This is a genomic window from Fibrella rubiginis (assembly GCF_017353185.1).
In the GTDB taxonomy this organism is placed as follows: domain Bacteria; phylum Bacteroidota; class Bacteroidia; order Cytophagales; family Spirosomataceae; genus Fibrella; species Fibrella rubiginis.
In genome coordinates, this window is the sequence record NZ_JAFMYV010000007.1 from 287,460 (window position 1) to 335,247 (window position 47,788).

40 protein-coding genes and 1 pseudogene (1 of these 41 running past the window's edge) are annotated in these 47,788 nt (G+C 53.8%); 26 read left to right on the forward strand and 15 right to left on the reverse strand.

What is annotated here, in order from left to right; all coding sequences use genetic code 11:
- The 5 genes from J2I47_RS15545 to J2I47_RS15565 form a co-directional block, all read left to right on the forward strand.
- Window positions 1-438: the 3' portion of an SPOR domain-containing protein gene (locus J2I47_RS15545; RefSeq protein ID WP_207365501.1), read on the forward strand. The gene continues 138 nt to the left of window position 1, outside the view; only the last 438 of its 576 coding nucleotides appear in the window; its start codon lies off the left edge, out of view; it ends in the stop codon at window positions 436-438.
- Between the two features lie 81 nt (window positions 439-519).
- Window positions 520-1,632 carry a GDP-mannose 4,6-dehydratase gene (gene gmd / locus J2I47_RS15550; RefSeq protein WP_207365502.1) on the forward strand — a complete coding sequence of 371 codons (1,113 nt, stop codon included), beginning with the start codon at window positions 520-522 and terminating at the stop codon, window positions 1,630-1,632.
- Between the two features lie 153 nt (window positions 1,633-1,785).
- Window positions 1,786-3,942, forward strand: a complete 2,157-nt coding sequence (locus J2I47_RS15555) for a S9 family peptidase (RefSeq protein ID WP_207365503.1) — start codon at window positions 1,786-1,788, stop codon at window positions 3,940-3,942.
- Window positions 3,943-4,044: 102 nt separating this feature from the next.
- The gene (locus J2I47_RS15560; RefSeq protein ID WP_207365504.1) at window positions 4,045-4,608 is read left to right on the forward strand and encodes a hypothetical protein; all 564 of its coding nucleotides are present in this window, start codon (window positions 4,045-4,047) and stop codon (window positions 4,606-4,608) included.
- A gap of 86 nt (window positions 4,609-4,694) precedes the next feature.
- Window positions 4,695-5,090, forward strand: a complete 396-nt coding sequence (locus tag J2I47_RS15565) for a hypothetical protein (protein WP_207365505.1) — start codon at window positions 4,695-4,697, stop codon at window positions 5,088-5,090.
- Between the two features lie 4 nt (window positions 5,091-5,094).
- On the opposite strand, the gene J2I47_RS15570 is transcribed toward J2I47_RS15565, so the two are convergent.
- From J2I47_RS15570 to priA, 4 genes are read right to left on the reverse strand one after another with little or no spacing between them, the layout of a single operon-like run.
- The gene (locus J2I47_RS15570; protein ID WP_207365506.1) at window positions 5,095-6,558 is read right to left on the reverse strand and encodes an ATP-binding cassette domain-containing protein; all 1,464 of its coding nucleotides are present in this window, start codon (window positions 6,556-6,558) and stop codon (window positions 5,095-5,097) included.
- Between the two features lie 35 nt (window positions 6,559-6,593).
- Window positions 6,594-6,923, reverse strand: a complete 330-nt coding sequence (locus J2I47_RS15575; RefSeq protein WP_207365507.1) for a HigA family addiction module antitoxin — start codon at window positions 6,921-6,923, stop codon at window positions 6,594-6,596.
- Between the two features lie 12 nt (window positions 6,924-6,935).
- On the reverse strand, window positions 6,936-7,214 hold the full coding sequence (locus J2I47_RS15580) for a type II toxin-antitoxin system RelE/ParE family toxin (RefSeq protein WP_207365508.1): 279 nt from the start codon (window positions 7,212-7,214) through the stop codon (window positions 6,936-6,938).
- Window positions 7,215-7,248: 34 nt separating this feature from the next.
- Window positions 7,249-9,768 carry a replication restart helicase PriA gene (priA, locus tag J2I47_RS15585; RefSeq protein ID WP_207365509.1) on the reverse strand — a complete coding sequence of 840 codons (2,520 nt, stop codon included), beginning with the start codon at window positions 9,766-9,768 and terminating at the stop codon, window positions 7,249-7,251.
- Window positions 9,769-9,971: 203 nt separating this feature from the next.
- Between priA and J2I47_RS15590 the strand changes: the two genes are divergently transcribed.
- From J2I47_RS15590 to J2I47_RS15615, 6 genes and pseudogenes are all read left to right on the forward strand, one after another.
- Window positions 9,972-13,898 (forward strand): SdrD B-like domain-containing protein, encoded by a 3,927-nt coding sequence (locus J2I47_RS15590; protein WP_207365510.1) that lies wholly within the window; start codon window positions 9,972-9,974, stop codon window positions 13,896-13,898.
- A gap of 99 nt (window positions 13,899-13,997) precedes the next feature.
- Complete coding sequence (locus tag J2I47_RS15595; protein ID WP_207365511.1) at window positions 13,998-15,011, forward strand: YpdA family putative bacillithiol disulfide reductase; 1,014 nt, start codon at window positions 13,998-14,000, stop codon at window positions 15,009-15,011.
- Window positions 15,012-15,121: 110 nt separating this feature from the next.
- Window positions 15,122-16,108 carry a bifunctional heptose 7-phosphate kinase/heptose 1-phosphate adenyltransferase gene (locus J2I47_RS15600; protein WP_207365512.1) on the forward strand — a complete coding sequence of 329 codons (987 nt, stop codon included), beginning with the start codon at window positions 15,122-15,124 and terminating at the stop codon, window positions 16,106-16,108.
- A gap of 27 nt (window positions 16,109-16,135) precedes the next feature.
- The gene (locus J2I47_RS15605) at window positions 16,136-16,357 is read left to right on the forward strand and encodes a hypothetical protein (RefSeq protein WP_207365513.1); all 222 of its coding nucleotides are present in this window, start codon (window positions 16,136-16,138) and stop codon (window positions 16,355-16,357) included.
- Window positions 16,358-16,375: 18 nt separating this feature from the next.
- A pseudogene (locus J2I47_RS15610) lies at window positions 16,376-16,876 on the forward strand (Uma2 family endonuclease); the annotation flags it as partial.
- 133 nt (window positions 16,877-17,009) lie between these two features.
- Window positions 17,010-18,974, forward strand: a complete 1,965-nt coding sequence (locus J2I47_RS15615) for a glycoside hydrolase family 3 protein (RefSeq protein ID WP_207365555.1) — start codon at window positions 17,010-17,012, stop codon at window positions 18,972-18,974.
- Between the two features lie 4 nt (window positions 18,975-18,978).
- Here the strand turns inward: J2I47_RS15615 and J2I47_RS15620 are convergent, their stop codons facing one another.
- From J2I47_RS15620 to J2I47_RS15645, 6 genes are all read right to left on the reverse strand, one after another.
- Window positions 18,979-20,262 carry a mandelate racemase/muconate lactonizing enzyme family protein gene (locus J2I47_RS15620; protein WP_207365514.1) on the reverse strand — a complete coding sequence of 428 codons (1,284 nt, stop codon included), beginning with the start codon at window positions 20,260-20,262 and terminating at the stop codon, window positions 18,979-18,981.
- Between the two features lie 24 nt (window positions 20,263-20,286).
- Window positions 20,287-21,234 (reverse strand): RraA family protein, encoded by a 948-nt coding sequence (locus J2I47_RS15625; RefSeq protein ID WP_207365515.1) that lies wholly within the window; start codon window positions 21,232-21,234, stop codon window positions 20,287-20,289.
- 195 nt (window positions 21,235-21,429) lie between these two features.
- Window positions 21,430-21,720: a hypothetical protein gene (locus J2I47_RS15630; protein ID WP_207365516.1), complete on the reverse strand. Its 291-nt coding sequence runs from the start codon at window positions 21,718-21,720 to the stop codon at window positions 21,430-21,432.
- 161 nt (window positions 21,721-21,881) lie between these two features.
- Window positions 21,882-22,415, reverse strand: a complete 534-nt coding sequence (locus tag J2I47_RS15635) for a GNAT family N-acetyltransferase (RefSeq protein ID WP_207365517.1) — start codon at window positions 22,413-22,415, stop codon at window positions 21,882-21,884.
- 13 nt (window positions 22,416-22,428) lie between these two features.
- A complete protein-coding gene (hemE, locus tag J2I47_RS15640; protein WP_207365518.1) occupies window positions 22,429-23,484 on the reverse strand; it encodes a uroporphyrinogen decarboxylase in 1,056 nt (351 codons plus the stop codon).
- Window positions 23,485-23,611: 127 nt separating this feature from the next.
- The gene (locus tag J2I47_RS15645) at window positions 23,612-24,277 is read right to left on the reverse strand and encodes a Rossmann-fold NAD(P)-binding domain-containing protein (RefSeq protein WP_207365519.1); all 666 of its coding nucleotides are present in this window, start codon (window positions 24,275-24,277) and stop codon (window positions 23,612-23,614) included.
- Window positions 24,278-24,409: 132 nt separating this feature from the next.
- Here J2I47_RS15645 and J2I47_RS15650 point away from each other — a divergent pair, with 132 nt between their 5' ends.
- The 15 genes from J2I47_RS15650 (at window position 24,410) to J2I47_RS15720 (ending at window position 41,990) form a co-directional block, all read left to right on the forward strand.
- Window positions 24,410-25,303, forward strand: a complete 894-nt coding sequence (locus J2I47_RS15650; protein WP_207365520.1) for a haloalkane dehalogenase — start codon at window positions 24,410-24,412, stop codon at window positions 25,301-25,303.
- A 104-nt stretch (window positions 25,304-25,407) separates the two neighbouring features.
- A complete protein-coding gene (fabF, locus tag J2I47_RS15655; protein ID WP_207365521.1) occupies window positions 25,408-26,655 on the forward strand; it encodes a beta-ketoacyl-ACP synthase II in 1,248 nt (415 codons plus the stop codon).
- An 85-nt stretch (window positions 26,656-26,740) separates the two neighbouring features.
- Window positions 26,741-27,799 carry a glycosyltransferase family 4 protein gene (locus J2I47_RS15660; protein WP_207365522.1) on the forward strand — a complete coding sequence of 353 codons (1,059 nt, stop codon included), beginning with the start codon at window positions 26,741-26,743 and terminating at the stop codon, window positions 27,797-27,799.
- A 195-nt stretch (window positions 27,800-27,994) separates the two neighbouring features.
- The gene (locus J2I47_RS15665) at window positions 27,995-29,527 is read left to right on the forward strand and encodes a Do family serine endopeptidase (RefSeq protein ID WP_207365523.1); all 1,533 of its coding nucleotides are present in this window, start codon (window positions 27,995-27,997) and stop codon (window positions 29,525-29,527) included.
- Window positions 29,528-29,656: 129 nt separating this feature from the next.
- Window positions 29,657-30,292, forward strand: coding sequence for a phosphatase PAP2 family protein (locus J2I47_RS15670; protein ID WP_207365524.1), 636 nt, complete (start codon window positions 29,657-29,659; stop codon window positions 30,290-30,292).
- A 114-nt stretch (window positions 30,293-30,406) separates the two neighbouring features.
- Window positions 30,407-30,838 (forward strand): hypothetical protein, encoded by a 432-nt coding sequence (locus tag J2I47_RS15675; protein WP_207365525.1) that lies wholly within the window; start codon window positions 30,407-30,409, stop codon window positions 30,836-30,838.
- A 242-nt stretch (window positions 30,839-31,080) separates the two neighbouring features.
- Entirely contained in the window at window positions 31,081-32,289 is a 1,209-nt protein-coding gene (locus J2I47_RS15680; protein WP_207365526.1) for an acetyl-CoA C-acetyltransferase, read from the forward strand.
- 77 nt (window positions 32,290-32,366) lie between these two features.
- A complete protein-coding gene (locus J2I47_RS15685; RefSeq protein WP_207365527.1) occupies window positions 32,367-34,514 on the forward strand; it encodes a 3-hydroxyacyl-CoA dehydrogenase NAD-binding domain-containing protein in 2,148 nt (715 codons plus the stop codon).
- A 213-nt stretch (window positions 34,515-34,727) separates the two neighbouring features.
- On the forward strand, window positions 34,728-35,129 hold the full coding sequence (locus J2I47_RS15690) for a hypothetical protein (RefSeq protein WP_207365528.1): 402 nt from the start codon (window positions 34,728-34,730) through the stop codon (window positions 35,127-35,129).
- A gap of 161 nt (window positions 35,130-35,290) precedes the next feature.
- On the forward strand, window positions 35,291-36,535 hold the full coding sequence (locus J2I47_RS15695; protein WP_207365529.1) for a 4Fe-4S dicluster domain-containing protein: 1,245 nt from the start codon (window positions 35,291-35,293) through the stop codon (window positions 36,533-36,535).
- Window positions 36,536-36,804: 269 nt separating this feature from the next.
- A complete protein-coding gene (locus J2I47_RS15700; RefSeq protein WP_207365530.1) occupies window positions 36,805-37,341 on the forward strand; it encodes an NADH-quinone oxidoreductase subunit J family protein in 537 nt (178 codons plus the stop codon).
- On the forward strand, window positions 37,338-37,649 hold the full coding sequence (gene nuoK / locus J2I47_RS15705) for an NADH-quinone oxidoreductase subunit NuoK (protein ID WP_207365531.1): 312 nt from the start codon (window positions 37,338-37,340) through the stop codon (window positions 37,647-37,649). Before J2I47_RS15700 ends, nuoK begins: the two co-directional genes overlap by 4 nt.
- Window positions 37,646-38,263 carry a 2OG-Fe(II) oxygenase gene (locus tag J2I47_RS15710; protein WP_207365532.1) on the forward strand — a complete coding sequence of 206 codons (618 nt, stop codon included), beginning with the start codon at window positions 37,646-37,648 and terminating at the stop codon, window positions 38,261-38,263. The genes nuoK and J2I47_RS15710 overlap by 4 nt, the downstream gene beginning before the upstream one ends.
- A gap of 84 nt (window positions 38,264-38,347) precedes the next feature.
- The gene (locus J2I47_RS15715; RefSeq protein WP_207365533.1) at window positions 38,348-40,225 is read left to right on the forward strand and encodes an NADH-quinone oxidoreductase subunit 5 family protein; all 1,878 of its coding nucleotides are present in this window, start codon (window positions 38,348-38,350) and stop codon (window positions 40,223-40,225) included.
- 91 nt (window positions 40,226-40,316) lie between these two features.
- Window positions 40,317-41,990 (forward strand): complex I subunit 4 family protein, encoded by a 1,674-nt coding sequence (locus tag J2I47_RS15720; RefSeq protein ID WP_207365534.1) that lies wholly within the window; start codon window positions 40,317-40,319, stop codon window positions 41,988-41,990.
- 176 nt (window positions 41,991-42,166) lie between these two features.
- Here the strand turns inward: J2I47_RS15720 and J2I47_RS15725 are convergent, their stop codons facing one another.
- The 5 genes from J2I47_RS15725 to J2I47_RS15745 form a co-directional block, all read right to left on the reverse strand.
- Window positions 42,167-42,643 (reverse strand): GNAT family N-acetyltransferase, encoded by a 477-nt coding sequence (locus J2I47_RS15725; RefSeq protein ID WP_207365535.1) that lies wholly within the window; start codon window positions 42,641-42,643, stop codon window positions 42,167-42,169.
- A gap of 355 nt (window positions 42,644-42,998) precedes the next feature.
- Window positions 42,999-44,747: an aspartate--tRNA ligase gene (gene aspS, locus J2I47_RS15730; RefSeq protein WP_207365536.1), complete on the reverse strand. Its 1,749-nt coding sequence runs from the start codon at window positions 44,745-44,747 to the stop codon at window positions 42,999-43,001.
- A gap of 151 nt (window positions 44,748-44,898) precedes the next feature.
- Window positions 44,899-46,344, reverse strand: coding sequence for a DUF5723 family protein (locus J2I47_RS15735; RefSeq protein ID WP_207365537.1), 1,446 nt, complete (start codon window positions 46,342-46,344; stop codon window positions 44,899-44,901).
- A gap of 163 nt (window positions 46,345-46,507) precedes the next feature.
- On the reverse strand, window positions 46,508-47,110 hold the full coding sequence (locus tag J2I47_RS15740) for a NifU family protein (protein ID WP_207365538.1): 603 nt from the start codon (window positions 47,108-47,110) through the stop codon (window positions 46,508-46,510).
- Between the two features lie 93 nt (window positions 47,111-47,203).
- A complete protein-coding gene (locus J2I47_RS15745; protein WP_207365539.1) occupies window positions 47,204-47,692 on the reverse strand; it encodes a peptide deformylase in 489 nt (162 codons plus the stop codon).
- Window positions 47,693-47,788: the final 96 nt, after the last annotated feature.

A 47,788-nucleotide genomic window follows, 5' to 3' on the forward strand; every position in this document is an offset into this window, starting at 1 on the left:
CGACCCGTGTACGGTACGGTTACGCCAACGGCTCATACTGCCCCCACGGCGCCTCCCCCCCGTCCGGTAGAAAGCCCCCAAAAAGCAGCTACAGCTGCTCCTCCTGAACTGCTACATGTGAACCGACGCGTAGATGCCATTCTGGATACCATGGCTGTGCAAAGCCGCCGAGTACGCTATGCACCTGGTTATCGGGTGCAGATCTATGTGGGTAATGAACGTAATGCCGCCGATGCCGCCAAGCTACAGCTTTACCAGCTGTTTCCTGAACTCAGCGCCTACATGACCTACCAGCAACCTACCTACCGGCTCAAAGTAGGCGATTTTATGCGGCGTATGGATATTGACCGGTACCTGCCCAAATTGAAGGCCGCGTTTCCCTCTGCGCAGTCGCAGCCCGATAGAGTAGACCTTCGTCGGGGCCTCTTAATAAGATAAGTACAACGAAATGGGCGTTGTGCCGTAGATTTGCTCCCTGAAACACGAAATCTTACAAATTCAGCAGTTGCTTCAAAGTTTATGAAAAAGGCGTTGGTAACCGGCATAACCGGGCAGGACGGGGCTTATTTAGCCGAATTGCTGCTCGAAAAAGGGTACGAAGTCCACGGCGTGAAGCGTCGTAGCTCGCTCTTCAACACGCAGCGTGTCGATCATTTATACGAGGATCCACACGAAAAGCACGTTCGTTTCAAGCTCCATTATGGTGATCTGTCCGATTCGACCAATATCATCCGTCTGATCCAGGAAGTGCAGCCCGACGAGATTTATAACCTCGGTGCTATGTCGCACGTACGCGTAAGCTTCGACGAACCCGAATACACGGCTATGGTCGACGGCATCGGTACGTTGCGTATCCTGGAAGCTGTGCGCCTGTTGGGCCTGACCGAAAAAACCCGCGTATACCAGGCCTCGACGTCTGAACTATATGGCGGTGTGCAGGGTCACGCGCAGTCGGAGACTACGCCGTTCTATCCCCGTTCGCCCTATGCCGTGGCTAAACTGTACGGCTATTGGATCACGGTCAACTACCGCGAGGCTTACAACATGTATGCCTGCAACGGTATTCTGTTCAACCACGAATCACCCCTGCGCGGCGAGACCTTCGTAACGCGCAAGATCACCCGCGCCGTGTCGCGGATTGGGTTGGGCCTGCAAGACAAAGTGTATCTGGGTAACATGGATTCCCTCCGCGACTGGGGCCACGCCAAAGACTACGTTGAGGCGATGTACCTGATTCTGCAACAGGATACCCCCGAAGACTACGTTATTGCCACGGGCGTTACCACCACGGTACGTGACTTCGTGAAAATGTCGTTTGCCGAAATCGGTGTTGAACTGGAATTCAAAGGCGAGGGCGTAGACGAGAAAGGCTACGTGGTATCATCAACGAACCCAGATTTTGCCGTTGAAGTGGGCAAAGAAGTGCTGGCCATCGACCCGCGTTATTTCCGCCCCACAGAGGTAGATCTGCTGCTAGGCGACCCTACCAAGGCGATGACCAAGCTGAACTGGAAGCCTAAGTACGATCTGGCTGGCCTCGTAAAAGATATGATGCAGGCCGACATCACGCTGTTCCAGCGCGACCAACTGCTGGCTAAAAGCGGTCATCAGGTACTGAATTATTACGAATAGCAGGAGCGGCCCCAGCGGTCGCCCGAATGCCAACAGAAGGGGCGTTGCTGAATCACATCGGCAACGCTCTTTTTGTTGTGGGTAGCCTGCCCCCATTTTTGTAAGTTCGCGTTTTAGCCAGCGCGGAACTCACTTCACCCTGTTGCACGTCTCATGAACAAACACATTCTCTTAACGCTGACAGCCTTTTCGCTGCATAGCCTGATGAACGCACAAACCCTGCCCAAGCCCCCCGTGGCCGCCGTCAAGCCCAAAACGCTGACCACAAATGGCGACTCCCGCACCGACAATTATTATTGGCTCAACAACCGCGAAGACAAGGAAGTCATCAACTACCTGACCGACGAGAACGCGTATACCGATGCTGTTCTGGCCCCGCAGAAGCCGCTGGAAGACAAGCTCTTCGCCGAAATGAAAGGCCGTATCAAGCAGCAGGACCAGTCGGTGCCGTATAAAGAAGGAGCCTATTACTACCAGACCAACTTTGTGCAGGGCGGCGAATACCCGATTTACGTCCGCAAGAAAGGGTCGCTGACAGCCCCCGAAGAGGTGATGTTTGATTGTAATGCGCTGGCCAAAGGACACAACTATTACAACCTGGGTGGTTTTGAAGTGTCGGACAATGACGAGCTGGCCATTTTTTGCGAAGACACGGTGAGTCGGCGGTTGTATACGTTGCGGGTAAAGAACCTGAAGACAGGGCAGATTTACCCCGAAGCTATCCCGAATGTGGAGGCGGGTGATTTTGCCTGGGCCACGGATAACAAGACGTTTTTCTACGTCAAGAAAGACCCAAAAACGCTGCTCGGCTACCAGGTATACCGACATATGCTGGGTAATGACCCTAAGAAAGACGTACTGGTGTATGAAGAAAAAGACAACCAGTTCTACATGGCGCTGTACCGGATGAAGTCGAAGAAATATATCGCCATCAACTGCGACCACAACGGCGTCACGTCGGAATACCGGTTGCTGGAGGCGAAAAACCCCAATGGCGAATTTGTGGTATTTTACCCCCGCGAGCGCGGTCATGAATACGATATTCAGCACTACAAGGACAAGTTCTACGTTCGCACTAACTACAAGGCGCAGAACTTCCGGCTCATGGAAACGCCCGACAAACTGCGGCAACCCAACATGAAGGCCGAAACCGGTTATACCAACGACCGGTCGAAGTGGACGGAGGTGATTCCGAACCGCGCCGACGTGTTTTTCCAGAACATGGACGTGTTTGCCAACCACCTGGTGCTGGGCGAACGTAAGGACGGCCTGGCTAAACTGCGTGTGATTAATCAGAAAACGAAGGCCGATGAATACCTCGATTTCGGTGAACCGGCCTACGTAGCTGGTATCGGACAGAATCCTGATTTCAACACCGATATTCTGCGTTACGGCTACTCGTCGCTGACCACGCCCGCGTCGGTGTTCGATTATAACATGGACACGAAGGCCAAGACGTTGCTGAAGCAGCAGGAGGTGCTGGGTGGCTTCGACAAAAACAATTACACATCTGAGCGTGTATTTGTGACCGCCCGCGACGGGGCTAGGGTGCCGGTTTCGATTGTGTATCGGAAGGGTACGCCAAAAGATGGTACGTCGCCGGTGCTGCAGTATGCCTACGGTTCTTACGGCAGTAACACCGAGCCGGGCTTTAGCAGCAACCGCATCAGCCTGCTCGACAGGGGTTTTATCTACGCCATTGCGCACATTCGCGGGGGGCAGGAGATGGGCCGACAGTGGTATGAAGATGGTAAGCTGTTGAAGAAAAAGAACACCTTCAATGACTTTGTAGATGTGTCTAAGTGGCTGATTGCCAATAAGTATGCGGCCCCAGATAAATTGTTTGCCTTGGGTGGCTCGGCAGGTGGCCTGTTGATGGGGGCCGTCATTAATCAGGCTCCCGAACTATACCGGGGCGTGGTGGCGGCAGTACCATTTGTGGACGTGGTCACGACCATGCTCGACGAAAGTATTCCCCTCACTACCGGTGAGTTTGAAGAGTGGGGTAACCCCAAAAAGAAGGCTTACTACGACTATATGCTGTCGTATTCGCCCTATGATCAGGTATCGAAGCAAACGTACCCGAACTTGCTCGTCACCACGGGTTTACACGATTCGCAGGTGCAGTATTGGGAGCCGGCCAAGTGGGTAGCCAAGCTCCGCACGATGAAAACCGGCGACAACCTGCTGCTGCTCCACACTAACATGGAGGCTGGTCACGGCGGCGCGTCGGGCCGTTTTCAGGCGCTGAAAGAAGTGGCGATGGAGTATGCATTCATGCTCAATCTAGCCGGGAAGGGAAGTTTGTAAGGTTCGCGACGGGCGGCTACGATGAGCCGCCCTTATTGTTATATAGAACTTTGACCTATTCGCAGATTGTTAATAGCTTGGTGAACGGAACCAACAAATAGGATGGAAGCGCAGAAAGTCAATATTGAGCAACCTTTAACTGCTGAGCAGATTATTTCTGCTCATAAAGCTCTTTCAGTTAAAAAACGTAAAAAGGTGAGACAGGTATTTAGGATTATTCATGCTTTTAAGGTTGTACAGTATCGTAAAAGGGAATCATCCACGGTAAAGAAAGAGAAGCGATTATTCGTTTCTGCTAAGGCTGGCCTTGAATTGAAAGGCGATGTCCAAATAGGTGATCCTTTTCGGGAACACTCAACCTATAAGTATTTATCTCCACCAAACCAACTCTGGCATTTAAACGCGTTGTTAGGAGACGACTTAGTCAATCAAGCATTGGAAGACAACAACGGTCGGTTGAGTGATAGTACTATTATAGATTTGTTGGCTAAACATTCCCTACCGTTTTACACAGATACTAATGAGCGTATTTTGTTTTTAGGTGAAAACAAACTAGCAGAGCGTGAACTCGGCCCTCTCAAACCAATCTCGGCTGTAGAAGCAGTTCAACGATACGGGCTTGCGAAACTGGAAGAAGCCAGTGAAAAGAGTTATACCCAAATCTGATGCCTGTCCCGACGCCTGAATTAGTCAACCGATTAGGTGTTCCAATACAACCGTTTGAGCGTAGTTTTTCAAAAAGAACTATAGCTATGGGAGAAGCCGATTTATTCGATGACGCTGTTTTTGACGCAACTAACGGTGGTCTTCCACCCGATTGCATTGAAACGCCCATCGAAAGCGTAACTAGGCAGGGTTCAGTAGGTCGCTATTTGTGGGTAATTGATTCGCTTGGTTTGAAAATCATTTTGGAAGCTACGCCGAATCCAAAGCGTACGACACGCCCAATCGTATGCCACACTAATATTACCGGGGGAAAACCAGCGTTGCATGGTGGCGAACTTTGGTTTGGTGCAGATGATAAAGTTTACATAAACAACGCATCGGGGAGATATGGAAATGCTGAACCAGAGCAGTGGGAGGCAGTTTTAGCTTATTTTACTTTTATCGGCTACGAAGTAGTTTCGCTTCCTTTTCTGTTCGGCTAATCTGCTACAACGCCCGCCCATTTTCCAGCCGTAAAAAATGCGTTACCGACGTTGGTATTTCGTCTGTATAGTGCGTCACAAACAGGAGCGTGGTGTTGTCTGGCAGGTTATCAAGCAGGTGCCGGGCACGGATAATCTGGGCGGGGTCGAGGCACTGGAAGGGTTCGTCGAAGATCAGCACCGGTGGGCGTTTGAGCAAGGCCCGGCACAATAATACGAGCCGTTGTTGCCCCGCTGACAAACTACCAAACTGCCGGTCAATGAATGTGTCCAGGTCAAAGTAAGCGAGCAACGACAGGGCATCGGCGGCGTGGGTCGGAGTAACCATGCGGGGTACCACAAGCGTGTCGGTGAGGCCGGTATAGACCACGTCGCGGACCGTGAGGTGGCGTGGAAAATACAGGTGCAGTTCGGGCGAGACAAAGCCGATCTGGCGTTTTATGGACCATATGCTCTGCCCTGTGCCCGTGCGCCCCCGCCCGTGGGGTTTGCCAAACAGCCGAATGTCATTGGCATAAGCCTGGGGGTGGTCGCCGTAAAGCAAACTCAGCAAAACAGATTTTCCTGACCCATTCGGCCCTAGTAAGGCCCAGCGTTCGCCCACCCGAACAGTCCAGTTCAGTTGATCCAAAATTACGCTATCGCCATACCGGACGGTCACGTCGCGCAGGTCAAACACCCTATCGGAAGGCAGCGGCGGCATCGGGGGCGTCTGCCAGTTGGGCAGGGGCGGGGTGGCTGTTTCCGCTATACCCAAAACCGGTAGCTCAGAACCCGTTTCAGGTCGAATTCTTTGCGAAACTACCTGTCCATACGCTACGTCGATCACATGGGTAATGGCCATTGGCAGCACGTCGGGCGGGGCCACCAGCACCAGTTGCGTACCGGCATTCATTAATTCATCAAGCCAGTTGACCAAGTCTTGCCGCATGGCCGCGTCCAGCCCCACAAATGGATCATCAAGTAGCAGCAGTGCTGGCTTGTTCAATAGCGCTTTGGCAATCAATACTTTTCGCGACTGTCCGTTCGATAGTTTGATGAACGGCAACGACAGCAACGGCAGTAAGCCTAATCGACTCAGAATACGTTCGCTATCAGCAAGTTGATCGTTCTGAAGTCCTAAAAAAGCCTGTACGTCGAGACTTTCTTCGAGGCCGGCGTGGTAGCGTTGCTGGTAGAAAAAACGACCGTAGTCGAAGGCGTGTGAGGCCGCCCGGAATGTCACTAGTGCCGTGCGGGCTTTGTGCTGTTCGCGGGTAATTCGTGGGTCCGAACAGCTGTTTTGGCTGAAAGAAAACTGACCCGCCTGTGGCAGCAGTTGCCCGGCCAATGCCTCCAGTAGCAGCGACTTCCCCGCGCCCGTTGGTCCAATAATAGCCCAGTGCTGCCCCGGCTCCAATACCAAATTGATATCCCGCAACACCACCGCTAACCCCTTTCGAAACAGCGCATTTTCCAGTTGAATCATAGGTATGTATGCAGTAGCGATAATAGGTTATACCTCTACGCCGACTGATACGGGCCTACTATGGGTTTCCAAAATACGCGAACTTGGCTAATATCGACTTTCGGTCTAGCTAGAGCTAGGTCATAGTTTTCCTGCACAGTCAACCAGAATTCAGCCGATGTATTCGGAAACGCTACTGCAAGCCGGATGGCCATTTCCGGGGTAACACTCTGTTTGCAGTTGATGATAGCCGAGAGCGTCTTTCGGGTAGTTCCCAAACCAGTCGCTACCTCGCCAATGGGTAATTTTTGTCCAGTTTCTTCGCGTAGTCCCTCTATGGTTTCGCGGATCAGTTCACCGGGGTGAGCCGGGTCGAAAAGTGCCATGTGAGTGTTTATTTAATGATAATCTATATAATCAACATCGGTGGCGTTCTCACCGTCAAACCGAAACGTAATGCGCCAGTTACCAGACACTTTGACCGCATAATACCCATCCAAATCTCCTTTCAATGGGTGGAAATTATAACCGGGTTGATTCATTTGTTCAGGACTTGTTGCCGCTTCTAATCGCGTTAAAATCAGTCGAATCTTGGCAAGATGAACCTGCTGTAGTTTAGAACGGTCACCTTTAGTGGCATAACGTTCTAAACCTTTATTACGATAGCTGACAATCATAACGCAAATGTAACACGAAACGTGTCAGGTGTCATTACAAACAATCCACGTCGATGACGATGCTCACCTGACGGAGACCTTTGTCGGTGAGAATGTTGGTGATGCATTCTTGGATAAATGCCTTCACGGCTTTGAAATTGATCTTTTCGCGCTCCAGTTTGATCAGAATATCGTACAGAAACTGGTTACGAACACGCTCCACCAGCGGCTCTTCGGGGCCAAGCGTGCGCTCATCGCCCAGCTTTTCGGCCAGGTCGGCGCGGAGTTTGTCGGCGGCGCGTTTGCTCACGCGCTGGTCGGTGTGGCGCACGGTGAGTTTGATGAGGCGAGAGAAGGGCGGGTAGTTGAAATTCTGGCGTTCCACGATCTCGTCGGTGTAGAGGGCGTGGTAATCGTTGTCGATGATCTTATTCAGTACTGGCTGGGTGGGATTTGCGGTTTGGATGAGCACGCGCCCCTGCCGGTCGGCCCGCCGACCGGCCCGGCCACTCACCTGCGTCATCATCTGAAAAGCCCGCTCGGTGGCCCTGAATTCGGGGAAATGAATGATCCGGTCGGCGTCGAAAATACCGACTAAACTCACATTGTCGAAATCTAATCCCTTGGTAATCATCTGCGTACCTACCAGAATATCGACGTTGCCGGTTTCAAATTCCTGGATAATCTGCTGGTAAGCGTTCTTGGCCCGCGTCGTGTCGAGGTCCATGCGCTGAATCCGGGCGTCGGGAAACAGAATCTGGAGTTGGTCTTCCAGTTTCTCGGTGCCGTAACCCACCGTTTTTACTTTGGTTGAACCGCAGATGGGGCACAGTTTGGGTACCATCTCTTTGTGACCACAGTAGTGGCAGCGCAATTCGGCGGCGCGCTGGTGGTAGGTCAGGCTCACGGCACAGTTGGGGCACTGTCCAATCCATTCGCAGTCTTCACACTGGATATACGGCGAATAGCCTCGCCGATTCTGGAATAAAATGCTTTGTTCGCCCCGCTCCAGATTGTCGGACAGCGCCTGATACAGCACCGACGAAAACTCATTTTTCATGGTTTTCTGGTGCCGCTCCTTCTTCACGTCGATGAGCGAAATAAATGGCAGGTTGGCATCGCCATACCGCTGGAACAACTCCACCAGCCCATAGCGACCCTGTTTAGCCTGGTAATATGATTCAATGCTTGGTGTAGCAGACCCCAGCAACACCTTAGCCTGTTGCCAGTAGGCCATCATCATGGCCACGTCGCGGGCATGGTAGCGCGGGGCGGGGTCGTGCTGTTTATAGGACGTCTCATGCTCTTCGTCGACGATGATCAGGCCGAGGTTATCGAACGGCAGAAACACTGCCGACCGCACACCCACCACAAACTGATACTGCCCCGACACAATGCCTTTCCATACTTCAACCCGCTCATTATCAGAGAATTTTGAGTGGTAAATGCCCATCTTGTCGCCGAACACTTTTTGCAGGCGTACTACAATCTGGGTGGTCAGGGCAATTTCGGGCAGGAGGTACAGCACCTGCGATCCACCTGCCAATACCTTCTGAATCAGGTCGATATACACTTCGGTTTTGCCGCTGCCCGTGATACCGTGAAAGAGTACAATGTCCTTTTCGGCGAAAAACGCCATCGTCTTGTCGGAGGCAGCCTGCTGGGCGGGAGTCAGCTTGATTTCACCCTGGGGCGAATAGGTCTGCGAGAAGCGCGGCTGGATAAGCTCGAACGTTTCGAACACACCATTTTTGATGAGCGTGGCCAACGACGAAGACGAAATTTCATCGTCCTGATTCAGCAGCGCTTTGTCGAGACCGGTCTGGTTCAGAGCAGGATTACGTTGTAACGGAACGTGACTTAAGTAGCGCATGACCGCCTCCTGCTGTTTAGGTAATTTTTCTAGTTTTCGAAGCAGAGATAACAGCAAGTCGGGGTTTTCATACTGCTGACTAAGTCGAATTTTACGCACCATTTTAGGTACATATTTTTCTTTGACCTCATCAAACACGATGACAGCCCGTTTACCCACCAATGACTTGATCAGCGTGGGTACGTTGACCTCACCAACGAGCCGCCCAACCTCTTCATACGACAGCGCCGGGTGCTTGCGCAGTTCGTCGAGCAGAACCGTTTCCTGCTCTGTCAGCAGTTCGGGATAATCGAAATCAGGGTTAAACTGTACCTTCGACTGGCTCGTGATTTTCAGCCCAGACGGTAGTGCCACGTTAAGTACTTCACCCACACAACACATATAGTACTCTGACATCCAGGTAAATAACTGTAATTGGTAACCTGTCACGAGCGGGTATTCGTCCAGCAGTTCGAGCACGTAGCGAGCCTGATAGCTCTGGGGTGGCTGGTTGTGCAACCGCGCCACTACAGCGGTCATTACCCGGCTCTTTCCGAAAGGAACAATTACTCTGGCCCCAATTTTGATAAGCCCGTTCATCTCCCGCTGAACCCGATAAGTAAACAATCGCGGCACAGGAATTGGCAGGATTAGATCGACAAAAAAGGTGCGCTCTTCAATTGACGAGTAGGTAAACAGAGGCTCAGACGACGAGTTATTCATAAGTAGTAAATATGCTCAGTAAAAGTCTGAGTATAAAAACGAGGTACTGGCAAGAAATTTGAGGTATTTAAACTTAAGTATCTCATCCCATAAACGCTTATCGACTTTGATCACGCAAACCAGACCTACTTCAGGAGGTCTCTGGTGGATAGTCGATTTGTGCTTACAGTAACGGTAATCGATTTCGTTGAACAGCCTTGAACATGAAAAATTTGCACATAGCATTTAGGTCGGGTCTATTACTTGGTACGGTATACCTGCTTACCCAATCCGTCTTATTCGCTCAAATTAAAGGCACGGTATACCGGGACTTCGACCAGAGCGGCACTCAGACCGCCTCACTGCCCGAAGAGCCGGGTGAGCCAAATATTGTTGTTCGGGCTTACGTAAATTTTAGCTCAACACCCATCTCAACCGTCACCGACGTTAACGGAGCTTACCAGTTTAGCGCGGCCGATATACCCGCTAATGCAAAGGTACGGATTGAGTTTTCAGGGCTGCCCGACGGCTACTTTTTTGGCGCAGCAGGAGCCGATGACCGCTCGAACGTACGCTTTGTACTAGCTGGGCCCGCCGCCACAGGTATAGACGTTGGGATCAATTACCCCACCGACTATTGCCAGAACGGTGAAATAACAACGATCATTCCCTGTTTTGTGAACGGTGATCCGTTAAGTACGGTAAACGCCGATGGGTCGCCCGTTGACCCCGCCAACCGGTCTGGTAACGCCGATGTGCTGGTGGCGTTTCCCTATTCGGCTACGGGTCTGGCGGGTGCCGGAAATTTCCCCCCGGCTCACCTGGCTACGGCTGCCCAGGTTGGTTCTATATGGGGCGTTAGTTTGTTGCGGTCTGAGAAAAAAGTGCTCACAGCGGCCTCCATCAAACGTCATACTGGCTTGGGTGTGTTAGGAACAGGCGGTATATATATCACCGACATCACCACACTCACCGCCACGTCTGCCGCCGTACTGGCTAATTATCCGCTTGTTGTAACTCAGCCGTTTTTCGACTTTCAGACTGATCTTAACGTGACAACCGGTGCTGACCCCCACTCTGGGTTATCGGGTAATAAACTACAACCCAGTGCCGACCCTGGCTCCATGACCGCTGTGGGTCGGGTGGGAATTGGGGGCATCGATATGTCGGACGATGAAAAAACGATGTACGCGGTAAACCTCTACGACCGCAAACTCTACGGCGTATTCATTGACTCACCGGCCCGCAAACCTGGTCCTGCCGATGTGAAATCGTGGACCATGGACCAGTCGGGATGTCCCAGCGGCGATTACCGGCCCTGGGGCGTATATAGCTACCGTAAAATTGTTTATGTAGCAGGCGTTTGTTCGGGAGAGTACCGAACCTCAAAAATTTCATCAACGACCTCGGTGATGGATGGTCTGGCTGCTACCCTGCCCGATACCGCCGGGCTTAAGCTGATTGTGCAGCGCGTTGACCCCCGCATAACGGGTGCCACCTTTCAGACAGTGTTAAGTTATCCACTGACATTCCGGCGTGGTCCCGCTGATTTAACAGACAACTGCATCAACTTCACATACTGGCTCCCCTGGACCAACGAGTTTCCCATGGCCTGTAATGACGGTGGCAACTTTGTGATGTGGCCACAGGCCATGGCCACCGATCTGGCCTTCGACGTAGACGGCTCCATGATCATTGGCATGCTCGACCGGTTTGGGCACATGGCGGGCCTCCAGAACCAGACGCCTCAGGGACAAGGGTCATTCAATGGGTTCACGGGGGGGGATATGTTACGGGCGGCCCCGCTTAACGCGGCCGGTACGGCCTACCAAATGGAAAATGACGGCTCGGTAGGCAATCCGATACGCACGGCAGGCGCTAACCTGGTGCCGGGTACGGGCATTACCGTTCAGGGAACCAACAACGGGCAAGGTCCGGGCGGGGGCGAATTTTATTACAATGACCAGTGGGCTTTGTTTGCCTCAAGCAGCACACTGGCCCACGATGAGGTAACCAACGGCTCGTTGATGCTGGTACCAGGCCGCAATGAAATTATGACGTCTGCTTTTGACCCCATCACGGGTATCTACCAGTCGGGCGGCATGAAGGTGTTCAACAATCGCAACGGTGGTATTCTACGCAACTATGCGCTTTACGCTAACCTGGGTAGCGGCACCGACGGCACATTTGGTAAAGTGTCGGGGTTGGGTGATGGCAAAGCGCTCTGCGATCTGCCCGGTCTCGAAATAGGCAACCGCGTTTGGTTTGATGATAACCGCAACGGCATCCAGGATCCCTATGAACCGGGTGTTGACGGTGTAACCCTCGACCTGTTTGACATGGGTACCGGAGGAACCAAAATCGCTTCAACAACCTCAGCCAATGGCGGTCAGTACATCTTTAACCAGAATAATGTGCCGGGCGGGTTGCTCCACAACCGCAACTACGAGATTCGTATGGCTATGGCGCAGCTGCCCAGCCTTGATCTGGCCGCGCAAAAGCCTGTTGGTGGACCGGGTGCCCGCCGGGCGGCTGTGTCGCGCACTTACTTTATCTCGCCGCAATTTCAGGCATCTGGTGCTGATAGTCCTATCCGCGACAATAACGCCATCCAAATCGGGACTAATGCTGTTATTCAGCTAACCACGGGGTCATTTGGTGAAAACAACTACAACAGCGACTTCGCCATTTATTCATGCCCCACCCTTACGGCGCAGGTTGAAGCCCTCTCGGTCTGCGCCAACGCCGCCAAAATACCCGACATCCCGTTTAATGGTGAAAATTTCGCGCTCGTAGACAATCTGCAATTTGTGCTCTTTACCAGTCCGCAAAGTGGTACAGCCATGTACACAGGCGGCACAGTTTTGGCCACGCTCACGCCTGCCAATCCCGCCAGCCAGGTTGTTTCGCTAACGGCGGCGACTATTTCCACCCAGAACACCACGGGTGCGCCCCTGTCCTTCTACGTCTACGGCATTATCTCGCCCGCCCCCGCCGATCCCACCTGTCGGGTGTCGTCGTTGACGAAACTAACGATCCTGCCCAAGCCCTCAGTTGCGGTTACGCCCAACTCCGCCACGCTGACCTGCAACCAGCCCACGGCCACACTACAAGTGCAAACCCCCACGCCCGACGCTGTTTATACCTGGCTTAGCCCACCCAACGGCACCACTACAGCGGGCACCTCGCTGTTGGTCAGCGCGCCGGGTGTTTATACCGTAACGGCTTCGCTAAGTGCCTGTGCGGCTATTTCGGGTACGGTGCTAGTGAGCGAAGACAAAACCACGCAGCCTGTAACAGTCAACGACGCCACGCTGTCATGCCGTAATCCAACAGCTTCGCTGACGGCGCTGGTTGGTGGTCAGGTCACCACGATGTCTGTGACTTGGCATGGGCCGAACGGCTTCACCAGCACCCAAAACCCCATTTCTGTCACGCTACCAGGTACATATTCCGCCATGGTCACGTCTGCCAACGGCTGTACTGTAATCGCTGCGGGTGGGATCGTGACGCAGGGTGCCTCTACTACACCCGCTCTTGAAGCGTTTGGTGGTGCCAAGGCCTGCAATGCCTGCTCAGTAACGCTGGTGGCCGAAGCGGTAGGCGTATCGTTCTACTGGACTGGTCCCGGCAGTTTTACCAGCAGTGAACAAAGGCCTGTGGTAACGCTGGCAGGCAACTACACCATCACGGTCTATGACCTGGAAACGGGTTGCCCCAACCAGACTATTGTCACGGTAGAATCACCCTCCGGAGATCAGTGCATCACCACCCTATCTATTGCCCCTACCGCTGCTACCATCTGTTCGGGTGGCGCAGCCGGGGTTATTACCGCTACGGTAAGTACCACGCTGACACCGGGGCAGCAGGTGCAGTTTGTGTTGTTCAGTAGTCCTCAAACAGGCACCGACATGTATGCCGGTGGAACGGTGCTGGCCACGGTAACGCCCAATGGTAGTAACCAGGCCATTTTGCCTGCCAACGCACTAACTGGCATCATCAACGGTAGTGCGCAATCGGTCGACAACTATCTCTACGCTGTTTTGTCGCCGGTAGGTCAGGCGCGGGCCGACTGCAAACCGTCGGCGTTGCTTACACTGACTGTTTTACCAGGCGGCTGTCTTGCCATTCGAGGTAGTCGCGTGCGGTAGAACAGCCCTTTCAAACTTTAGTAAAGACCCCGAAGCACAAACCTTTGGGGTCTTTTTTTGCGTTACAAACACAGACGATAACGGAGCAATCCGGGCCATATGAATACCAATCAACCTTACGACGTGCTGATTGTGGGCGGCGGTCCCTGCGGATTAGCCGCCGGAATTGAAGCCAGCAAAAGCGGATTAAGCCACATCATTCTTGAAAAGGGTAGTATCACGGAGTCTATTCGGCGGTATCCGAAACTGATGCGCTTTTTCTCTACCGCCGAAAACATCGAGATTGGCGGCATCCCGTTCCCGGTGTCAAGCGTGAAGGCCAACCGTAACGAGGCACTCCAGTATTACCGTAAAGTAGCTGCATACTACAAGCTCAATACCAGAGTTTTTACCGAGGTGCAGCGCGTGCAGAAACAAGGCGACGTATTTGTGGTGACTACCACCAAAAACGAAATCTTTCGGGCTTATAAAGTAATTCTGGCTACCGGCTATTTCGACAAGCCCCGCTGGCTGGGCATTCCCGGTGAAGACGGCCCGCAAGTGTCTCACTATTACGACGAGCCGTTCAAATATTCGTTCACGAAAGTGGTCATCATCGGCGCGTCGAACTCGGCGGTCGAGGCGGCTCTGGAATTGTATCGCCATGATGTTGACGTGACGGTGGTGCATCGCGGCCCCGACTTCCGTTCGACGGTGAAATACTGGCTGATTCCCGACGTAAAAAACCGGGTGAAAGAAGGTAAAATCAAGACCGTGTTCGACAGCTGCGCCACCCGTATTGGTCCCGACTTTGTGCGGGTGCACAACCAGCTTACCGGAGAGATAAGTAATATCCCCGCCGACTTTGTACTGGTGTTGACGGGCTATACACCTGATGCTGAACTGCTTCAACGGTGTGGGGTAGAACTAAACCCCGACACGCAGGTACCCGTCTACGACCGCGAAACGTTTGAGACTAACGTGTCGGGCCTTTATGTCTGCGGCACGGTGCTGGCGGGTATTTACACCGAAAAAGTATTTATCGAAAACGGCCGCGAACACGCACAGGCCATCATCGACCACATTGTAGGCCGCGAGGTACACAAGGTGAACGAACTGGTGCAGCGGATTTAAAAATAGGGTTAAAGTTTAAGGTCTAACGTCCAACGTTGCTTGACACAATATGCTGGCGCATTGAGCAACGTTGGACTTTAGACCTTAAACTTTAACCCTATTTTTGCCCCATGAATACCCCCCTTCCCGACCTGTTTGGTCAGTTTAATTCGTTGCGCGTACTCATTGTGGGCGATGTAATGCTCGATGCCTACGTGTGGGGCCGTGTAGAGCGGATTTCACCCGAAGCGCCCGTACCTATTGTGACTGTGAACCGGCGTGAAGTGCGGTTGGGCGGCGCAGGTAACGTTCTCTTAAACGTGCAGGCCCTTGGTGCTGAGGCCATTATCTGTTCGGTAATCGGTACTGACATGGCTGGTGATCAACTGGTGCAGCAACTCACCCAACGGAGTCTTCGATGCGAAGGCCTGATCCGGTCGGAGGGGCGGCTGACGACCATCAAAGAGCGCATTATTGCCGGGTCGCAGCAGGTAGTACGCGTCGATACAGAGACCGATAAGTACATCACCGACGACGACCGGGCGCAGCTTGTTGCCCGCGCCAAAGACTTGATCCCCAGCTGCCACGTTGTCATTTTTGAGGATTATGACAAGGGCGTACTCAGTCGTGAAGCCATCGCCGAGATTACAGCATTTGCCAACGAGCACCACGTACCCACGGTGGTTGATCCTAAAAAAAGGCACTTCCTGGACTACGAACACGCCACGTTGTTCAAGCCCAATCTGAAAGAACTGCGCGAGGGACTGAAAGTGGATTTTAACGTTGATCAGCCTGGTGAGCTAACCCACATAGTAGACCAGCTAAAAACCCGGATGCACCTGCGTGGTACGCTTATAACCCTTTCAGAACGAGGTGTCTATATTGACCTCGATGGTGTTCAGGATCGCCTGCCCGCCCACGTCCGGCAAATTGCCGACGTGTCGGGAGCGGGTGACACTGTGATTAGTATTGCCGCCTGTTGCGTGGCCCTGAAGCAATCACCACACCGCATTGCGGGCCTGTCGAACCTGGGCGGGGGTCTTGTCTGCGAAAGTGTGGGCGTGGTACCTATCGACAAGGCACATTTATTGGAAGAGGCCCTGCGGCTGGGTGTCTGAAATTGCCTGTAAATAACGCCTACTGCCATGACCACCCTCGTACTGCCCATTGAGCTTGAACCGGGCGTGGTCATATCTATATTCGACTTTACGCGGCAGTTAAATGACGATCAATTCTACGATTTCTGTCAAGCCAATGCCAATCATTTTTTTGAACGTGATGCCTTCGGGAATTTACTGTTAGTGGCACCTTCTGGTGGTGAAAAGGGAGCGATTAACTGTGAGTTGGTTGCTGAACTAATTATTTGAAACCATCAGGCAAAGCTCGGTTTTGTCTACGATTCGTCAACGGCGTTCCGTCTACCCAATGGTGCTGTTCGTATCTCGGATGTCGCATGGGTAACTGCTGAACGCCGGAATGCATTTACGCCAGAACAACGCAGAAAATTTCTGCCCCTCTGCCCTGATTTTTTGGCTGAATTGGTTAGCGAATCGGATTCACAGAAAGATACCGAGGAGAAAATGATTGAGTACATGGCGAATGGCTGCCGATTGGGCTGGCTCCTCAACCCCAAAACAACCACCGCCAAAGTGTACCGCGCCAATGGCTCTATCGACGTTATCACTAGCTTCGACGGTACATTGTCCGGCGAAGATGTCCTACCCGATTTCTTGTTGTCGCTGATGCTGTTTCGTAGCAAGCAGGACGGTTTGCTCGGTATCTGCCCGTTTTTAGGATGGTGCGTAGGTCCAGGCTATAGTAAGTCCGGCTGGTATATGGCTTGTGTAATAAGCTGTCTGCCAGCTATTTTTTTGCCTATACCGTAACCAAACTATGCACCGTATCACGATCCAAAAGGTCCTCGGCGAACCCCTGCTCTTTGTTGTAGTCATCGCGCTGTGGCTCACGTCAACAAATACGAATTACGCACTGGCCCAGACGAAGCAAAAACAGGCCGGAATGCCCGTGCAACAGCCTGTACTGGGTGTGCGCTCTGTACAGCTGATACGTATTAGTGGCCTGACATTCAGAGACTTAAACAAAAACGGGAAGCTTGATAAGTACGAAGACTGGCGGTTGCCTATTGCCCAGCGCACCGCTGATCTGGTGGCCAGAATGTCGCTGGAGGAAAAGGTGGGATTTATGCTCATCAGTTCCGCGCGGCTGAAGAACGACTGGTCGTTTGAGGCACCCAAAAATAAAGACGCCGTCACCAGCGATTTCAACGAAGAAGACCTGGTGCAAACTGGCAATATGTTCACCAAAAAGCCCTTGCCAATAGCCATGATGATGGCTGCCGGCACTACCAAGGGTGTGACCCAATACCACCTGCGGCACTTCATTTTGCGGGCCAACGTCAGTGCCCGAACCACCGCCGAATGGGCCAATAAACTACAGGCTCTCTGCGAAGCCGATGGTCTGGGTATTCCGGCCATTATTGCCTCAAACCCCCGCAACCACATCACCCGCGATGCGTCTATCGGCCTGAGCGTGGGCAAAACCGTGTTCTCGACCTGGCCCGGTGAGCTAGGTCTGTCGGCCATGCGCGACCTGCCGCTGGTGCGCGAATTTGCCGATATCGCCCGGCAGGAATGGGCGGCGGTTGGCCTCCGTAAAGGCTATATGTACATGGCCGATCTGGCCACCGAACCCCGCTGGCAGCGCGTGGAGGGTACGTTTGGCGAAAATGCCGACTGGGTAGCGCAGATGATGACGCAGATTGTATTGGGCTTTCAGGGCAACACAATTAGTCCAACGTCAGTAGCTCTGACTACCAAACATTTCCCCGGTGGCGGCGCGGCAGAGGGCGGGCAGGATCCCCACTTCGACTGGGGCAAAAACGAGCGTTTTTTGGGCAACATGTTTGCCAATAACCTCATTCCGTTTAGGGCCGCCATTAAGGCAGGAACCTCGGCCATCATGCCCTACTATTCCATTCCGCAGGACACCAAGTATGAGCACATTGCCTATGCCTATAACAAAGGTGTGATCCAGGACTTGCTACGGAAAGAAATGGGTTTCGACGGGATCATCAACTCCGATACCGGGCCAATTGAAATGATGCCCTGGGGGGCCGAAAATCTCTCGCTGACTGAACGCTATAAACGTACGCTGGAGGCCGGCGTGAACCTGTATTCAGGTACGGCAGACCCCACGAAACTGCTGGAAACGGTACGTAGCGGAGCCGTTGACATGCGCCTGGTCGACGAGTCGGTGCGGCGGTTGTTGCTGGAAAAATTCCGGCTGGGCCTGTTCGAGAACCCGTATGTGGACGAGGCTGCCGCCGAGCAACTGGTGGGCAACGCCCGTTTTCAGGCCCGCGCCGATCTGGCCATGCGCAAGTCGATTGTACTGCTGCGCAATGAGGCAAAAGCACTGCCCCTGGCTCCAAAAACGAAAGTTTATTTTGAACAGTACTACCGACAAGCCAACCCACAGGCCAGCCCCAGTAACGTGTTTACTGACAAAATGGGCAAGTACAACCTGACCTTTGTGAAGACACCCGAAGAAGCGGACGTCATTGTGCTCTGGATTACGCCCGGTGCCAAATCACTCTTCAACGCTGATGGGCCGCCGCTGTACCTGTCACTGTCGAAAAACGCCGTCGATGTGGCTTATGTAAATGCGCTTACGGCCAAAAAACCAACAATTCTGGCCATCAATTATACCAACCCCTGGGTGATCGACGAGGTGTATAACGATGCCGGAAAAGCCAACATCCGGGGTGTTCTGGCTACCTTCGGCACCACCACCGACGCCTTTCTGGACATCATAACCGGGCAGTTCAACCCGTCGGGCAAAATGCCGTTTTCAACGCCGCTATCAGAAGCCGCTGCCCAAGATCAGAAAACCGACGTGCCCGGCTACCTCGAAGGCCCGGGCTACGCGCTGTTCAACTACGACGAAGGGTTGCGGTATAAGTAGTGTACTACACAAAAAACGGCACGTCTTTGGGAGCGTATTTGCGCATACCTTCTTCGTTGATCTCTACCCCAATACCCGGCTTTTCGGAGAGCGGAATAAACCCATTGCTGACCATGGGTCCGTCGAACGTGACGATTTCTTTGAACATGGGCTCTTCGTGGAAATAAATCTGCCACTCCAAAATCAGGAAATTAGGTACCGACGCGCAAACGTGGCTGGAGGCCATCGCTCCAAGGTATGAGGCCACCATATGGGGTGCAAATGGCACGTAGTACAGATTGGCCAGGTTAGCAATGCGCTGACCTTCGCCAAGGCCACCGGCTTTCTGTATGTCGGGCATGATGATGTCTACGGCCCCAATTTCGAGCAGTTTCCGGAAGCCATGCGCCAGATAATGGTTCTCGCCTGCACAAATTGGCGTGTTCGACGATTCGCGAATTTGCTTGTAGGCTTCCGGATTTTCGGCAGGAATAGGCTCTTCCAGAAACAGCAGGTTCAGCGGCTCCATCAGCTTGGCCACGCGGCGGCCCGTTGGGAGGTCGTACCGCCCGTGCATGTCTACGCAGATATCGACTTTAGGGCCAACGGCTTTCCGCACCCCGGCAATCTGATTGTACATCCGCTCTAGTTCACCGGGGCTGGCTGTCCAGTTGTAGGCGTCATACTTGTTGGGGTCGTTGCGCTCGTCGATATCATATTTCACGGCATTAAAGCCCATATCGACAGCCTTACGGGCACTTTTGCCAAAAGCATCCGGGCTGGTATCTGTTTCGCGGTACGCGCCCGTGTCGCAGTACACCCGCACCCGGTCCCGAAACTTACCACCCAGTAACTGGTATACAGGCAGGCCCAGCGCCTTGCCAACAAGGTCCCAAAGTGCCGTTTCAACCGCCGACAGCACCGAAATGTACATACCCGCCTGGGCACCCTCGAAAAAGCCCGATTTTCGGACATCTTCAAAAAGGCGGTTCACATTGAGTGGGCTTTTGCCTTTGATGCGTTCGCCCATCAGCTTCACCAGGTGATACGTGCCCACCGAAGCATCTACAGCTTCGCCACAGCCCCAGATACCCTGATTGGTATGCACTTTCACAAACAGGCTGTGGCCGTTGCGGATGTAGCCGCATTTGATGTTGGTGATCTTCAGGTCTGACGGGGCCGACGACAGCGGTGCCCGGTCGACGGCCGTTTCCAATCCTTCACCGAAAGCTGTTAACGCGTTGGCTGTGAGTACACTGGCAATGGCGCTTTTGGTCAGAAACGAACGCCTTGAGGTAGCATTTTTCATAAGGGCAGGGAATAGGGCGTTGGTTTACCAGGTGCGCGTTTTCAAATAATCCTGTATTTGTTCTTTCGGCACGGGCAGTTCGCCAATGTGCGCGTTGAGCCACCTGGAAAAGTCTTTCTCGATCTCATCCGACCAGCGGTTGTCGATTTGGCCGGGGGTGTATTTCTGTTCACGCAGTCGCAAATGGCCGAACATATCACGCAGCCGGACGATCTCGGACGTTTTCACGACTTTCTCGGCCAGGTGGGGTGGAATAAAGATGACGCCCCCGTCGCGGCCAAGTACCACGTCGCCGGGCATGACCATGACTTTACCAATGCGCGTAGGCTGGTTAATGCCCACCAGCGTGGTGTTCAGTTCGCCGTCGGGGTTGTTGAGGTGATGGGAGGGATGATAACTGCGAAAAAACGACGTAAACCCGCCAATTTCTTTCAGCCCGGCCACATCCCGAACGGCTCCTTCATACACAATGCCATTACCCGTTTTGGCATAGATCGAATTGCCGAGGTTGTCGCCGATGGTGGGGCCGTCTTCGTGCATATTAAACTGATCCACCACATACACGTCACCTTTGGTGAGCAGGTCGATGGGCCAGGCATTCTGCGATTTCACACGCCCGTCTTTTTCATGCCCCTTCTTGTCAATCACCCGGTGTACATCGGGGCGGCCGGGCATGAACGTGGCCGTAACAGCCCGCCCCACCAGTACACTATCGGGATTGATGAGCTGCCAGCCGCCTGCATACTGGTATTTATAATTTTCGCCTTTTAGTACGGCCCAGGCCTCTTCATGCGTAACCCGCTTCATGCGTTTCAGAATGGCATCGGGCACTTTGGGACGTCCGTCGGCGTAGCGTTCGCCCGTCCATTCGGGCGTCATAAACAGCAGTTGTTCTTTCGAAATTTGTTGCCCAATGGCGGCGGTGACGGGCCGGAGCAGGCAAAGTGCAGCGGCAAAAGCAATTCGTTTCATGGCGGCAGGCTATAGAGATCAGTTCTAGCCTCAAATCAACAGAGTCGGGTTGATCTACCCGTTTCAAACTGGTTGATTTTCAATCAACTCCACTACTGCCCTGCATTACTCACCCATTGGCAAGCCGCCTGTTATCCTATTGGTCCTTTACCTGCAAAGTTGACTCTGTACGTGTCGGCTTCGATGGCATTGCTATCAGCTTCCGGCGAACGGTGTCTCGAATATGCCGACGGCAAGTTCTAGCCAGATCAGGACGAGTGCCACCAGAACCACGCCACAGATCATGATTCGGTGCTTAACGTTACTCACATTCCTTAGTATAAACTCACACAGCAGACCAGCACCAAGCAGTAAAATGCCCATTGCGACGAAGTCGGATAAAGACCAGTTCACTTCATCTGTAAACTGCATCGCTATCAGTGGAATTAGTAATAGAAGCGCTACTGTGAGCACGATACCGATAAGTCGTCTGTTTTGCGTAATCATGATCGCTTTGCTGAAACTGTGTGTTTTTGAATTGTGAAGTCATTCGAAAGTACTTTGTAGTTCAAAGTGGTTGTATCATTTTTTATACTCCCCCATACCGAAGTGACAGAGTACAAATTTCTTGGATAGTCTATAGGTGCTCTGGGCCTTTGTGGTAACAGCTACCGTATACCGGTAGGTAACTGTAGCCCTGTAGGCCAGCCATACCACAAAATCAGGGCCTGCCCACCGCCGGGGGTATCGTATAATGCGCGGCCAAGGCAGGTGCCGCCCATGCGTTCATAGAAGTAAATGGCAGGGACATTGGCCTCATAAACGCCCAGATAGAAACCAGAACTGCTGGCTTCGGGTATGAAACGGCGCGTTGCTTCGTGCATCAATCCCGACCCAATGCCCTGGCCTTTCAGTGCCGGATCAACGTGCAGGTTGTCGATGAGGGTGCCGCGCACAGAATCATCGTCGAGGAATAAGCAAATGAATCCCAGCAGATTACCGGCTTCTTCAGCCACTAAAATTCGCTGGTTTGGGGCGGGATTGGCGAAGCGATCACCCCAAAGAGCCAGTCGATCCGGGCCAATGGCCTTATCGAGGTAGTCATCACGCAAAATACCTCGGTAAGCCAGCTGCCAGCTTCGCATGTGTAAGTCGGCAATGCGCTCAAGGTCAGCTGTTTCGGCAAGACGATGCGTAATCATAGGCTAAAAATGACTACTGCCGCTGCCCGCTACCACCCTCTTTTACGGCGTCGATAAACACCCGGACGTGATCAGGGTTAGTGTCGGGATAGACCCCGTGGCCAAGGTTGGCAATGTGGCGCTGTGGTCCAAAAGCGGTAAGCATCTGCCGCACTTCTGCCCGGATTTGGGCCGGTTCGGCATAGAGCACACAGGGGTCGAGGTTGCCTTGCAGGGTTTTACCCGGAATCAACGCCCGCGATTCGGCAGCGTCCATGTTCCAGTCGAGGCCCACCACGTCGCAGTTGAGCTGACCGATGGCTTTCCGGGCAAAAAATGCGCCCTTGGCAAAGACGGTAATGGGCGTGTGGCCCACTTCGGCGTCGGCCTTGACGGCATCGCAGATTTGGGCAATGTAGGGCAGCGAAAACGTAGTATACTGCTCGGGCGAAAGAATGCCCGCCCATGAATCGAATACCTGTACCAGATCAGCCCCGGCCCGGATTTGGGCTTTTAAGTAAGCAATGGTGCTGTCGGTGATCTGTTGCAACAGGGTGTGGGCAAAAACCGGATCGGTGTACAGCAGTTTTTTAGCCACCGAAAACGTTTTCGACCCCTTGCCCTCGGTCATGTAGCAGAAAATGGTGAACGGTGCCCCCGCAAAGCCCAGCAGTGGTACCCGGCCGTTCAGCATCTGCTTCGTGATACGCAGGGCCTCCAGCACATAGCCCAAATCCTGCTCAGCATCGGCCACGTGCAATGTACTCAGGTCGGCCAGGGTACGTACCGTGCGCGGGAAAACAGGCCCACGCTGCTCGATCATTTCGTAGGGAAGGCCCATGGCTTCGGGCACAACCAGGATATCGGAGAAAATAATGGCGGCATCAACGCCCAGTAGATCAACGGGTTGCACCGTAACCTCGGCAGCCAGTTCGGGCGTAGTGGCCAGTTTGATAAAGCTACCTGCCTTCTCGCGAACGGCCCGGTATTCGGCCAAAATTCGCCCCGCCTGCCGCATCAGCCACACGGGCGTACGTTCTACGGCTTCACCCCGCGCCGCCCGCAGCACCAAATCATTCTGTAATGTCATGGTGCAAATATCGGAAGGGCAGGGAAGAGTTAATGATGAATGATAAGTGATGAATGATGAATTTGCTTCCGCCAGCGTAACTGATCTTACGGAAACAAATTCATCATTCATCACTTATCATTCATCATTAACTCTTCCCTGCCAGCGCCAGGATATCCTTCACCTCCAGGACGCGCTTTTGCGTACCGTTGTCGACGGAATGGATCATGGCAAGGCCTAGCTGTCTGAGGGTGATGACTGAATTAGGCAGCAGTCGCCGGAGTACCGGGTAGAGCCAGCTCAGGTAGCGGTAATAACTCTTGGTGTTTTTCAGACCCGGCGTCGGGTGGATATAGCCTGGTCGGAAATTGTATACCTGTTTGAAGGGCAGGGCCATCAGGTCGTTTTCTGTTTTGCCCTTCACCCGTGCCCACATCGAACTGCCCATCTCGGTGCTGTCTGTACCCACGCCCGACACGTAGCAGAAGGTCATGCCGCCATTACGCTGGCTCAGTAGTGTGGCCATGTGGATCGTAAGCGTATAGGTGGCCCGGTAATAATCGCGCTCGTTCATGCCCACCGACGATACGCCGAGGCAGAAAAAACAGGCGTTGTAGCCCGTTAGTTGGCCCGCCACGGCCGACAGATCATAAAAATCAGGTACCAGCAACTCAGTCAGCTTGGGATGAATTACGCCGCATGTTTTTCGCCCAACGACCAAAATATGCTCCACGTCGGGATGTTGCAAACATTCGTGTAATACACCTTCACCTACCATGCCCGTGGCACCCGTAATTATTGCTCTGATCATCATTGGTGTAAAGACGCGTGTTAATGAATGGTAGTCCGATTAATCAGTTAATACCAAACTGCAAAAGTAACGCTAAATAGCAGGAGCAACAGAAAAATGTAACTTGTGGTATACGTACCTACCCAATCGTTTAACATGACTATTCTCCGTACACCCGCCGCCCGCTTCGATAAGCTGCCTGACTACCCGTTCGCGCCGCATTACCTTAACGTAGGTGAAGACCTTCACATGCATTATGTAGCCGAAGGAAATGTGGATGCCTTGCCCGTTCTCTTGCTCCATGGCGAACCCACGTGGTCATACCTCTACCGGAAGATGATCCCGATCCTGGTTGAAGCGGGCTATCGGGTCGTTGCCCCCGATCTGATTGGGTTTGGTAAATCAGACAAAATCGCTGAAGCTGAGGCATATTCGTATCAAAAGCACATAGATTGGCTCACGTCATTTGTTCAACAGCTCGACCTTCAGCAAATAACGTTAGTTTGTCAGGACTGGGGAGGGCTGCTGGGACTACGGCTAGCCGCCGAAAACGAGTCGCGCTTTGCCCGTATCTGCGCCGCCAATACGGGCCTGCCCACCGGCGACCAGCCCCCGTCGGAGGCGTTTTTGCAATGGCAAACGTTCTCGCAAACCATTGCCTCACTGCCTATAGGTCAGCTTATCAGCATGGGTTGCACCAATAAACTTCCCACCAACGTCATTGCCGCCTATGACGCGCCGTTTCCAGACGAGACCTACAAAACCGCCGCACGGGTGTTCCCGAAGCTAGTGCCCACCTCGCCCAATGACCCCGCCGCATCTGCCAACCGGGCTGCCTGGCAGGTGCTTATGCGCTGGCAAAAACCCGTTCTCACCTGTTTCTCAGACGGTGACCCCATCACCGCCGGAGGCGATAAAATCATGCAGAAGCTCATTCCCGGTGCAGCGGGTCAACCCCATATTACCCTCTCAGGTGGCCATTTTCTGCAGGAAGACGCAGGGAAACAATGGGCCGAACAGATCGTGGCCTGGATGGGAAAGAAAGGGTAATTGATGAGGCATAAGCGGTAGGTAGTAGCAAACTCGCGGAGCAGCACTTATCACTCATCACTCATTTTTTTCCATCTTTGCACCCTATAAAGCATACCCCACTTATGGAGTTAAAACGAGTCGTTGTGACGGGCCTGGGTGCCCTTACCCCCATCGGAAACACGGTTGCTGAGTTCTGGCAAGGCCTGAGCACGGGCAAAAGCGGTGCCGGTCCCATCACCAAATTCGACGCGACCCTGTTCAAAACCCGCTTTGCCTGTGAGGTGAAAGGGTTCGACCCACTCAACTATTTTGACCGGAAAGAAGCCCGGAAAATGGATGGCTACGTGCATTACGCCATTGTCACCGCCGACCAGGCCATCGAAGACGCCGGGCTGCTCAATGAAGGTATCAACAAAGAGCGCGTTGGGGTAATCTGGGCGTCGGGTATTGGCGGGTTGCACAGCTTTCAGGAAGAAGTGCTGGCCTACGGAGCCGGGGGCAAAGTTCCTCGTTTCAGTCCCTTCTTTATTCCGAAAATGATTGCCGACATGGGTGCCGGGATGATTTCTATCCGGCACGGCTTCATGGGCGTCAACTTTGCGCCGGTGTCAGCTTGTGCCTCCAGTACACACGCCATGATCGACGCCTTTAACTACATCCGGCTGGGTAAAGCCGATGCCATCGTGACGGGCGGTTCTGAATACGTGATCACCGACTCGGCGCTGGGTGGTTTCAGCAATATGAAAGCCCTGTCAGAACGCAACGATGAACCACAGCGGGCTTCCCGCCCGTTCGATGCTGACCGCGACGGGTTTGTGCTGGGTGAAGGCGGCGGTGGTATCATTCTGGAAGAATACGAACACGCCAAAGCGCGGGGTGCTAAAATCTATTGCGAACTGGTTGGTAGCGGTGCCACCGCCGATGCTTACCACATGACCGGCACACACCCCGAGGGCCTGGGTGCGGCCAATGCCATGCGTGAAGCCCTGCGTGAAGCCGGTCTGCAGCCCAACGACATCGATTACCTGAACGTGCACGCCACCTCAACGCCTATCGGCGACGTATCAGAGGCGAAGGCCATTGTGAAGGTGTTTGGTGAGAATCCGACGAATCTAAACATCAGCGCCACTAAATCCATGACGGGCCATCTGCTTGGTGCGGCAGGCGCTATTGAAGCAGTGGCGGGTATTCTGGCCATGCAGCACAGTCTCATTCCGCCCACAATTAACCTCGACAACCGCGACGAGAACGTACCTGCAGGCCTCAATCTGACGCCTAACGTGGCCCAGGCTAGAACGGTCAACACGGTGCTCAGCAACACCTTCGGCTTCGGCGGTCACAACGCCACGGTGCTGTTTAAGCGTATATAAAAGGTTTCCTGTTTACTTATCGTCCCGGTATTTCCTAATTTTTGACTAATTGGGAAATACTGGGACATTTTATTTGGCTGGCTTCATGAGAATTTTCGTCGATACCGAGCGCATCCGTGACCTGAACAGCGGGTTGGGGCAAACCTGTTTGCGGGTGGGCCAGGAACTGGTCCGTCAGCAACCCGCCGATGCTGACCTGACGTTTCTAGTGCCAAAAGGGCAGATGGGGGTGTTTGGTGAACCGACAGGCACGCTGCATTATGTGGAGGCTACATGGCTGCGGAAACTATGGAACCCCGGGTACTACGACGTTTGGCACAACCTGCATCAGGACGCCGCCTACTGGCCTTCGCAACGCCCCGGCAAGCTCGTGCTGACCATCAATGACTTGAATTTTCTGGAACGCCCCGACTATTCAGACGCGAAGAAGGCTCGCAAACTGGCCGCCGTACAGCAACGGGCTAACCGCGCCCAGGTTATCACTACCCTCTCTGACTACACCGGTTCGGTAGTGCGCGAACACCTGACTCTGCGCGCCACCACCACGTTGCAAACGGTATATATCGGCGTGTCGGATTTGCCCACACCGCCGGTTGAGCCGCCAAAGGGGCTTGAAGGGCTAAAAACGCCGTTTTTCCTGTTTCTGGGTGTGTTACATCCTAAGAAAAACGTCCACGCGCTGCTGGCTATCGCCCAGGCTTTCCCCGATTACACGCTGGTGCTGGCCGGGCGCAACGATCACCCCTACGCACAGCACCTCCGCGAACAGGCGGCCCAGCTTGGTGCCGACAATGTGCTTCAGACTGGACCCGTCGATGAAACCACCAAAGCATGGCTCTACGCCAACTGCGAGGCGTTTCTGTTCCCCTCACTGAGCGAGGGCTTCGGTCTGCCCGTAGTGGAGGCCATGAGCTTTGGTAAACCCGTGTTCCTCTCCCGCCTGACCAGCCTCCCTGAAATCGGCGGCCGCGAGGCCATCTATTTCGATTCGTTTGAGCCCGAAGACGTAGTGGAGACCCTGCGTGCAGGTATGCGTGATTTTTACGATGACCCTCTCAAAAGCGAACGCCTTCGCTGGCAGGCCAACCGCTTCCGTTGGCAAAACACGGGTAAAGCGTATTGGGAGCTTTACAGTAGGCAGTGAAAGTTAGTCGGCGTACTGTAAGAAAACATCCCCTGTTAAAATGTGTTAAGCGGTAAAGACGGCTCGAATTTTTCGCGGCGCTACTTTCGTTATGTCATCAGAAGCGACAACGAAAAAGCCGGTTTTCTGCCTGGATTCGCCCGTTAGGTCGCCCGAAGTGTCTACACAAAAAACCGATTTCAGTACCCTAATACTATGAAAAGCAACTGGAAAGTATTAACGCTGATTGCCCTGTTTTCGAGCGCGGTCACGTTGTTCGCTTACAACCTGCTTGGGTTCAACAAGCGGGACGTGATTTTGAACGAAGCATCGACCACGCCCATTACCCGGCTGGCTTCGTTAACAGGCAACGCCCCCACGGGTGCCCCTGGTGATTTCTCGTACGCTGCCGAAAGCGCAACGCCCATGGTCGTGCACATTCGCACGACGATGACACGCACGGTACGTCAGCAACAAATGCCCGACATTTTCCGTGAGTTCTTTGGCGATGAAGGCATGCCCGGTATGGGTCAGGGCCAGGGTCGTCCCCGGCGCGAGCAGGGCCAGGCATCTGGCTCAGGCGTGATTATTTCGAAAGATGGCTACATCGTGACCAATAACCACGTGGTACAGGATGCCGACGAAGTAGAGGTGATCATGACCGACAAGCGGAGCTTCAAGGCCAAAGTAATTGGTACCGATCCGCTGACCGATCTGGCCGTGGTGAAAATTGACGCCAACAACCTGCCTGCCATCACTTTGGGTGACTCAGACAACCTGAAACTGGGCGAATGGGTACTGGCTGTAGGCTATCCCCTTGATCTTGAATCGACCGTTACGGCGGGTATTGTGAGTGCCAAAGGTCGTGGTATTGGTATCCTGAGCCGTAACATGCAGCAGCAGCAGCCCGGTGCCAAAGCCGTTGATACGCCTATTGAAGCATTCATTCAGACCGATGCCGCCATTAATCCTGGTAACTCGGGTGGTGCGCTGGTAAACCTGCGGGGTGAACTAGTGGGCATTAACTCGGCAATTGCATCAGCAACAGGCTATTACAGTGGTTATGGTTTCGCGGTACCTGTATCGCTGGTGAAGAAAGTAACGGCCGATCTGCTGAAATTCGGTAACGTACAACGCGGTTATATCGGCATCTTGCCCCGCGAATTAGACAGCAAACTGGCCACTGAAGTGGGTGCTAAAGTAGGCCGTGGTATCTACGTAGAAAGCGTAACCGAAAACGGTGCTGCCAAAGCCGCCGGCATTCAGAAGGGCGATGTGATCGTGAAAATGGAAGGAGCTCCCCTGGATTCGGATGCCCAGATGCGCGAAATCATCGGTCGTCGTCGTCCGGGCGATGTAGTCAACGTGACTATCAACCGGGGTGGTACCGAACGTGACGTGAAAGTGGAGCTACGCAACCGTAATGGTGGCCGCGACGTGATCAAGAAAGAAGAAATGGCTACCTCAAGCATGAAATCGCTGGGGGCTGAGTTCAATAACCTGACCGACAAAGAGCGTCAGCAAATGGGTGTTAGCGGCGGGGTGCGTGTCAGCAAAATTGTTGACGGCAAACTGGCCGAAACCGAAATCGAAGAAGGTTTTGTAATTCTGAAGGCCAACGGTAAAAACGTGAAAAGCGTGAAAGACCTGGAGGCAATTGTAGGTACTGTGAAAGAGGGTGAAGGTCTATTGCTGATTGGGATGTACCCCAATAGCAGCCGCACGCTCTACTACGCCGTACCCATGTAATTGGCTGTATCGGGGCAACCCGAATTTGATAAGAGAGGGCCTGCCGAATCACAATGTGATTTGGCAGGCCCTTTTTCTTGCTTAGCGGAGTGCTGCTTTGCTAAACAGGACGCACCTTACCTTTGCTCTATGAATCTGTCCTTGCTGATCCGGCAAAACCGGGTCTTTTTTATAACCTACCTGTTGCTTTTGCTGGTGGTGGGTGGCCTGATGCTAACCTACACCAAAGAACAACTGATCCGGTTTGTGAATGACTTTAACAGCCCCCCCGGCGACGCGCTCTTTCCATATCTGACTTACCTTGGCGATGGGGGTTTTGTGGTGGTAGTGGGGGTATTGCTGCTGGTACTAAATCGGCGGGCAGGGTGGCTGGTGCTGGTTAGTTTTGCCATCTCCGGGCTTATTAGCCTGTTTTTGAAGCTGGTCGTCTTTCCCGAACGGTTGCGGCCTCTGCGCTATTTTGAGCATTCAAACTGGGAATATCACGTCATTAAAGACCTGCACATTAACGAATACAACAGTTTTCCGTCGGGGCATACTACCTCGGCTTTTGCTCTGTTTGCTATGCTGGCGTTTCTGTGGCGGCATAAGGCATGGGGCTGGACGTGCGTGCTGCTGGCAGCCATAGCCGGCTACTCACGGGTGTATCTGTTTCAGCACTTTGTAGAAGATACGTTTGCCGGTTCTTTGCTGGGCACGATCACCAGCATTGGGGTATATCTGGTCTATCAAAAACGGTTTGGCAACCCGCCGGTGCTAGGCTAGTTTAAACCATAATTGTGCTGATTGTGAGTGATATATGACGCTGGCTCAATAGATTAGTTGGTGCGTTTATTTTTTCGTCTTCTTGCAACTCAACTTTAATCTATCCAGTCAATTATGAGCCGTTTTTTCGCAACGATGGGTCTGCTGATGGCCCTTGTAACAGGTGCTTTTGCACAGGCACCGATGACCAACAAAGATGTTATCTCCATGAATACCGCCAAGGTGAGCAAGTCGCTTATTGAGGCGAAAATTCAGAGCAGTCCAGCCAAATTTGACCTGACCACCGACGGACTAATTGAGCTGGAGACGGCTAAAATTTCGGATGGTCTGGTAAAAGCTATGATGGCCAAAACAACCCTGACTGATGTGATGACCAACGATGACATAATTAAACTCTCGAACGCAAAGGTCTCTAAATCAATAATTTCCGAAAAGATTCACAAAGGCAAAAACAAGTTCGATACCTCGGTTGATGGGCTAATTGCCCTGCGGGCGGCAAAAGTATCTGACGGCGTTGTGAAAGACATGATGACCGCTCCCAAATAAGCATCGACATTTCCTACACCCTGCCATGAGCGCAGCAGCCCCGGTTGTTGCGCTCTTTTTGGTTTCGATTTGTCTGTTGCCCACCTGCTTTCCCGTCCTGGTGAAGAAACTTCGCGGAATTAGGCTATTTTTGCCAAACCGTATGCATGCATAACAATTTATATGTCAGGCCTAAAGTTCAAGGATGCTGGTACAGCAGTGAGACTCTAAACTTTGGACCTTAGACATTGAACCCCTTCAAAATGGCTAATGCCTTCATCTACGACGCCGTCAGGACCCCACGCGGGCGCGGTAAGAGCGACGGATCGCTCCACGATATTCAGCCTATTTCGCTACTAACCAGTGTGTTGCGCGAACTGCGTGACCGTAATCACCTTGACACGCGCCTCGTCGACGATGTGATTATGGGCTGCGTAACGCCCATCGGCGAACAGGGTGCCGACATTGCCCGAACCGCCGTTTTGGAGGCTGGTTATGCCGAATCCGTTGCGGGTGTGCAGTTAAACCGCTTCTGCTCGTCGGGTTTGGAGGCCATTAATCAGGCAGCGGCCTACGTGATGTCGGGGCAAGTTGACGCAGTGGTGGCTGGTGGTGTGGAGTCTATGTCGCGGACACCAATGGGGGCCGACGGGGGGGCAATTTTCATGAACCCACAGATTGTGGCCCGCCACAACATCGTGCCGCAGGGTATTTCAGCTGATCTCATCGCCACGCGGCAGGGCTACAGCCGGAACGACGTAGATGCCTTCGCTGCGGAATCATACCGCCGGGCCGAGGTAGCGCAACGCGAAAACCGCTTTCACAAAACGCTGGTGCCGTTTAAAGACGAAATTGGTATCACCGTGCTCGACCGCGATGAGGGTGTTCGCCCAGGTACCACCGCCGAAACATTGGGTAAACTGAAACCTGCGTTCGAGATGATGGGGCAGATGGGTTTAGATGCGCTGGCCCTGCTGAAATATGCAGATTTGAACCAGATCAATCACGTGCATCATGCTGGCAATTCGTCGCAGATTGTCGACGGTGCGGCGGGTGTACTGGTAGGTAGTGAGGCGTTTGGGCAGGCAGCCGGGCTGAAGCCCCGCGCCCGAATTGTGGCCTTTGCTATTGTGGGTTCCGAACCCACCATCATGCTCACTGGTCCCGTTCCAGCCACACACAAGGTGCTGAAGAAGGCGGGCATGAGCATCAAGGACATCGACCTGTTTGAAGTAAACGAAGCCTTCGCGGCCGTACCGATGCTGTTTATGGACGAGTTTGGCGTGGATCACAGTCAGGTCAACATCAGCGGCGGGGCTATTGCGCTGGGTCATCCGCTGGGTGCTACCGGGGCCATCATTTCGGCCACGCTGATCGACGAGCTGGAGCGGACGGGCAAGCAGTTTGGCCTTTCAACCCTTTGCATCGGCGGCGGTATGGGCATCGCCACCATTTTTGAGCGGGTGAATTAAAGACACTAGAATTTGGACGTCGGATATTGGGCTTGTAACAAGTCCAATATCCGACGTCCAGTATCCAATATCCTGATATGATTAACTACACTGTAGAGCAAAACGTTGCCGTCATCCGCTGGAACATGAGCAGCAGCCCGATGAACGTGCTGAACGACGAATCGATACCTCAATTTGAGGAAGCTCTCAACAAAGCCTACGCCGACGAGGCTATAATAGGCATCATCATCACGTCGGACAAGCCCGAATTTGTGGCCGGGGCTGACCTGAAAATGATCCTGCGCAACAACGGAGGTGACCCTGCCGAGATGCTGAAGGTGTCGATGGAATTGAACCGCATTTTCCGCAACATGGAAACGAGTGGCAAACCAATTGTGGCAGCTATTAGCGGCACAGCTCTCGGCGGTGGTTACGAAATCTGCCTGGCTTGCCATCACCGAATTGCCCTTAGCAGCCCGAAAACGCAGATCGGTTTGGTCGAAGTGACCATCGGACTGCTGCCGGGTGGGGGCGGTACCCAACGGCTACCCCGCATGATCGGGATGCAGGCTGCCCTGCCCTTACTGGTGGAAGGCAAAAAACTGAACGTGGCCGACGCGCTAAAAAATGGGCTGATCGACGATGTGGCCGAGACGCCCACGACCATGATGGACAAGGCCCGCGCCTGGATTATGGCCAACCCACAACCGATTAAGCCGTGGGATCAGATCGATAAGAAAACGGGCAAGATCGTGGCGCGGGATAATTTCAAAGTACCCGGCGGCAACGTGCAAAGTCCCACGGGTGCGCAGACCTTTGCGGCGGGCACAGCCATGCTGATGGACAAAACCAAAGGTAATTACCCCGCCCCCATCGAGATTATGGCTTGCGTATATGAAGGCTTGCAGGTAAACATCGACCGGGCGTTGGTGATCGAGGCGCGGCATTTTGTGAAGGTAGCGACCTCGAAAGTGGCCAAGAGCCTGATTCAGACTATGTTTCTGGGTATGAACGAAGCCAACAAAGGCGCAAGCCGCCCGAAAGACGTACCTAAGACGGACGTGAAGAAACTGGGTATTCTGGGCGCGGGCATGATGGGCGCGGGCATTGCCTACGTGTCGGCGGTGGCGGGGATCGAAGTGGTGTTGAAAGACGTGTCGGCTGAGGCCGCTGAGAAAGGGAAAGACTATTCGCGTAGCCTGCTGAAAAAGGGCGCGGAGCGGGGCAAAGTAGACCCTACGACAGTCGACACAACGCTGAACCGCATCAAAACCACTGGCGATTATGCCGATCTGGACGGTTGCGATTTGATTATTGAAGCCGTCTTTGAAAACCGCGAACTAAAGGCAACCGTGACCAAAGAAGCCGAGCCTAAACTGGCTCAAAACGGCATCTATGGCTCTAATACGTCAACATTACCCATCACGGGCTTAGCCGAAGCGTCAGCGAACCCCGCAAATTTCATTGGCATTCACTTCTTCTCGCCCGTCGACAAGATGATGCTGGTAGAAATTATCGTGGGCAACCAAACGTCTGATTATGCCTTGGCTGTGGCGATGGATTACACCCGTAAGATTCGGAAAACGCCCATCGTGGTTAACGACTCGCGTGGGTTTTATACCTCGCGTTGTTTTGGCACCTACACGTCGGAAGGCATGGAGTTGCTGAACGATGGCGTGAACCCGATTCTGATCGAAAACGCCGGAAAAGATGCTGGTATGCCTGTTGGCCCGCTGGCCGTGCATGACGAAGTAGCCCTGGATTTAAGCCTGAAAGTGATGACCGAATCGGTGAAGGCGGGCGCGCTGAGCGCCAATGAACCGATTTATCAGATGGTCCAGAAGTTCAACGAAATGGGCCGTATTGGCAAGAAAGCCAAAGCCGGTTTCTATGATTATCCAGAAGATGGAAAGAAGGCCCTGTGGCCCGGACTGGCCGACCTGTATCCTGTTTCGGCAGAACAACCAAGTCTGGACGAGGTGAAAACGCGTCTGCTTTACCGGCAGGCGATTGAGGCGGTTCGTTGCTTTGAAGAGGGTGTTATCCGTACCAAGCTCGACGCTGACCTCGGCTCTATTCTGGCCTGGGGCTTCCCGGCTTACACTGGTGGTGCGCTATCCTTCGTCGACTTCGTAGGCATCGACACGTTCGTGCAAACCCTCGACCGTCTGGCCGACCAATACGGTGGTCGTTTCCGCCCTACCGCTAAACTCCGCGAACGGGCGGGCGTGAAGGAAATGGCATAAGGAATGTCATGCGCGCAAATGCAAAGTCAAGGCTCGTTTTTCTGACCTGATTGTGCCAATTATACGGGATGTGCTTTTTGCTACAACTACGTATATAGAATCAGTAGAGATACTCTAAACTGCTAAAGATAAGGACTTTACCTTTGTCTTGCTGTCGGTGAAACCTTCGTCTAACCAGTCAGTATACATTGTATTGTCTAAACCCTCATCAAAATGGAAGCAACAAAGAGTGCACCAATCGAAGAAGTACATGCCGGGAGTAATATGCACTTGCAGGCTGAGCTTGTAAAGGCAAAGCCAGCCGACCACATGGCCCCGCCAAAAGCGCCCGCCGCTTTAAGCGCAGCTACGTTCTCTACTTTTTTTACCTGGCGAGGCAGTGGTGGCGTTAAACTAAACTGCGGCGATGGGCGTATCACGGCTAATTCCCGTGTGTTTGCGGCGCTTAGCGAATACAATACTGATCCGCGACAAAACCGGTTCGTAGGTAACGCGTCAATGAGTATTTTCAATGTCAGCCCCTACAACGGTGGTGTTATTGTCTGGTTAAACGTGAACTGGAACGGGCCGCTCAACATACGAGTGGATCTGTTGGTAGACCCATCTTGGGTGTGAGTAAAACACGCTTCATGCGTGTAAGCGAGAGACGTATCAAGATGCCCGGCGATGCTTATTCATCCGTCGGGCATCTTGCGTTTACACTACAAAACCACATAGACGGGTAGGGTTGTCTGTGTGTAGGGAACAATTTCACAGATGGGTACGTCATCCGAACAATGGGTTATTTCGAGAATATACAGTCAGGGATACGCACCACGCTGAAGGGCCTGAGCCTGACAATGCGGCATTTGCGGCAGGCAACCCGCCGCCGGACGCCCGTGGGTATGAGTAACGACGCTTACTTTGACCTGCAAACGGGGCTGGTGACGCTGCAATACCCCCACGAGCAATTGCCCATTCCCGACAATGGACGCTACCGTCTCCATAACGAGATCGATGACTGCATTGTCTGTGACAAATGCGCTAAGGTTTGCCCCGTCGACTGTATCACGATTGACCCGATCAAGGCTACCGAAGAGATTGGTAAAGCATCAGACGGATCGCCGATTCGGTTGTATGCCGCCACGTTTGATATTGACATGGCCAAGTGCTGCTACTGCGGTCTGTGTACGGTAGTGTGCCCCACGGAGTGCCTGACGATGGAAAAAACCTTCGACTACAGTACCTACGATCTGGGTAATCTGACCTACGCCTTCGCCAACTTGACCCCCGAAGAGGCCGACGAAAAAAGGGCTTTATACGAACAGTTTGTCCGTGAAAAAGAAGCCGCCAAAATCGCCGCTAAACCCGTTGCTACTCCTGCCGCCGCAACAACGGCTCCTGCACGCCCCGCGTTCCGTCCTGGTATGAAGCCTACGCCAAAGCCCGCTGTAGTTGAGCCATCGGAAGAAGCTGTTTCGGTTGAGAAAACGTCTCCAGTAACGCTGGAGCCCATTATTGCACCAGCGGAAACGCCTGCTGTAGTGGCCGAAACACCTACGGATGCAGCTGTTCCTGCTCCAGTTGTGGGTGATGCTCCGGCTTCGGAAACGCCAGCACCCGCCCCGAAGCCCCGGCCTGTGTTCCGTCCCGGCATGAAACCTGCGGCCAAACCGGCTACAGCGCCAACTTCGGAAACCGAGAACACAGGTAATTCGACAGAGGGTCACCAGTTGCATCCATTGACTGATCCTGCTCCTGATGAAGCCGAAGCTATCGCGTCGGTGGGGGTGCCCGAACAGCCCGGCGTAACGGAGCCATTGTCGGCGGCTGAAGTCGCAGCACCCTCCGAACCAGTAGCCGACCCTGTGGTTCCACCAATTGCTAAGCCCAAGCCAGCGTTTCGTCCCACGATGAAACCACCCACGCCTAAACCCGTGGCCGAGTCGCCACCTGGCAATGATATTATAGAGGAACCAACTCCTGAATCACCACCCAAACCGAAACCCGCTTTCCGGCCCACGATGAAGCCGAAAGGGTAGCCGGTTTGTAGGCTTCGCGCGGTAGGTGGCTTCGTGAGGCGTCCCCGACAAGCTCAGGGTGGTGTTTTCTTTGTCATCCCGACGCCAGGAGGGATCTAGTCTCTTATCATTCAATCACGCATTAGGAAAGTAGATCCCTCCTGACGTCGGGATGACAAAGAAAACACCACCCTGAGCTTGTCGGGGGCCGCACCGGCGAACCGGCCTAGTCGAAGGGCTATGCCTCAGCAACCTACTGCGCGCAGCCACACTTACTTTAATTCCCACCCATGCTCCAGATCGCCTTTTTTGCCTTTATCGCCCTCACGCTCATTGGCGCATTAACCGTGCTGCTGACGCGCAACGTGCTCTATTCCGCCTATGCCCTGCTGCTGACGCTGTTGGGTGTGGCGGCCCTGTTTGTCTTTGCCGGGGCTGATTTTCTGGCCGTTTCGCAGATCATTATCTACGTCGGTGGCGTACTGGTGCTGGTGCTTTTCGGCGTTATGCTCACCAGCAAACCCACCACCATAAGTACATCAACGGTGGTGGCAAGCGAACGATCCAATGCTATTTTGGCTGGTAGCCGCGGTGTGTGGCTGGGCGTATTGCTGGCCGCGGGTCTGTTTTTTGGGCTGAGCCGTTTATTGATGAACGCCCATTTTGCCCTGTTCGACCAGCCCATTTCCAAAGCCCCCACCACCATTGATACCATCGGTAAGCAACTTATGACTGAGTACATCGTCCCGTTTGAAGTTATTAGTATTCTGCTGCTTGTGGCCCTGGTAGGGGCAGGCTATTTGGCCAAAAAGAGCATTAAACCATGAACCCATCTCTTTCCTACTCCCTGCTTTTTGTGGCGGCGGCCCTGTTCAGCATTGGGTTGGCGGTGGTCATAACCAAGCGTCATGCCGTGGTGGTGCTGATGGGTATTGAGCTGATGCTCAACGCCGTAAATCTGAATCTGGTGGCCTTTAGTCAGTATGACCCGAGCCGGTTGCAGGGGCAGGTTTTTAGTCTTTTCGTCATGATTGTGGCTGCCGCCGAAGCCGCCGTGGCCCTGGCGCTAATTATTCAGGTGTATCGCCATGTCAAAACCGTGGTACTCGACGAACTGACAGATCTAAAACAATGACCCCGACCCTCGAAACGCAGTTCGAACGCCTCATCGACGGTATCCTGGGCAACAACGTCGGCCTCATCGACGGTTTTTTGTCGGATGAAGAGACGGCCCAACTGGCGCAACGGCTGCACCTACGGCGGGCGGCGGGGCAGTTTCGGGAAGCGGGTATTGGCAATGGACAGGCGGTGGTGGAAAAAACCATTCGCGGTGATGAAATTCTCTGGCTCGACGCCCAAACCGCCACGTCCGAAGAAACCGCGTTTCTGGACCGGGTACAACAACTGATTGAGTACCTCAACCGCACCTGTTACCTCGGCCTCCGCGACTATGAACTGCACTACGCCCTGTATCCCACCGGTACGTTCTACAAACGCCACCTCGACCGGTTTCGGGCCGATTCCAAGCGTAAACTGTCGCTGATCTGCTACCTCAATCCCAACTGGCAACCTGCCGATGGTGGTCAATTAGCCCTTTACCTGCCCCAACCGGACGGCTCTGAACAAACCGTTCAGGTTGATCCCCTCGGTGGTCGGCTGGTCTGTTTCGACAGTGGGCTGCTGGAGCACGAAGTCCTGCCTGCCACGCGCGACCGGTTAAGCTTAACGGGTTGGCTGCGGACGGGATAAAGCCGGTAAACAGCCTTTACCCCGTTTGCTTCCGGTCCCGTTGGTCAGGATATTTGCAGGCAATTCAGTTAACCCCAGAAAAACGTGCCCGATAGTACCCAAACGCTGTTGCTGACCTGCCTGCTGGGTTTACCCTTTGTGGGGGCAATTGGGTTAGGTGTGCTAAAAAATCGCGTACCTGAGTCTGTTTCGGGCTTTCTGGCCGTACTGCTCACGGCTATCGGGCTGTTTGTTTCCGTCGTTATTGCCGCATCGGTGGGTGAGCCGTTGCACTGGCAAACAGACTGGATCAGTTTCTCTGGCCATACGTTTCCGCTCTCGTTTCAACTTGATGCCCTGAGCCGTCTTATGCTCGTAGTGGTGCACGGCGTGGCGCTGCTCGTGCAACTGTATTCTATCGAATACATGCGCGGCGATGCCCGGATTGGGCCATATTTCGCGTACCTGCAACTGTTTGTCGGGGCTATGCTGGGGATTGTGCTGGCAGGTAATCTGCTGATTCTCTATGGTTTCTGGGAGTTGGTGGGCCTGGCTTCCTACCTGCTTATCGGCTTCTGGTATCACCGTCCATCGGCGTCGCGGGCGGCCACGAAAGCGTTCCTGATGAACCGTATTGGCGATGCGGCCTTTTTGCTGGGTATCCTGCTCACCTACATCCAAACCGGCTCGGTTGATTTTGGCACCCAGCCCCTCACCACGGCGGCGGGCCTTTGCCTGTTTATGGGCTGTGTAGCCAAATCAGCCCAGTTTCCGTTGCTCACCTGGCTCCCCGATGCCATGGAAGGTCCCACACCCGTGTCGGCCCTGCTCCACGCGGCCACGATGGTGGCCGCGGGCATTGTGCTCCTGGCCCGTATCCATCCCATGCTCTCGTCCGATGCGCTGACGGTAGTAGCTGCCATTGGCACTGCCACGGCCCTCTGGGGCGGTTTTTCGGCCCTTTTTCAACTGGATATTAAACGGGTTCTGGCTTTTTCCACAGTCTCGCAACTGGGTTTGATGGTGGCCGCCATGGGTACCGGTAATGTGTCTGGCGCCTTGTTTCACCTGCTCACCCATGCCTGCTTCAAAGCAGGTTTGTTTCTGGCCGCGGGCAGCATTATCCACGCCGTACACACGCAGGATATGCGGGCAATGGGTGGCCTGCGCAAAGCCTTGCCCTACACGTTCGCGGCCTACGTCATCTGCGCGGCGGCGCTGGCGGGGGTGCCGTTGCTATCGGGCTTTTTGTCGAAAGAGGTGGTGCTGGGCGGTGCGGTGGTTTGGGCGGCGCAGCGCGGTGGTTTGGCAATGCTCGTTCCGGTAGGATTGCTGATATCGTCGGGGTTAACGGCGGTGTACATGGCCCGGCAGCTACGGCTCGTTTTCTGGGGTGAACCCACCGATGCCGAGATGATTCCTCACGAACCAGGCTGGCTAATGCGTGGTCCGGTGTTACTGCTGGCCATACTGTCGGTAGGCGTCTGGTTTTCGATAAACCCCCTTTCTGCGCACCATAGCCCCTTTTTCGCCCAAATGCACCTGCCTGTCCTGCCTGAAGGCCCGGTGTGGCTGGCTCCCCTTTCCATTGCATTAGTGCTGGTTGGTGGCTGGCTCGGCTTCCGGCTGCGCGAACCCGCTACCGACAGCAAACTGGCTCTTGCCTCATTCCACTACGGCTACCTCGACCAGCTATACCAACGCCTATTTGTCAACCCCACTCGCGCACTGGCCAATTTCCTGCACCGCGCTGACCAACGTGCTGTTGATGGTCTGGTCAATGGATTCGGTATCGGGACAGTCTTGCTGGCCCACATTGCCGCTTTTATTGACCGCATCGGCGTGGACGGCGTAGTCAATGGGGCAGGCAAACTAGCCGTTGGGGTAGGGCAACTGACTCGTTCGGTGCAGGGCGGGCGCGTCCAAACGTATATTGCCACGGCTGTTGCGGTGGTGCTGTTTTTACTTTGGTGGATTCTTTAAAAGGTTTATCTGTTTGTGTGTTTGTCCGTTTAATAGCTGTTGTGCCTTAAACAAACGAACAACCAAGCAAACGAACACACAAACAACATAAATGCCCCTTCTCTCGCTACTGATTTTCCTTCCCCTTGCCGGTGCCCTGCTCGTGGCGCTGCTGCCCCGTGAACGAGCCAGCCTGTACCGCTGGATAGCCGTGGCTGTGACCAGCGCTGAAGTAATATTGAGCGGCCTTGCCTACGCGCAGTTCGACCGGGGGCAGGCGGGGTATCAGTTGCTGGAACAGGCCGACTGGATCACGTTACCGATGGGTAGCCTGGGCGTGGCCTCGATTGACTATCTGGTTGGAATAGACGGTATTAGCCTGCCGCTGGTGCTGCTGTCGGCGGTGGTGATGCTGGTGGGCGTGGTGTCGTCGTGGGGTATACATGGTCGTCCACAGGCGTATTTCGCCCTTTATCTGCTTTTGACGGGTACCATCATGGGCTGTTTTGTAGCCCTCGATTTCTTCCTGTTCTTCCTCTTTTTCGAGTTTATGCTCCTGCCCATGTATTTCCTCATCGGACTGTGGGGTGGCCCACGGCGGGAGTACGCGTCGATCAAGTTTTTCCTCTACACGCTGGCTGGTTCGGTGCTGATTTTGCTTGTCATGATCGGGTTGTATCTGTCTGTCATTGATCCTGTTAGTACCGCCGTTGCCGCTGGGCTGATTGACAGTCCGAGTGACATGACCGCCGAGGTACTGCGGGCCGTGCAGTTCCAGCTCCTCCACGGCCAACTTAATCCTGCCCAGATCGTCCACACCTTCGACTGGCGGTATATGGCCGACGGAGCTAACTATTTGCCCAACTCGTTTCTGAGTATTTTCGGCGAAGTCAGCATCGGTGGTATGCCAAGCCGGATGCTGGCGTTTTGGGCGTTGTTTATCGGTTTTGCGGTGAAACTGCCCATCGTGCCCCTGCACACCTGGCTGCCCGATGCCCACGTAGAAGCCCCCACGCCGGTGTCGGTGGTGCTGGCGGGGGTATTGCTCAAAATTGGGGGATACGGCTTCATCCGCGTCGTATGGGGCCTTTTTCCCGACGGTGGGGCGCAATACGCCACGGTGCTCGGTGGCTTGGGTGCGTTCACCATCGTCTACGGCGGACTAAATGCACTGGCGCAAAACGACCTCAAAAAGATGATCGCCTATTCGTCGGTGTCGCACATGGGTTTTGTGCTGCTGGGTGTGGCCTCGCTCACCGCCGAGGGGGTCAATGGGGCGGTGTATCAGATGGTGAGCCACGGAGTATTGTCGTCCATGCTGTTTTTGCTCACGGGTGTTCTCTACGACCGCACCCACGACCGCCGTATCGACTCGTACCGGGGGCTGCTCACACCCATGCCGCAATACGCCACGCTGACGGCGGTGGCTTTTTTCGCCTCACTTGGCCTGCCCGGTTTTTCAGGGTTTGTAGGCGAACTGTTCACGCTCATGGGTGGCTACCAGTCTACGTACCTGCCCGGCTGGATCACCGCCGTCTCGGTGCTGGGTATTGTGCTGGCGGCAGCTTATTTCCTCTGGACACTACAGCGCATGTTTTTTGGCGAAACCTGGGTTCGTACCTACGCCGATGATGCTACCCAGGCCATCGCTGATCTGACCCTCCGCGAACAGTGGCTGCTAATTCCGCTGGGTATGCTGGCCCTGACCCTGGGTCTTTTCCCGAACCTTGTTTTTGGACTCACCAACAGCACTGTGGCGCAGTGGATGCTCAAATTTGTGGAATGATTCAGCCCCAGCCATCTTTCTTTGCTGATGACGGTCGACTGCCACCGTTGCTTGTTTATCGGCAGGTGGCCATAAATGAGCCGCTTGATGCGTAGTTGATCGAGCGTTTTGCCCAAAATAACTGGCTCAATTTGTGGAAAAGCGGCATCTTGGCCTACCACCATTCTCATAGCACATCAGATGTGCAGCTCCATCCGAATATCGGCGCGGGCGTAGGGGCTTGGCGTGAGGGGTACTTCCACAAAACCCACACTGAGATACAGTTGAATGGCCGCCACCGCCTTGCGATTCGACTCAAGCCATACGCGCCGGGTTCCGGTATGCCGGGCAAAGTCGATGGCAGCTTCACAGAGAAGACGACCAATGCCTAACCCTCGTGCTTCTTTGGCCACTGCCATCTTCGCTAATTCAAAATCAGGCTCCGGCGCGTCAGGTTTGGCCGTGTTAATCATGGCTACGGTACCCAGTATTTCAGTATCTCGTAGGGCCAGTAAAATGGTGCCGCCACGGGGTAGAATATGGTCTTCAGGATAGTCGAGTTGTTCAAGATCATGAGGCTCAACGCTAAAGCTGTCACTGATCCATTCCAGGTTAATGCGTTTAAAATCAGCTTGGTAGGTTGGTGTGTAATAGATAATTTGAATGCCGTTCATGGTGTCTGTCATGGCCTTATTTCACGCACTAAAATGTAAGCAAGTATGTGATTTGTAGTGATATACGCAATATGTCAGCGCTGGTATCTTCGCCAGTCGATTATTTAGTTGTTCGAATGCTGAAAATTTATACTTATTACTGTTGGAAGCCTCATTAAAAACCCAAAGCCCTTCGAACATACGGTAACCTGTTTTAGCGTTGGCCTCACTGGCGGTCGGTATTTCTATCGCATATTCTGGGCTGATGCCTGGTTATGTTGACAAGCCGCCCGAGACCAGCTTTATTGCCTTTCGCAAAACGCACGAAGCCCACTCATTGAGTGGGCTTCGTGCGTTTTAGATTATGTCTGTTTCCTTATACCGTAGTCCGAATCTTCAGTTCGTCCAACTGTTTGTCCGAAATTACCGATGGTGAATCGATCATGACGTCGCGGCCGGCGTTGTTTTTGGGGAAAGCAATGAAATCACGGATGCTGTCGACGCCGCCGAAGAGTGAACACAGCCGGTCGAAGCCGAAGGCAATACCGCCGTGGGGTGGCGCGCCAAACTCGAAGGCGTCCATCAGGAAGCCAAACTGATTCTTGGCTTCTTCGTCACTAAAACCCAGGAGGCTAAACATGCGTGCCTGTAGCTCGCGGTTGAAGATCCGGATAGAACCACCGCCCACTTCGGTACCGTTGATAACCAGGTCATAAGCGTTGGCCCGTACGGCGCCGGGGTCGGTATCCAGCAGGGGAATATCTTCGGGTTTGGGCGACGTAAATGGGTGGTGCATGGCAAACCAGCGTTGTTCTTCCTCGCCAAATTCCAGCAGGGGGAAATCCAGCACCCACAGCACTTTGTAGTCGTCGGCGTTGCGCAGGCCAAGGCGTGTGCCCATCTCCAGCCGTAGTTCGTTTAGTTGCTTGCGGGTCTTGTTTGCCTCGCCGGCCATCAGCAGCAGCAAATCGCCCGGTTGAGCCTGCATCGCTGTGGCCCAGGCTTTACGCTCCTCTTCGGAATAAAACTTGTCGACAGACGATTTTACACTGCCATCTTCGGCCACGCGGGCGTAAATAAGGCCTTTAGCGCCAATCTGAGGCCGTTTTACCCACTCCGTCAACTCATCTAGCTGTTTGCGCGTGTAGGTGGCGGCTCCCGTGGCGCAGATGCCTACTACCAGTTCAGCATTGTCGAAAACGGGGAAACCCCGGCCCTGAACCAGATCGGTCAGCTCCACAAACTCCATCCCAAATCGGATATCCGGTTTGTCTGAACCATAGCGACGCATGGCTTCGGCATAGGTCATGCGGGGCACTTCGGCGAGGTCAATGTTTTTGACGGTTTTGAACAAGTGCCGCGTCAGCCCCTCAAACATGTTCAGGATGTCTTCCTGCTCCACAAACGACATCTCGCAGTCGATCTGCGTGAACTCCGGCTGCCGGTCGGCACGCAGGTCTTCATCGCGGAAGCACTTTACGATCTGATAGTAGCGGTCAAATCCCGACACCATCAGCAGTTGCTTGAACGTCTGTGGCGACTGGGGCAGGGCATAAAATTCGCCGGGGTTCATGCGGCTGGGTACTACAAAATCGCGGGCACCTTCGGGCGTTGACTTAATCAGCACCGGTGTTTCCACCTCAATGAAATCCTGCCCGTCCATATATTCGCGGGTGCGGCGGGCCACCTGATGGCGCAGTTCCAGGTTGCGACGAACGGGATTGCGGCGCAGGTCGAGGTAACGGTAGCGCAGGCGCAGGTCGTCGCCGCCGTCGGTGTCGTCTTCGATCAGAAACGGGGGCAGTTTGGCCGGGTTCAACACCGTCAGTGCCGTGGGCCGCACCTCGATATCGCCGGTTTGGATATTCGGATTTTTCGACTGCCGTTCGGTTACGTTGCCTGTGGCTTGCAGCACAAACTCGCGGCCCAGCGTACGCGCAACTTTGAACAAGTCTGTGTTTGTAACGCCTTCTTCCAGAATGACTTGCGTAATACCGTAACGGTCGCGGAGGTCAATCCAGAGAACGCCGCCTTTGTCGCGAACAGTTTGCACCCAGCCACTCAGGGTTACGGTTTTATTGATATCCGACGAACGCAGTTCGCCACAGGTGTGTGTTCTGAGCATAAATAGAGGAAAGAAGTAAGACGCAAGAAACAAGATCGACTTCGCGGAATGCCATGACGGCATACGTTGAGCTGTTCTTGTTTCTTGCGTCTTACTTCTTGATGCTTAATGGGGCAAAAATAGCCAGTTCGGAAGGGTTCTACAAGCCGGGTTATTCTTCTGGCTGGCCAGAGCCGGTGCGGGAGCCGAAGCCGAACCCAATACCGCCATAAACGTCCATGCCGCGTGGCGAGATACCGTTGCTGCTGTTGCCAAACAGGCCGGGCACGTTGTCGGAGCCTAGCCAGACAGGCCCAGCCCGGAGCGATAAGCCGGCCAAAACGGCTCCGTTGACGAGTGAAATAGGCACCGACACGCTCGCCCACTTTCGCTCGAAACGGGGCACTACGGCCACCACCGTAGGCTGATGCATAGCCACGGCGCTGTTGCTGCGCAGGTCCTGCCAGTAGGCTACCTGTAGGCCCAGACCTGTTGGCAGTTCATAGTCAACAGACGTATTGAGTGATGTTGGCAGGCCGCTGGTAAACGAACCTTTGTTCTGGGTTTCATCAACCCGTAGCTTTTGGCGCACCACGTTGACGGCCTGTTCGCTGTTGCGCACGTCATTGAAGTCAGACGTTAGAAACTTCAGGTCTTGCCGGTCAATGGCGTAGGCATCGCCCGTATAGCTGATGCCGCCAAGGTCGGTGAGGGCAATCCCACCACGAATGGTAGCGCCCTCGGGATCTGGTTTGTACACATAAGCAGCCCCCAGATCAAAGCCGACGCCCCGCCCTGGTGGATGTCCGTTTACCAGCGAACGTAAGGTTAGGTTCTGGTTTTCCAGGAACGATGTATAGCCAAAATCAGCTGAAATCTGATCGACGGACAAATAACCCCCACTAACGACAGCAGGATCGGGAAGCACCCGGTAGGTTAGCCCCCGGTTTACGAAATAACCGGATGTGAAGCCCACTAAGTACTTAACCGTCAGGCCAATCATGAGCTTAGACTCGTCCGTTTCCATTACCGTACGCCCTATGCTCGCTGCCAGTTCGGCGTAGGTGTTGGTGCCCACGCTAAACGCATTATTGCGGTTGGGAATGCTATAAAAGGCAGCACTGTTAAGGCTGGCCCGCAACGCCGACAGTAGCTGTTCCGATGCCCCCCATACCTGCCCCGACACCCGCAGTCGCGACGACAGACCAATAACGGTCCGTTCGCCAACGGCTAGCTGAAGAGCCGGACCCCGAAAATCGCCCCAGACGGTGGCGTTTTTGGGCTTATCATCAAGTGTCTCCTGCGTGTAGGACGGCTCGAATTTGATATTGCCGTTGGTCTGCCGGTATTGGTCAGGCACCTGCCCTGTAATCAGGCGGAGCAACGAGTAAGGAGCCTGGTAACGGACGTAATTATTGTTGGCGTGGAGGTTACCTGCGCCAAGGCTTAGAAATATCCGGTGGGGCGAATCGGCCAGCCAGGCGGGATTTTGGTATGTGCGATGTACCCCACTATTGGGACTGGTAGTGAGGCCCAGCAGATTTTGCGCTGATACCAGCGTTGGATAAAGAGAAAGCAGGGCCAGAACAAACCGGCGGGGTGTGGAGGAGTGAATCAAGAGCAGCAGCGAATAGGACTACAAATAAAAACGCCAACGCGGCAAAAGCGTTGGCGTTTTCCTCATTTTCTGACAGAGCGGTTTTTTACAGTAGCTGTGAGCAGTTGCTTACACATGAGCAATGCGCTGGCGTCAGCTACTGTCTGCTATCTACCGCTGCTGCCTAAACGCCCTCTGCTTCTACGGTTTTCACACCGGGCACCAGGCGGGTCAGCAGGTTTTCAATACCGGCTTTTAGCGTTAGGGTAGATGAGGGGCAGCCGCTGCAAGAACCTTGCAGGAGCACTTTTACGGTACCGGTGCTTTCGTCGAAATCGTGGAAGTTGATCGCTCCACCGTCTGACTCTACCGCCGGACGAACGTATTGATCCAGCGCCGCTTTGATCTGTTGCACCGTCTCGGAGTCAGACTCCAGCCGGGTGCTGTTCAGTTCAACCGTACGCTGCACGAAAACGGGCTTGTCGGCCTCGAAATACTCTTTCAGGAAGACCTTTACTTCAAACATAATCTCGCCCCAGTCCGCATCTTCTGATTTGGTGAGCGTGATGAAGTTACCTGCAATAAACACCCGCTTCACATCATCGATGCCAAACAGGGCTACGGCCAAGGGTGAGTTCTTGCCTTCTTTCAATGCCTCCGACGGTTCGGCATAGTCGAATGAGAGGCCATCGGGCACCAGTTCGCGGTTCAACACGAACTTCATCGAATTGGGATTCGGGCTTTGTTCCGTGAAAATTGAAACAGGCGGACGGAGGGCAGCTTGCATATGTGGTTGGTTAGACGTTAATAGGGTAACGCAGGAGGAAAAAATTCAGTTTACGCACGGAGGTGATTGATGCAATCACCTCCGTGCGTAAACTCATAAATCCCTATACCGGAACGCCCGATCATCAACGGCTCGCATGGTGCAGAGAATGCCGTCGAGATGGTCGTATTCGTGCTGAAGCAATTCCGACAGGGCGTCGGTCATATGCCATTGTTGTGGTTGAAAATGCTCGTCCAGATAGTTGATCGTCAATGATTTATGGCGGCTCACGCGGACCAGCAGATTAGGAAAGCTCATGCAGTCGTCCCAAAGCTCGAAACGTTCGTCGCTGAGGTTGGTGAACGTGGGGTTGACAAAGACAACCGGTTTGTCTATGTGCATGTAGATCAGTCGTTTCATGATGCCAAGCTGGGGAGCAGCAATGGCCCTGCCAAAGCCGTAACGAGCGCGTACATCCTGCATGGCGCTGTGCAAGTCGGCTACCCAACCAGCCACTAATGACTGCTCATCGGGCCGGACGGGTTCGCAAACGGCATACAGACGCGGGTCGCCGAGGAGAAGAATGTCGTGACGGGTTTTCAAGGGGAGTTTAAGGTCTAAAGTATAAGGTTTAAAGTCCAAAGTCTAAGGTCTAAAGTTGACCCGCGAACTACCTAGAGCGCGGGTCAACTTTAGACC

What these genes read in the sequence shown, in the direction of transcription:
- J2I47_RS15670 (WP_207365524.1), top strand. Translation starts at nt 29,657, where the DNA reads ATGAATCTGTCCTTGCTGATCCGGCAAAACCGGGTCTTTTTTATAACC.
- J2I47_RS15570 (WP_207365506.1), bottom strand. Translation starts at nt 6,558, where the DNA reads ATGATTCAACTGGAAAATGCGCTGTTTCGAAAGGGGTTAGCGGTGGTG.
- J2I47_RS15680 (WP_207365526.1), top strand. Translation starts at nt 31,081, where the DNA reads ATGGCTAATGCCTTCATCTACGACGCCGTCAGGACCCCACGCGGGCGC.
- J2I47_RS15685 (WP_207365527.1), top strand. Translation starts at nt 32,367, where the DNA reads ATGATTAACTACACTGTAGAGCAAAACGTTGCCGTCATCCGCTGGAAC.
- J2I47_RS15665 (WP_207365523.1), top strand. Translation starts at nt 27,995, where the DNA reads ATGAAAAGCAACTGGAAAGTATTAACGCTGATTGCCCTGTTTTCGAGC.
- J2I47_RS15590 (WP_207365510.1), top strand. Translation starts at nt 9,972, where the DNA reads ATGAAAAATTTGCACATAGCATTTAGGTCGGGTCTATTACTTGGTACG.
- J2I47_RS15650 (WP_207365520.1), top strand. Translation starts at nt 24,410, where the DNA reads ATGACTATTCTCCGTACACCCGCCGCCCGCTTCGATAAGCTGCCTGAC.
- J2I47_RS15620 (WP_207365514.1), bottom strand. Translation starts at nt 20,262, where the DNA reads ATGAAAAATGCTACCTCAAGGCGTTCGTTTCTGACCAAAAGCGCCATT.
- J2I47_RS15560 (WP_207365504.1), top strand. Translation starts at nt 4,045, where the DNA reads ATGGAAGCGCAGAAAGTCAATATTGAGCAACCTTTAACTGCTGAGCAG.
- J2I47_RS15595 (WP_207365511.1), top strand. Translation starts at nt 13,998, where the DNA reads ATGAATACCAATCAACCTTACGACGTGCTGATTGTGGGCGGCGGTCCC.
- J2I47_RS15645 (WP_207365519.1), bottom strand. Translation starts at nt 24,277, where the DNA reads ATGATGATCAGAGCAATAATTACGGGTGCCACGGGCATGGTAGGTGAA.
- J2I47_RS15710 (WP_207365532.1), top strand. Translation starts at nt 37,646, where the DNA reads ATGACCCCGACCCTCGAAACGCAGTTCGAACGCCTCATCGACGGTATC.
- J2I47_RS15635 (WP_207365517.1), bottom strand. Translation starts at nt 22,415, where the DNA reads ATGATTACGCATCGTCTTGCCGAAACAGCTGACCTTGAGCGCATTGCC.
- J2I47_RS15700 (WP_207365530.1), top strand. Translation starts at nt 36,805, where the DNA reads ATGCTCCAGATCGCCTTTTTTGCCTTTATCGCCCTCACGCTCATTGGC.
- J2I47_RS15600 (WP_207365512.1), top strand. Translation starts at nt 15,122, where the DNA reads ATGAATACCCCCCTTCCCGACCTGTTTGGTCAGTTTAATTCGTTGCGC.
- J2I47_RS15605 (WP_207365513.1), top strand. Translation starts at nt 16,136, where the DNA reads ATGACCACCCTCGTACTGCCCATTGAGCTTGAACCGGGCGTGGTCATA.
- J2I47_RS15555 (WP_207365503.1), top strand. Translation starts at nt 1,786, where the DNA reads ATGAACAAACACATTCTCTTAACGCTGACAGCCTTTTCGCTGCATAGC.
- J2I47_RS15575 (WP_207365507.1), bottom strand. Translation starts at nt 6,923, where the DNA reads ATGGCACTTTTCGACCCGGCTCACCCCGGTGAACTGATCCGCGAAACC.
- gmd (WP_207365502.1), top strand. Translation starts at nt 520, where the DNA reads ATGAAAAAGGCGTTGGTAACCGGCATAACCGGGCAGGACGGGGCTTAT.
- aspS (WP_207365536.1), bottom strand. Translation starts at nt 44,747, where the DNA reads ATGCTCAGAACACACACCTGTGGCGAACTGCGTTCGTCGGATATCAAT.
- J2I47_RS15580 (WP_207365508.1), bottom strand. Translation starts at nt 7,214, where the DNA reads ATGATTGTCAGCTATCGTAATAAAGGTTTAGAACGTTATGCCACTAAA.
- J2I47_RS15565 (WP_207365505.1), top strand. Translation starts at nt 4,695, where the DNA reads ATGGGAGAAGCCGATTTATTCGATGACGCTGTTTTTGACGCAACTAAC.
- fabF (WP_207365521.1), top strand. Translation starts at nt 25,408, where the DNA reads ATGGAGTTAAAACGAGTCGTTGTGACGGGCCTGGGTGCCCTTACCCCC.
- J2I47_RS15695 (WP_207365529.1), top strand. Translation starts at nt 35,291, where the DNA reads ATGGGTTATTTCGAGAATATACAGTCAGGGATACGCACCACGCTGAAG.
- J2I47_RS15740 (WP_207365538.1), bottom strand. Translation starts at nt 47,110, where the DNA reads ATGCAAGCTGCCCTCCGTCCGCCTGTTTCAATTTTCACGGAACAAAGC.
- J2I47_RS15625 (WP_207365515.1), bottom strand. Translation starts at nt 21,234, where the DNA reads ATGAAACGAATTGCTTTTGCCGCTGCACTTTGCCTGCTCCGGCCCGTC.
- hemE (WP_207365518.1), bottom strand. Translation starts at nt 23,484, where the DNA reads ATGACATTACAGAATGATTTGGTGCTGCGGGCGGCGCGGGGTGAAGCC.
- J2I47_RS15660 (WP_207365522.1), top strand. Translation starts at nt 26,741, where the DNA reads ATGAGAATTTTCGTCGATACCGAGCGCATCCGTGACCTGAACAGCGGG.
- J2I47_RS15690 (WP_207365528.1), top strand. Translation starts at nt 34,728, where the DNA reads ATGGAAGCAACAAAGAGTGCACCAATCGAAGAAGTACATGCCGGGAGT.
- J2I47_RS15725 (WP_207365535.1), bottom strand. Translation starts at nt 42,643, where the DNA reads ATGAACGGCATTCAAATTATCTATTACACACCAACCTACCAAGCTGAT.
- J2I47_RS15615 (WP_207365555.1), top strand. Translation starts at nt 17,010, where the DNA reads ATGCCCGTGCAACAGCCTGTACTGGGTGTGCGCTCTGTACAGCTGATA.
- nuoK (WP_207365531.1), top strand. Translation starts at nt 37,338, where the DNA reads ATGAACCCATCTCTTTCCTACTCCCTGCTTTTTGTGGCGGCGGCCCTG.
- J2I47_RS15675 (WP_207365525.1), top strand. Translation starts at nt 30,407, where the DNA reads ATGAGCCGTTTTTTCGCAACGATGGGTCTGCTGATGGCCCTTGTAACA.
- J2I47_RS15630 (WP_207365516.1), bottom strand. Translation starts at nt 21,720, where the DNA reads ATGATTACGCAAAACAGACGACTTATCGGTATCGTGCTCACAGTAGCG.
- J2I47_RS15720 (WP_207365534.1), top strand. Translation starts at nt 40,317, where the DNA reads ATGCCCCTTCTCTCGCTACTGATTTTCCTTCCCCTTGCCGGTGCCCTG.
- priA (WP_207365509.1), bottom strand. Translation starts at nt 9,768, where the DNA reads ATGAATAACTCGTCGTCTGAGCCTCTGTTTACCTACTCGTCAATTGAA.